Source organism: Faecalibacterium sp. I3-3-33 (genome assembly GCF_023347295.1).
Taxonomy (GTDB): Bacteria; Bacillota; Clostridia; order Oscillospirales; family Ruminococcaceae; genus Faecalibacterium.
This window is the reverse complement of the sequence record NZ_CP094469.1, coordinates 565,676-623,346: the sequence shown is the minus strand read 5'-3', so window position 1 is coordinate 623,346 and position 57,671 is coordinate 565,676. Positions and strand designations below refer to the sequence as shown.

48 protein-coding genes, 1 CRISPR repeat array, 1 riboswitch and 1 other annotated feature (2 of these 51 running past the window's edge) are annotated in these 57,671 nt (G+C 58.7%); of the genes, 19 read left to right on the top strand and 29 right to left on the bottom strand.

Annotated elements, in window-relative coordinates; all coding sequences use genetic code 11:
* The 10 genes from MTP39_RS02950 to MTP39_RS02910 form a co-directional block, all read right to left on the bottom strand.
* Positions 1 to 485, bottom strand: the 5' end (the start) of a protein-coding gene (locus tag MTP39_RS02950) for a ribose-phosphate pyrophosphokinase (protein ID WP_249241376.1). The gene continues 658 nt to the left of window position 1, outside the view; the window shows 485 of its 1,143 coding nt (coding positions 1-485); its start codon is at positions 483 to 485; its stop codon lies off the left edge, out of view.
* A 344-nt stretch (positions 486 to 829) separates the two neighbouring features.
* Positions 830 to 1,984, bottom strand: coding sequence for a methionine adenosyltransferase (gene metK / locus MTP39_RS02945; protein WP_117928679.1), 1,155 nt, complete (start codon positions 1,982 to 1,984; stop codon positions 830 to 832).
* A gap of 99 nt (positions 1,985 to 2,083) precedes the next feature.
* A riboswitch (SAM riboswitch) is annotated at positions 2,084 to 2,182 on the bottom strand.
* A gap of 82 nt (positions 2,183 to 2,264) precedes the next feature.
* Complete coding sequence (locus MTP39_RS02940; protein WP_249241375.1) at positions 2,265 to 3,434, bottom strand: GGDEF domain-containing protein; 1,170 nt, start codon at positions 3,432 to 3,434, stop codon at positions 2,265 to 2,267.
* Between the two features lie 219 nt (positions 3,435 to 3,653).
* Positions 3,654 to 4,319 (bottom strand): deoxyribose-phosphate aldolase, encoded by a 666-nt coding sequence (deoC, locus tag MTP39_RS02935; RefSeq protein WP_249241374.1) that lies wholly within the window; start codon positions 4,317 to 4,319, stop codon positions 3,654 to 3,656.
* An 18-nt stretch (positions 4,320 to 4,337) separates the two neighbouring features.
* On the bottom strand, positions 4,338 to 4,472 hold the full coding sequence (locus tag MTP39_RS14005; protein ID WP_005944717.1) for a hypothetical protein: 135 nt from the start codon (positions 4,470 to 4,472) through the stop codon (positions 4,338 to 4,340).
* A 171-nt stretch (positions 4,473 to 4,643) separates the two neighbouring features.
* Positions 4,644 to 5,222 (bottom strand): GtrA family protein, encoded by a 579-nt coding sequence (locus MTP39_RS02930; RefSeq protein ID WP_249241373.1) that lies wholly within the window; start codon positions 5,220 to 5,222, stop codon positions 4,644 to 4,646.
* 96 nt (positions 5,223 to 5,318) lie between these two features.
* Positions 5,319 to 7,229 (bottom strand): bifunctional 4-hydroxy-3-methylbut-2-enyl diphosphate reductase/30S ribosomal protein S1, encoded by a 1,911-nt coding sequence (locus tag MTP39_RS02925; RefSeq protein ID WP_249241372.1) that lies wholly within the window; start codon positions 7,227 to 7,229, stop codon positions 5,319 to 5,321.
* 3 nt (positions 7,230 to 7,232) lie between these two features.
* Positions 7,233 to 7,844: a lysophospholipid acyltransferase family protein gene (locus MTP39_RS02920; protein WP_249241371.1), complete on the bottom strand. Its 612-nt coding sequence runs from the start codon at positions 7,842 to 7,844 to the stop codon at positions 7,233 to 7,235.
* A gap of 24 nt (positions 7,845 to 7,868) precedes the next feature.
* Positions 7,869 to 8,537: a (d)CMP kinase gene (cmk, locus tag MTP39_RS02915; protein WP_249241370.1), complete on the bottom strand. Its 669-nt coding sequence runs from the start codon at positions 8,535 to 8,537 to the stop codon at positions 7,869 to 7,871.
* A gap of 55 nt (positions 8,538 to 8,592) precedes the next feature.
* Complete coding sequence (locus tag MTP39_RS02910; RefSeq protein WP_249241369.1) at positions 8,593 to 9,885, bottom strand: NAD(P)/FAD-dependent oxidoreductase; 1,293 nt, start codon at positions 9,883 to 9,885, stop codon at positions 8,593 to 8,595.
* Between the two features lie 178 nt (positions 9,886 to 10,063).
* Here MTP39_RS02910 and MTP39_RS02905 point away from each other — a divergent pair, with 178 nt between their 5' ends.
* Entirely contained in the window at positions 10,064 to 10,708 is a 645-nt protein-coding gene (locus MTP39_RS02905) for a TetR/AcrR family transcriptional regulator (protein WP_249241368.1), read from the top strand.
* Positions 10,709 to 10,790: 82 nt separating this feature from the next.
* Positions 10,791 to 11,984 (top strand): MFS transporter, encoded by a 1,194-nt coding sequence (locus MTP39_RS02900; RefSeq protein WP_249241367.1) that lies wholly within the window; start codon positions 10,791 to 10,793, stop codon positions 11,982 to 11,984.
* Between the two features lie 45 nt (positions 11,985 to 12,029).
* On the opposite strand, the gene MTP39_RS02895 is transcribed toward MTP39_RS02900, so the two are convergent.
* The 3 genes from MTP39_RS02895 to MTP39_RS02885 form a co-directional block, all read right to left on the bottom strand.
* Positions 12,030 to 12,794 carry a M23 family metallopeptidase gene (locus tag MTP39_RS02895; protein WP_249241366.1) on the bottom strand — a complete coding sequence of 255 codons (765 nt, stop codon included), beginning with the start codon at positions 12,792 to 12,794 and terminating at the stop codon, positions 12,030 to 12,032.
* A gap of 161 nt (positions 12,795 to 12,955) precedes the next feature.
* Complete coding sequence (locus tag MTP39_RS02890; RefSeq protein WP_055186955.1) at positions 12,956 to 14,101, bottom strand: glycoside hydrolase family 88/105 protein; 1,146 nt, start codon at positions 14,099 to 14,101, stop codon at positions 12,956 to 12,958.
* Positions 14,102 to 14,104: 3 nt separating this feature from the next.
* Entirely contained in the window at positions 14,105 to 15,661 is a 1,557-nt protein-coding gene (locus tag MTP39_RS02885; RefSeq protein WP_055186956.1) for a glycoside hydrolase family 28 protein, read from the bottom strand.
* A 111-nt stretch (positions 15,662 to 15,772) separates the two neighbouring features.
* Between MTP39_RS02885 and MTP39_RS02880 the strand changes: the two genes are divergently transcribed.
* Complete coding sequence (locus tag MTP39_RS02880) at positions 15,773 to 16,591, top strand: helix-turn-helix domain-containing protein (RefSeq protein WP_249241365.1); 819 nt, start codon at positions 15,773 to 15,775, stop codon at positions 16,589 to 16,591.
* Positions 16,592 to 16,856: 265 nt separating this feature from the next.
* Here the strand turns inward: MTP39_RS02880 and MTP39_RS02875 are convergent, their stop codons facing one another.
* The 5 genes from MTP39_RS02875 to MTP39_RS02855 all read right to left on the bottom strand — a co-directional run bounded on the left by MTP39_RS02875 (position 16,857) and on the right by MTP39_RS02855 (position 22,255).
* Positions 16,857 to 17,708 carry a carbohydrate ABC transporter permease gene (locus tag MTP39_RS02875; RefSeq protein WP_430517145.1) on the bottom strand — a complete coding sequence of 284 codons (852 nt, stop codon included), beginning with the start codon at positions 17,706 to 17,708 and terminating at the stop codon, positions 16,857 to 16,859.
* Positions 17,709 to 17,724: 16 nt separating this feature from the next.
* Positions 17,725 to 18,654 (bottom strand): carbohydrate ABC transporter permease, encoded by a 930-nt coding sequence (locus tag MTP39_RS02870; RefSeq protein WP_249241364.1) that lies wholly within the window; start codon positions 18,652 to 18,654, stop codon positions 17,725 to 17,727.
* Positions 18,655 to 18,841: 187 nt separating this feature from the next.
* On the bottom strand, positions 18,842 to 20,233 hold the full coding sequence (locus MTP39_RS02865) for an ABC transporter substrate-binding protein (protein WP_249241363.1): 1,392 nt from the start codon (positions 20,231 to 20,233) through the stop codon (positions 18,842 to 18,844).
* Between the two features lie 770 nt (positions 20,234 to 21,003).
* A complete protein-coding gene (locus MTP39_RS02860) occupies positions 21,004 to 21,609 on the bottom strand; it encodes a thymidine kinase (RefSeq protein ID WP_249241362.1) in 606 nt (201 codons plus the stop codon).
* Positions 21,610 to 21,613: 4 nt separating this feature from the next.
* Entirely contained in the window at positions 21,614 to 22,255 is a 642-nt protein-coding gene (locus MTP39_RS02855; RefSeq protein ID WP_249241361.1) for a redox-sensing transcriptional repressor Rex, read from the bottom strand.
* 254 nt (positions 22,256 to 22,509) lie between these two features.
* On the opposite strand from MTP39_RS02855, the gene MTP39_RS02850 reads away from it, so the two are divergent.
* The 4 genes from MTP39_RS02850 to MTP39_RS02835 all read left to right on the top strand — a co-directional run bounded on the left by MTP39_RS02850 (position 22,510) and on the right by MTP39_RS02835 (position 29,465).
* Positions 22,510 to 23,193 (top strand): ClpP family protease, encoded by a 684-nt coding sequence (locus MTP39_RS02850; RefSeq protein ID WP_097782672.1) that lies wholly within the window; start codon positions 22,510 to 22,512, stop codon positions 23,191 to 23,193.
* A gap of 255 nt (positions 23,194 to 23,448) precedes the next feature.
* Positions 23,449 to 26,307 (top strand): FtsK/SpoIIIE family DNA translocase, encoded by a 2,859-nt coding sequence (locus MTP39_RS02845; protein ID WP_249241360.1) that lies wholly within the window; start codon positions 23,449 to 23,451, stop codon positions 26,305 to 26,307.
* Positions 26,308 to 26,319: 12 nt separating this feature from the next.
* Positions 26,320 to 28,377, top strand: coding sequence for a YgiQ family radical SAM protein (locus MTP39_RS02840; protein ID WP_249241359.1), 2,058 nt, complete (start codon positions 26,320 to 26,322; stop codon positions 28,375 to 28,377).
* Positions 28,350 to 29,465, top strand: a complete 1,116-nt coding sequence (locus tag MTP39_RS02835) for a ComEC/Rec2 family competence protein (RefSeq protein WP_249241358.1) — start codon at positions 28,350 to 28,352, stop codon at positions 29,463 to 29,465. Before MTP39_RS02840 ends, MTP39_RS02835 begins: the two co-directional genes overlap by 28 nt.
* A 228-nt stretch (positions 29,466 to 29,693) precedes the next feature.
* Here the strand turns inward: MTP39_RS02835 and MTP39_RS02830 are convergent, their stop codons facing one another.
* The 3 genes from MTP39_RS02830 to MTP39_RS02820 form a co-directional block, all read right to left on the bottom strand.
* The gene (locus MTP39_RS02830; RefSeq protein ID WP_249241357.1) at positions 29,694 to 30,146 is read right to left on the bottom strand and encodes a MarR family transcriptional regulator; all 453 of its coding nucleotides are present in this window, start codon (positions 30,144 to 30,146) and stop codon (positions 29,694 to 29,696) included.
* Between the two features lie 15 nt (positions 30,147 to 30,161).
* On the bottom strand, positions 30,162 to 31,520 hold the full coding sequence (locus MTP39_RS02825; protein WP_015536613.1) for a citrate/2-methylcitrate synthase: 1,359 nt from the start codon (positions 31,518 to 31,520) through the stop codon (positions 30,162 to 30,164).
* Positions 31,521 to 31,638: 118 nt separating this feature from the next.
* Positions 31,639 to 32,061 (bottom strand): BlaI/MecI/CopY family transcriptional regulator, encoded by a 423-nt coding sequence (locus MTP39_RS02820; protein WP_015536612.1) that lies wholly within the window; start codon positions 32,059 to 32,061, stop codon positions 31,639 to 31,641.
* A 582-nt stretch (positions 32,062 to 32,643) separates the two neighbouring features.
* On the opposite strand from MTP39_RS02820, the gene serC reads away from it, so the two are divergent.
* Together serC and MTP39_RS02810 are read left to right on the top strand one after the other, a co-directional pair.
* Positions 32,644 to 33,726, top strand: coding sequence for a 3-phosphoserine/phosphohydroxythreonine transaminase (gene serC, locus MTP39_RS02815; protein WP_249241356.1), 1,083 nt, complete (start codon positions 32,644 to 32,646; stop codon positions 33,724 to 33,726).
* A 15-nt stretch (positions 33,727 to 33,741) separates the two neighbouring features.
* Entirely contained in the window at positions 33,742 to 34,902 is a 1,161-nt protein-coding gene (locus tag MTP39_RS02810; protein WP_249241355.1) for a phosphoglycerate dehydrogenase, read from the top strand.
* 240 nt (positions 34,903 to 35,142) lie between these two features.
* A CRISPR array of direct repeats spans positions 35,143 to 35,634; the repeat unit is 27 nt; unit sequence ATTACAACTTATCCCCGCAAGGGGACG.
* A 70-nt stretch (positions 35,635 to 35,704) separates the two neighbouring features.
* Here MTP39_RS02810 and MTP39_RS02805 read toward each other — a convergent pair.
* From MTP39_RS02805 to MTP39_RS02795, 3 genes are read right to left on the bottom strand one after another with little or no spacing between them, the layout of a single operon-like run.
* On the bottom strand, positions 35,705 to 37,138 hold the full coding sequence (locus tag MTP39_RS02805; protein WP_249241354.1) for a TM1812 family CRISPR-associated protein: 1,434 nt from the start codon (positions 37,136 to 37,138) through the stop codon (positions 35,705 to 35,707).
* Position 37,139: 1 nt separating this feature from the next.
* Positions 37,140 to 38,144: a hypothetical protein gene (locus tag MTP39_RS02800; RefSeq protein WP_249241353.1), complete on the bottom strand. Its 1,005-nt coding sequence runs from the start codon at positions 38,142 to 38,144 to the stop codon at positions 37,140 to 37,142.
* Positions 38,145 to 38,150: 6 nt separating this feature from the next.
* A complete protein-coding gene (locus MTP39_RS02795; protein WP_249241352.1) occupies positions 38,151 to 38,759 on the bottom strand; it encodes a TM1812 family CRISPR-associated protein in 609 nt (202 codons plus the stop codon).
* 145 nt (positions 38,760 to 38,904) lie between these two features.
* Between MTP39_RS02795 and MTP39_RS02790 the strand changes: the two genes are divergently transcribed.
* The 10 genes from MTP39_RS02790 to MTP39_RS02745 all read left to right on the top strand — a co-directional run bounded on the left by MTP39_RS02790 (position 38,905) and on the right by MTP39_RS02745 (position 48,717).
* Positions 38,905 to 39,108 carry a hypothetical protein gene (locus tag MTP39_RS02790; RefSeq protein WP_249241351.1) on the top strand — a complete coding sequence of 68 codons (204 nt, stop codon included), beginning with the start codon at positions 38,905 to 38,907 and terminating at the stop codon, positions 39,106 to 39,108.
* 71 nt (positions 39,109 to 39,179) lie between these two features.
* Positions 39,180 to 39,548, top strand: coding sequence for a hypothetical protein (locus MTP39_RS02785; protein ID WP_249241350.1), 369 nt, complete (start codon positions 39,180 to 39,182; stop codon positions 39,546 to 39,548).
* Between the two features lie 783 nt (positions 39,549 to 40,331).
* Positions 40,332 to 40,565 carry a hypothetical protein gene (locus MTP39_RS02780; protein ID WP_249241349.1) on the top strand — a complete coding sequence of 78 codons (234 nt, stop codon included), beginning with the start codon at positions 40,332 to 40,334 and terminating at the stop codon, positions 40,563 to 40,565.
* Positions 40,566 to 40,828: 263 nt separating this feature from the next.
* Complete coding sequence (cas10, locus tag MTP39_RS02775; RefSeq protein ID WP_249241348.1) at positions 40,829 to 43,237, top strand: type III-A CRISPR-associated protein Cas10/Csm1; 2,409 nt, start codon at positions 40,829 to 40,831, stop codon at positions 43,235 to 43,237.
* Entirely contained in the window at positions 43,221 to 43,751 is a 531-nt protein-coding gene (gene csm2 / locus MTP39_RS02770) for a type III-A CRISPR-associated protein Csm2 (RefSeq protein ID WP_249241347.1), read from the top strand. Before cas10 ends, csm2 begins: the two co-directional genes overlap by 17 nt.
* A gap of 2 nt (positions 43,752 to 43,753) precedes the next feature.
* The gene (csm3, locus tag MTP39_RS02765; protein ID WP_249241346.1) at positions 43,754 to 44,428 is read left to right on the top strand and encodes a type III-A CRISPR-associated RAMP protein Csm3; all 675 of its coding nucleotides are present in this window, start codon (positions 43,754 to 43,756) and stop codon (positions 44,426 to 44,428) included.
* On the top strand, positions 44,409 to 45,374 hold the full coding sequence (csm4, locus tag MTP39_RS02760) for a type III-A CRISPR-associated RAMP protein Csm4 (RefSeq protein ID WP_249241345.1): 966 nt from the start codon (positions 44,409 to 44,411) through the stop codon (positions 45,372 to 45,374). Before csm3 ends, csm4 begins: the two co-directional genes overlap by 20 nt.
* Complete coding sequence (gene csm5 / locus MTP39_RS02755) at positions 45,371 to 46,456, top strand: type III-A CRISPR-associated RAMP protein Csm5 (protein ID WP_249241344.1); 1,086 nt, start codon at positions 45,371 to 45,373, stop codon at positions 46,454 to 46,456. The genes csm4 and csm5 overlap by 4 nt, the downstream gene beginning before the upstream one ends.
* On the top strand, positions 46,453 to 47,205 hold the full coding sequence (gene cas6, locus MTP39_RS02750; protein WP_249241343.1) for a CRISPR system precrRNA processing endoribonuclease RAMP protein Cas6: 753 nt from the start codon (positions 46,453 to 46,455) through the stop codon (positions 47,203 to 47,205). Before csm5 ends, cas6 begins: the two co-directional genes overlap by 4 nt.
* Positions 47,206 to 47,406: 201 nt before the next feature.
* Positions 47,407 to 47,666 (top strand) — a binding site (T-box leader).
* A 106-nt stretch (positions 47,667 to 47,772) separates the two neighbouring features.
* Positions 47,773 to 48,717, top strand: a complete 945-nt coding sequence (locus tag MTP39_RS02745) for a bile acid:sodium symporter family protein (RefSeq protein ID WP_249241342.1) — start codon at positions 47,773 to 47,775, stop codon at positions 48,715 to 48,717.
* Positions 48,718 to 48,797: 80 nt separating this feature from the next.
* Here the strand turns inward: MTP39_RS02745 and MTP39_RS02740 are convergent, their stop codons facing one another.
* From MTP39_RS02740 to MTP39_RS02720, 5 genes are all read right to left on the bottom strand, one after another.
* Complete coding sequence (locus tag MTP39_RS02740) at positions 48,798 to 50,363, bottom strand: MFS transporter (RefSeq protein ID WP_249241341.1); 1,566 nt, start codon at positions 50,361 to 50,363, stop codon at positions 48,798 to 48,800.
* 90 nt (positions 50,364 to 50,453) lie between these two features.
* Entirely contained in the window at positions 50,454 to 53,480 is a 3,027-nt protein-coding gene (locus MTP39_RS02735) for a beta-glucosidase (protein ID WP_249241340.1), read from the bottom strand.
* Positions 53,481 to 53,590: 110 nt separating this feature from the next.
* Complete coding sequence (locus MTP39_RS02730) at positions 53,591 to 55,510, bottom strand: glycoside hydrolase family 2 protein (protein WP_249241339.1); 1,920 nt, start codon at positions 55,508 to 55,510, stop codon at positions 53,591 to 53,593.
* Positions 55,511 to 55,772: 262 nt separating this feature from the next.
* Complete coding sequence (locus MTP39_RS02725) at positions 55,773 to 57,056, bottom strand: GHKL domain-containing protein (protein WP_249241338.1); 1,284 nt, start codon at positions 57,054 to 57,056, stop codon at positions 55,773 to 55,775.
* Positions 57,053 to 57,671, bottom strand: the 3' portion of a protein-coding gene (locus MTP39_RS02720; protein WP_249241337.1) for a LytR/AlgR family response regulator transcription factor. 92 nt of this gene lie beyond the right edge of the window; only the last 619 of its 711 coding nucleotides appear in the window; its start codon lies beyond the right edge, outside the window — the gene reads right to left on this strand; its stop codon occupies positions 57,053 to 57,055. The genes MTP39_RS02725 and MTP39_RS02720 overlap by 4 nt, the downstream gene beginning before the upstream one ends.

Sequence of the window (57,671 nt, the reverse complement as noted above, 5' to 3'; positions counted from 1 at the left end):
ATGTTGCGCACGCCCATGGTCTGCAGCTCCTGCAGCGCCACAGCGCAGTCCAGACTCTCGCGCACCACGCGGCGGTGCTGACGGCCGCCGTACAGGCTGGGCATGATGACGGAAACGCGGTGTGCCTTACCGGCCACAGCCTGGATCAGACGCTTCAGGTTTGCAAAGTGGTCGTCCGGGGACATGTGGTTCTCGTAGTTGAACAGCTTGTAGGTGACGCTGTAATTGCCCGGGTCCACCACGATAAAGATATCGTCGCCGCGGACAGACTCCTTGACCAGACCCTTGGCGTCGCCGCTCTGGAAGCGGGGGCAGTCGCAGGAAATAATGAAGGTGTCTTTTTCAATTCCGGCAGCCTTTGCCCAACGGACAAGGTGCTTGTCGATCAGGCCGGTCAGCTCCTCGGCACCGGGGCAGGCGATCAGCCGCATATCCGCCACACTGGGCTGCTCAAAGAAGGACTTCGGGGAAATTTCAATAGACATAGTCACATAACTCCTTATTGCTGTTTACCATCCGTACCATGCACACAAGTGCGCATATCTAGTTTTATTTTATCACATTTTGTCGATTGTTCCATATCAATTTGTTTCATGTGTGGATTTTCTGCGCCTTGCACAGCTGTTTTTCCTTTTCCTTCAAGAGAATGTGAGTTTCTTACAAAAACGCGACCAAATCTTTACCGTTTCGCAAAGTTTATCTGATTTTTGAGGAAAAGTAGGACTTTTCTAAGTCTCCTTCTCTTTCCTAAGTGACGCAAAAGAGCCGCTGCACGGTCGGGTGCAGCGGCTCTTCTCTTCACTTACCTTCTATCAGGGTAAAACGCTTTTTACAGGGCAGCCACGGCAGCCTTCAGGGCATCCACGCGGTCGGTGTTCTCCCACTTCACGCCCAGATCCTCGCGGCCCATGTGGCCGTAGGCAGCCAGCTGGCGGTAGATGGGCTTGCGCAGGTCGAGGTCACGGATGATGGCGGCGGGGGTCAGGTCAAACACCTTCTCCACTGCCTGCTCGATCTTCTCGTCTGCCACGGTGCCGGTGCCGAAGGTATCCACCATGATGGACACAGGCTTTGCCACGCCGATGGCGTAGGCCACCTGCACCTCGCACTGCTTTGCCAGACCCGCAGCCACGATGTTCTTAGCCACCCAGCGGGTAGCGTAGGCTGCGCTGCGGTCCACCTTGCTGGGGTCCTTGCCGGAGAAGGCGCCGCCGCCGTGGCGTGCATAGCCGCCGTAGGTGTCCACAATGATCTTACGGCCGGTCAGGCCGGTATCGCCCTGCGGGCCGCCCACAACAAAGCGGCCGGTGGGGTTGATGTAGTACTTGGTGTTCTCGTCCAGCAGCTCGGCGGGGATGGTGGCCTTGATGACCTTTTCCATCACGTCTGCGCGCAGCTGCTCCATGCTCACGCTCTCGCTGTGCTGGCTGGAAATGACCACGGCGTCCACGCGCACGGGCTTGTTGTTCTCGTCGTACTCCACGGTCACCTGACTCTTGCCGTCCGGGCGCAGGTAATCCATCTCGCCGCTCTTGCGCACTTCGGTCAGGCGCTTTGCCAGCTTGTGGGCAAGGCTGATGGGCATGGGCATCAGCTCGGGGGTCTCGTCGCAGGCATAACCGAACATCATGCCCTGATCGCCTGCACCGCCCACCTGATCGTTGGTGCCCAGTGCAATGTCGGGGCTCTGGCCGTCAATGTTGGAGATGACGGCGCAGGTGTCGGCGTCAAAGCCGAACTTTGCACGGGTGTAGCCGATATCTGCCACCACCTCGCGGACGACCTTCTGGAAGTCCACATAGCAGCTGGTAGTGATTTCGCCCATAATGTGCACAAGGCCGGTGGATGCGCAGGTCTCGCAGGCCACGCGGGCGTCGGGGTCGTGGGTCAGAATCTCGTCCAGAATTGCATCAGAGATCTGGTCGCAGATCTTGTCGGGATGTCCCTCGGTGACGGACTCCGAAGTAAACAGGTGTCTAGCCATTTTTTGCCTCCTAAATGTTGCAGTTGCGTGTATTTACCATTCCATCAAGTTTGTTCTGAAAAATAAAAGCGCCCAGAGCCGAAAGCTCTGAGCGTTGCACTCTTATCTTCCGGTTTCCCGCAGGATTTGGCACCTTACGCGCTCGCGCAGGTTGTCGGGCTTCACAGGGCCTGTCCCCTCAGCCGCTCTTGATAAGTCGGTATTCAATTGGTACGCCACATATTCTATCATTACAGCGTCAGATTGTCAAGATAAGTCGCACTTATTTTAGACATTCCTTTTAAATTGATGAAGCATTTCCCTGCTCCGGTGCGGCGTGGCCGTCCCGGGCGGCGTGGAAAGCGCGCTTTTCCGCATACATCCGCTGATCCAGCTCCACCAGAAACTTCTCCACACTGCCGCCCTCGTACTTTGCCACACCGGTGGAGAAGGACAGCTGAAAGCTGCCCGCCGGAGCGGTTTCGTTATAGTGCTGCACCCGCTGCTCAATAGCGGTACAGGTCTTGTCCAGTATCTCCTCCGAGCCGTGACAGATCAGCACCATGAACTCGTCGCCGCTCATGCGGATGGCTACCGAGTTTGCCACCAGCGCCCCGGACAAGATGTGCCCGATCTCCTGAATGGCCCGGTCGCCCTCGGCGTGACCGTAGGTGTCGTTGATCTCCTTGAAGCAGTTCACGTCCATCATGATGCCGTAAACGTCCTTCTCCTGTGTGGCGTGGATGCGGTCCAGACAGTAGTTCATGTACTTGCGCCCAAACAGGCCGGACAGTTCATCGGTATAGCCGCGCAGGCTGCGGGTCTGGCTGTCCACAAGCACAAAAGCGATGGCTACCGACAGCCAGCCAAAGGCCATGCCGTAGAATGCGCCCTGCAGCAGCGTGCCCACCGCACAGGTGACCACGAAGTAGTACACCGGGAAAAATTCCACCGTAATGCCATCGCGCTTGGCCTTATGCACCTGCCACACGCTCTCGGCGTAATAGCTGAACAGCAGCAGATACAGCAAAATGTTTAGCGGACCGCGGCGGTAGACGTTGTCCGCGGAGATGGTAAAGATCCACCCCGTGCCAAAAAGGTTTGCCACCAGCAGCACCAAAAGCGCCAGCAGCGGCGCACCCAGCAGCAGGTGCCTTCTGCGCAGGCGTCCAATGCTGCGGTAGACCCGGAAGTCCACATACAAGCACCACGCATAGCCCACGCACACGGTAGCGCCGGTGCAGACGGTGTTGGTGAGGTACAGCCAGAACCGGCTTGCCGCGCCGGGCACGCCGTCCAGCAGAAAGCTGATCGTCTCTGTTACCTGTGCCAGCAGCGTCACCACCAGAATCCGGCAGAACAGCTCTGTTCCCACGCTGTTTTTACTTTCGCCGCGCACCCGCAGTAAAAGCAGAAAGCTTACCAGCACCGCCCCTGTGCCATTGGCCACAAGGATCTCGGGTATATTCATTGCGCTTCCTCCTCTGCCCGCCTTACCCCATAAAGCGGGCAGCCTCCTATTTCATACAGTATCTATCTGTATTATACACCCTGCCGCGCCCTGCTTGCAAGGCTTAGGTGCAAAAAAGGCCGCTGCACGGCAATTTGTGCAGCAGCCCTTGAGAAATCATCCTTTGCAGTTCAGCCAAGCCCAGAGGCTTTGCCGAAATACCTTTTTTTTGCAGAAAACTTAATAGCCCTTTGCCTGCTCGCCGTTCAAAATCTTGACAGCGCGGGAGGTACCCAGACGGTCAGCGCCCAGTGCAAGGAAAGTCTCCATATCCTTCACGGTGGAAATGCCGCCGGCAGCCTTGACCTTGCAGCGGCCATGCACGCCCTTGACCATCAGCTCCACATCGTGGAAGTTTGCACCTGCGGTAGAGAAGCCGGTGCTGGTCTTGATGTAGTCGGCACCGGCCTCGCAGACGATGTCGCACATCTTTTCCTTCTCTTCCTCGGTCAGCAGGCAGGTCTCGATGATGACCTTCAAAATCTTATCGCCCACAGCCTGCTTCACAGCACGGATGTCCTCGCGGACAGCATCGTACTCCTTGTTCTTCAGGCGGCCGATGTTGATGACCATATCCACCTCGGCTGCGCCGTTGGCGATGGCAGTCTTGGCTTCAAAGGCCTTGCTGGCGGTATCCATTGCACCCAGAGGGAAGCCCACCACGCAGCACACGGGGATGCGGCCTGCCATATACTCCACAGCCTGCTTGACGTAGCAGGTGTTGATGCAGACGGATGCGGTGTGGTTTGCAATGGCTTCGTCACACAGCTGCTGGATCTGGGGCCAGGTGGCCTCCGGCTTCAGCAGGGTATGATCGACATGGGACAGGATCTCTTCGCGGTTCATGCTCGTTCCTCCGTTGTTTTACTTGCTGGCACGGCGCACCTTTGCCATGCCCACAGCGCTGAGTGCAATCGCAGTCGCCGATACCGTTGCACCAATGATGCCCAGCACCAGACCAGAGACCAGGAATGCGAACCCTTTCAGACCACGTTTCATAATACCGTACCTCCTAAGATGATTGTTATTAAAACCCTCTCAGTCACGGCTTACGCCGTGCCAGTTCCCCCGAGTGGGGGAGCTTTATCATTGGAGAAAAACGTTTCCTTCTTCTACAAAAGCTCGCCCCTTGGGAGAGCTGTCGCCGTCAGGCGTCTGAGAGGGTTCTGCTTACTTTTTCTTAAAGATGATCAGCTTGCTGAACACATAGTTCAGCACCACGACCACTACGTTGGAGAATACCTTGACGCACAGACCCCACAGCTCTTGCGCTGTGATGAGGGTCGTGACAAAAATTGCTGTCGGGCCATCCGCGCCGCCAATGATGGCAACACCCGCTACCGATGCTGCTGCCGAAGCAGCCGCACCGGTGTAGCTGCCCGATACCGTCAGGAAACTGCCGAACAGGCTCTCCATCAGCGCCGCGCCCTGCGCGGCCAGCAGGTTGCCGCCCACGATCATGATGGCGGCATCCAGCACCATGGTGCCCAGACGGCAGGTGACAAAGGTGCCGAACTCTTTCGCCATGGCTTTGCCGGTGGTCTTGCTGCGGAACACGAACGCGCGGTTAGTACAGTAGGCAAACAGGATGCACAAAGCGTTATCCAGCACATTGCCCCAGCTGTTGGCGGCAGTGTAGCCGAACAGCCGGCTGAACAGCGCGTACAGCACAATATTCAGCAGGGTGGTCAGCACGCCAAAGATCAGGTAACTGAGCACTTCCCAGTGCTTTTTTAAAAATTTCATCATGGCTTTGTTAACAAAAACAGCCCCGCCGCCGTTTTCCCGGCAACGGGGCTGCAGATCGCATTGTGTCAGAAGCTATGCTTTTGCACGAAGAGCTGATTACTCAGCGTCGTCGTTCAGCAGAGCCTTCATGGACAGGCTGATGCGCTTCTTGTCGAAGTCAACATCCAGCAGCTTCACATCGACCATATCGCCGACCTTCAGTGCGTCAGAGACCTTCTCAACGCGGTCATTGCTGATCTCGCTGATGTGGACCAGACCGTCAACACCCGGCAGGATGCGGACGAATGCACCAAACTTGGTCAGAGAAACGACCGGAGCATGGAAGGTGCTGCCGATGGGGTAGTTGTTCTTCAGCTGCTCCCAGGGGTTGTCCTCGGACTTCTTGTAGCCCAGAGAGACCTTGTGGTTCTCGGTGTCGATGTCCTTGACATACACTTCGATGGTGTCGCCAACGGAGACGACCTCGGAGGGGTGCTTGATGCGGTTCCAGCTCAGCTCGCTGATGTGGCACAGGCCGTCAACACCACCGATGTCAACGAATGCACCGTAAGAGGTCAGGCTCTTGACAACGCCGGTGTAGGTCTTGCCCACCTCAACGTTTGCCCAGAACTCCTCGCGCTTTGCCTTGTTCTGCTCAGCGGTCACCTTGTTGATGCTGCCCACGATCTTGCGGCCAGAGCACTCGGTGACGACCAGCTGAACGTGCTGGCCGACCAGAGCAGTGTAGTCCTCGTCGCGGCGCATAGTGGCCTGAGAACGGGGAACGAACACCTTGACGCCCTTGACGTTGACGACAACGCCGCCCTTATTGAACTCGGTAACATCGCCCTCGACGACTTCACCGGATTCTGCTGCCTTGGCGATCTCTTCCATGCCCTTGCGAGATGCGAGCTTCTTGCGGGAGAGCTGGATGACGCCATCCTGGTCCATAACCTTCTCGACGATGAGGTCCAGCTCATCGCCAACCTTCACCAGGTCTTCGACCTTGGCGGAGGAATCATCGGTCAGCTCGCTCAGCTTGACAAAGCCGGTCTGCTTCGCACCGATATCCACCTGGATCTCGTTGGCAGAGATGCTGGTCACGATTCCTTTCACAATACTGCCTGCATGAACTCGCTTTTCTTCGGATGCGTTCAGCATCTCCTCAAAGCTCATGTTGTCATTGATTTCTGCGCTCATACTGTTAAGTACCTCCTCAATAATAGACGATGGCGTTGAAGCCCCGGCTGTCACGCCCGCCACTTTAACATCTGCAAACCATTCCGGCCGAAGTTCGCTCGCTGTTTCGACCGTTACGGCACGCGTGTGTTTTGCGGCGACCTGTACCAGCTTTTGGGTATTGGAAGAATGATGACCGCCAATGACAACAACAATGTCGCATTTTTGGCTGAGGTCTTCCGCTTCCTGTTGCCTCGCCCACGTCGCATTACATATTGTATCAAAAATTCGGGCGTTTGTATAGGCTTTTTTGAGAAACTCCGAACTTTCTTTCCATTTTGTTACCTGAAATGTGGTCTGTGCAACTGCAAAAAGGGGTTTTTGGGGGTCAGAAGGGCCGTTCCACGCCTCTAACTCGGCTAAATCGGCAAAAACGAACACCTCGCCCCGGGTGTGTCCCACAATGCCCTGCACCTCCGGGTGGGTCTTATCCCCCGCCACCAGCAGCACCGCGCCCTCTTTTTCAGCCTGCGCGGCAATGCGCTGGATCTTCTGCACAAAGGGGCAGGTAGCGTCATGGTACGGGATGCCGCGCGTCTCCAGTTCATCGTATACGCTGCGGGGCACCCCGTGGCTGCGGATGACCACCTCGCACCCGGCAGGCACATCCTGCACGGTGTCCACTACCTGTGCACCCTTGCGCCGCATATCCTCCACCGCCTGCGGGTTGTGGATCAGCGGGCCCAGTGTTGCCACCTTATGCCCCTCGGCCAGCAGGCCGTAGGTCAGTTCCACGGCACGGTTCACGCCAAAGCAGAACCCCGCCGTTTTTGCCAAACGGATCTCCATCTCTTACGCCCCCATCTTTTCCCATGCTTCCAGCAGTGCCTGCTTGTTGGCACGGAGCTTTTTGGTGTCCCGGCGGCTTTCCATGGCAAACTGCGCTGCGGGCATCGGCTCGCCGTAGATCACCCGCACCTTGCAGAACAGGTGCATCTTCCCGTCCGGGGTGTCGTACAGGATGCGGCAGGGCACAACGTCCACCCCTGCCTCGGCGGCAATGACGAACAGGCCGCTCTTGGGGGGCAGAAGCTTGCCCTCTTTTTCGCGGGTACCCTCCGGGAAGATGAGCAGGGTCTTGCCCTGCTTGCAGGCTTCCACCGTCTGGGAGATGACCGTCATCTCGTCCTTGGTGCCGCGGACGCACACGCCGCCGCAGCAGCGGAAGAACCAGGTCAGAAAGGCGTTGATCTCGAACAGTTCCTTTTTGGCGAACACCACCATCCGCCTGCCCCACCGGGTGACAACGATGAACACCGGGTCGATGGCAGACACATGGGTGGGCGCAAGGATATAGCCCTTCGTCTGCACCTTTTTCAGGTTTTCGCGTCCCTCCACCCGGATGCGGAAACCGATGTGCCACACAAGCCACGCAAGGGGCACCAGAATATAATATAGTACCATTTTTCTATTCCTGTCCTGTTTGTTTTACCCGCCGAGCTTTTTGGCAATGATCTGCTTCATGGCGTCAAGGCTCTGCTCAAAGTCCAGCTCCGAGGTATCCAGCAGCACGGCGTCCTCTGCCTGCTTCAGCGGAGCGGCGGCGCGGTGGGTGTCCTGATAATCCCGCTGCTTCACATCTGCCAGCACTTCCTCGTAGGGGGTGTCGATGCCCTTGGCCTGATACTCCTTCCAGCGGCGGGTGGCGCGTGCCTCCGGGCTGGCGGTCAGGAAGATTTTTACCGTAGCGTCCGGCAGCACCACCGTGCCGATATCCCGGCCGTCCATCAGCACATCCTGCTTTTTGGCCATGCTGCGCTGCAAGTCCAGCAGAAATGCCCGCACTGCGGGGTTTGCGCCCACGGCAGAGGCTGCCATACCCGCCTGTTCGGTGCGGATGGCGGTGCTCACGTCCTCGTCCTTCAAGTAGATGTGCTGCTCGCCCGCAATGGAGGCCAGCCGCAGCTCGATTTCCGGCAGCAGGGCGTCCACCGCCGCGTTGTCCTTGGGGTCCTTGCCCGCGCGCAGGGCGTACAGGCCGATGGCGCGGTACATTGCACCGGTGTCCACATAGATATAGCCCAGCTCTGCCGCCAGACGGCGTGCCAGAGTGGATTTGCCTGCACCCGCAGGCCCATCGATCGCAACAGATACCATGATATGTTCTCCTTATTATATATAATAGTACACGGGAATGGACTGCACTGCTTTTTTACAGATTATTCGCAAAGCTTTGTGCGGTGCAGAAAGCGATCTGCAGATTGTAGCCGCCGGTGTAGGCGTCCACATCCAGCACCTCGCCCGCAAAGTACAGCCCCAGCGCCTTTTTGCTCTGCATGGTCTTGGGGTCTACCTCCCGCACCGATACGCCGCCGCTGGTGATGACTGCGTGGGCAAGGTCGCCCCGGGCGTCAATGGACACCTGCCAGTGCTTGACCAGCTGCACCAGCTCCCGCTTCTGCTCCCGAGTGATCTGGTTTGCCTTGGTGGCGGGGTCGATGCCCCAGCGCGCCACCATCACCGGCTGCATGCTGGAAGGCAGCAGCTTGACCAGCGCACCCTGCGCCGCGTGGTTTGCCAGCAGGGCAAAGTCCCGGGTGATGCGGTCGTACAGCTGCTCCTCGCTCAGGGCGGGCTTCAGGTCGATCTCCGCGATGTACTTGTGCTTTTTCATATCCCCCAGATGGCTGGACGCGCTCAAAGTCAGCGGCCCGCTGATGCCAAAGTGGGTAAACAGCATCTCGCCCTGCTCGTCAAAAATGGCCTTGCCGTCCTCCAGCAGGGTCAGGGTAACGTTTTTCAGCGCCAGACCCATCATCTTTTTGCAGTCCGGGTCCCGGCTGACAAGGCTGACAAGACTGGGCACCGGCTCCACAAGGGTGTGTCCCGCCTGCTGCGCCAGCTTGTAGCCGTCGCCGGTAGAACCGGTGGTGGGGTAGCTCACGCCGCCGGTGGCCACCAGCACGGCGTCCGCCCGGTATTCCCGACCGGAAGTGCCCCGCACGCCTACGCAGCGCAGCGCCGGGCCCACCTTTTTCTTTTTGGGGTGGCGCGGGTTTTCTGCTGCCGCCGGGGCAGGCTCTGCCTCCGGCACGATGTCCTCCAGCAGCAGCTTCTTTGCGCTATCATAGACGATGTCGGCATCCTGCGCATAGCGCAGCAGCGCCTGCCGGATCTCCTCGGCCTTATCCGATACCGGGAACACCCGGCGGCCGCGCTCCACCTTCAGCTCCACGCCAAGGCCTTCGAACAGTTCCATGGTCTTTGCCGGGGGGAACGCCCCCAGCGAGGAGTACAAAAAGCGCGGGTTCGTGCGCACATGGCGCAAAAACTCCTCTGCCGGGCAGTCGTTGGTCACATTGCAGCGCCCCTTGCCGGTGACAAGGATCTTCTGCCCGGGCTTTTCGGTATGCTCCAGCACCGTCACCTGATGTCCCTGCCGCACGGCGGCACCCGCCGCCATCAGTCCGGCCGCCCCGGCTCCCACGATCAAAACCCTTGCCATCTGTCATCCTCCCAAAATCGCCTTTTAACTCTATTGTATCATACCAGAAACCCCGCACAAAAGCAATGCAGCGCCGCCGGAAATGAATGGATTTTCGGTTCCACGCCCTCTTGACAAAGCCGCCGGGCTGCTGTATTCTTTTTACAGACCGTTAGTTTGTAAAAAAGGAGCATCCGCCATGCCGCGCAACAAATACCCGGAACAGACCGTTGAAAAGATCTTGGACGCCGCCGCCCTGCTCTTTATCCAGAAGGGCTACCAGAATACCACCCTGCAGGACATCATTGATGCCACAAAGCTTTCCAAAGGGGCGGTGTACCATCACTTCCGCTCCAAGGAGGAGATCGCGCAGCGTGTCGGCGACCGTTTGGGCGACCAGATGTGGGAGCCGCTGCGCCATATCCGGGACGACCCGGCCCTGACCGGGCTGCAAAAGCTGCAGGCGGTGTTTGCAGCTTCCTTTGCCGGGCAGCGGCAGCAGCAGATCGCGCAGACTTTGCCGCACCTGTGCAGCAACCCGCAGTTCCTTGCCATGGAGCTGACCAACATTGAAGCGCATCTGGCCCCGGAGTGTATTGCCCCCATGATCCGGCAGGGCATGGCGGACGGCTCCATCCACACCGCCGATGCCAATGCACTGGCCGAAGCGCTGTTCGTGCTGGCAGACATCTGGCTTTCTCCCCAGACGCGCCCCACCACGCCGGCCCAGCAGCGGGCGCGGAACGTCGTGTTTCAGCAGATGACCCACGCGCTTGGGCTGGATCTTTTGACGGATGCACAGGCCGAACAGCTGGTGCAGCTGTGCACACCGGTCAAAGACTGAATTTTCCCGGGCGGAACGCTCCGCCTTTTTTTGTATGTAAATACAGACCAACAGTCTGTAAATAAAAAAGCAGGAGGTTTCCATGAACACTTTTATCCTTATCGTCCTCGGGCAGATCGTCTCCCTGTTCGGCAATGCCGCCCTGCGGTTTGCGCTGCCACTGTATCTGCTGCGGCAGACCGGTTCCGCTGCGCTGTACGGCGGCATCACCGCGCTGGCCATGCTGCCTGCTCTGGCCGGAATGCTGACCGGCGGCGCGCTGGCAGACCGCTGCCGTAAAGCCCGCCTGATGGCACTGCTGGATCTGGTGACCGCCGGTATTGCGGCTGCAGCCGCTGCCGGACTGCCGCATCTGCCCCTGCTTCCGCTGGTCCTGACAGTGCTGGGCAGTCTGTACGCCATTCAGGGGCTCTACCAGCCCGTGGTACGCGCCTGCCTGCCCCTGCTGCTGAACGGCACCCAGCTGCTGCGCGGCAACGCAGTCATCCAGCTGGTGGATACCGTGGACGAGCTTCTCGGCCCCCTGCTGGGTGCTGTTCTGCTGGAGCACCTCGGCATCCGGGGTCTGCTGGTGCTCTGCGGCTGCTGCTTTGCACTTTCTGCCGGGATGGAGCTGTGCCTGTGCATCCCACAGGATGTCCCATCGGACACAAAGCTCTCCGTCCGTTCTCTGTGGGCCGACCTGCGGGAAAGTGCGCAGTTCCTCACCGAGCAGGCTGCGGTGCTGCGGTTAGCTGCCGCCATGGCGGCTGTAAACCTGCTGGAAGTCCCCGCCCTCACCGTAGGTGTTCCGGTGCTGGTGGTACAGACTTTGCAGAAAAGTGATGCCTCCCTTGGTCTTGTGCAGGCGGTGCTGAGCGCAGGCGGCATTCTGGGCGGCATTCTGGCCGGAACCGTCTTTGTCCGGCATCCCATCCGCAGCGGCACAGGTCTTTTGCTGGCGCTCAGCGGCGTGTGCGCCGCGCTGGGGCTTGCTCTCCGGGTGTCAGTGCTGCAGTTCGGCAGCATTCTGGTGCTGGGGGCCGTATTTATGGCCGTGGCAGCGCTGTTCAATGTATGGTTTTTTGCGCAGCTGCAGGTGTTAGTGCCGCAGGCACAGCTGGGCAAGACGACAGCCTGCCTCTCCGTGCTGGCCTGCCTGACCCAGCCCATCGGGCAGGCAGCCTATGGCAGTGCCTTCCAGCACTGGGCTGCGCACCCGGCAGATGTCCTGCTGGCAGCCGGGGTGCTTTCGGCGCTGGTCCTCTGGCTGCTGCAAACGCGCCGTACCATCTGACACAGCAAAAAAGGAGCCGCTATTGCAGCCCCTTTTATGGTTTGCTTACTCCGACAGCTTTGCCGGGTCGAGATAGCTTTCGCCCTGCTTTACCTCCACATGGATGTGGCTCTCCTCGGCGCACTCGCAGCCGACAGTGCCCACCGTGCCCAGCTTCTGCCCGGCGGTCACGGTCTCCCCGGCCTTTACGGCAGGGTCAGCCACACCGCACAGCCGCCAACTGCGGCCAGCGGCATCTTCCAGCACCACCACAGTGCCCCAGTTGCCCTCTGCTCCGGCAGAGACCACCTTGCCCGCTACGGGTGCTGCCACCGCAGCGCCCTGCGTGCAGGCATAGTCCACGCCGTTGTGGGTGCGCCAGTCGCCCAGCGTTTTGTTATAGACCAGTTCATCGCCGCTGAAGGCGTTGAGCACGCGCCCCGGCGTAGAGGGTGCGGCGGCAGGCTGTGCCGAACTGCTGGCAGGCGAGGATGCGCCTTGCAGTGCCGAGGGTTCGCGCAGCGAACCAGAGCCAGACTGCGCACCAGAGGACGCCCCAGAGGGCGTCTGCTGCGGCACATCTGCCTTGCTGTTTGCAACGTCGGTCACGGGCTGCTGCCATGTGGTATCCTCCTGTGCGTCCCAGTCCGGTTCTGTTTCCGGGGTGGTCTGTTGGGTGGTGCCGGGGGCGTTTAGTCCATCCAGACTTTTTTGCAGTTCTGCCCGCAGGGCGTGCACCGCCCACACCCCTGCCGCAGCCGCAGCCAGCAGGCTTGCGGTCAGCAGCAGAGCAAAGCCCTTGCCGTGCAGAAATTTTTTGATCTGCTCCATGCTTGTTACTCCCATCTGTCCGTTTTGTATACGGGATCATCTTCTGGGCTTAGTGTGGGACAGCGGCGGGCGGTTTATGCAAGGGGACAAAAAAGACACGCAAAAAGGCTGAGCAGGCGCTTTTTTGCAGCTGCTCAGCCCTGCTGTACCCTGTTTTTTGGTTACTTGCGTGCGATCATTTCGGTATAGGCCAGCACCAGCGGGCCTACGCCCTTGGCGTCGTTGCAGACCACCGGCTCGCTGAAGTAGTAGGCCAGAGAGCCGTCACGGTGATCCTTGCCGCCCAAACCCGCCACAAGGCAGATGCCGTCCAGCTGCAAGCTGCCGTCCGGGTTCTTGGACAGATACCGGTCGCAGGTGCCGTAGAAAGCCTTCTCCGCCCATGCAGCCATGCGTTTGGGCAGATAGCCCAGACGCACGCCCTTGAGCACCGCGTAGGCAAACAGGGCGGTGCCGCTGGTCTCCAGATAGTTGCCCTCGGCCTCCGGGTGGTCGATGACCTGCCAGAACATTCCGGTCTGCTCGTCCTGGAACTTGTGCATATCCTCCACAGTCTGCTTGAGCATGGCCATGATGCCGCGGTACTCGTTGTACAGCTGCTCGTCCATGCGCTCCAGCACGTCCACCATCGCCACAAGGAACCAGCCCATGGCGCGCAGCCAGAAGTTGGGGCTGCAGCCGGTCTCAGGGTCTGCCCAGTACATCTGGCGGCTCTCGTCGTAGCCGTGGTAGTACAGGCCGGTCTTTTCGTCCCGCATGTGCTTTTTGATGTTCATGAACTGCTTGTAGCTGTCGATGCAGCCCTGCATCTTGTTGAAGCGGGTCTCGTACTCCATGTAGAAGGGCTGTGCCATATAGGTGCCGTCCAGCCACACCTGCCACGGATAGATGTCCTTGTGCCAGAAGTTGCCCTCCTTGGTGCGGGGCTGGGTGAGCAGCTGGCTGCGGATGGTGTCGATAGCCTTGCGGTACTTCTCGTCCCCGTAGATATCATACAGAATGAACAGGTTCTTGCCCTGATTCACGTTGTCCAGATTATACTCCTTGGGGTCGTAGGTCTTGATGGAGCCGTCCGGCTGCACAAAGTAGTCGATGAACTCCTTGGAGAATTCCAGATACTTCTCGTCGCCGGTGGTCTTGTACAGGCTCAGGCAGGCGGTGATCATGCAGCCGTCGATGTAGTTCCACTTGTTGGGCTTGCCGCTGCGCACCTTCTCGATGTTCCACATCGGGGCTTCTGCGCTGGAATTTGCGATCAGGTAGTCCACATAGTCGCCCAGCATGGACAGGATCTCTTCATGGGTCATGGGTCAGTCCTCCTCAAAATGTCCTACGTTGGCAAAGTGCAGCCGCTCGCCCTCGTAGCCCTCGATCTTCACGTTGTGCAGGTCGATCTCCTTGACGTTCTCGGCATAGATGGCCAGCTTTTTCACCAGCGGACGGTTATCGGCCATGGCAGCCTGTCCCTCCTTGGCGTTGGGGTCAAAGGTGATGCTCACATCCCGCATGGTCACCCGCTCGATGGGCTGCTCCGGCAGACCGTCGAAGTAGCAGCCCGCGAACTGGGCATCGGTGGCCACGATGTTCTCCATGGTCAGGCTACCCAGCTTGGGGGTGTACTCGTCCACCGGCATCGGCTCGCGGCACTGCACATAGGGGCCGTGGCCGTCCGGGTCGCAGAAGTAGAACATATTGATGACAAAGGGCGCTTTGACGCCCCGCATCTCCACGTTGCGGAACACCAGCCCGTCAATAACGGCGGTGTTGCCGCGGCCCCGGCGGGTCTTGACGCGCAGACCGCGGTCGGTGTGGTCCATCAGGCACTGGGTCACCACCATGTCCTTGACGCCGCCGCTCATCTCGCTGCCGATGACGATGCCGCCGTGGCCCTTGTCCAGCAGGCAATTGCGGATGACGGTGTGCTCGCAGCTGCGCTTCAGCTTCATGCCCAGAAAGACCTTGCTGGCCTTCATGGCGATGCAGTCGTCGCCCACATGGATGTTCATGCCGATGATGCGAATGTACTCGCAGCTCTCGGGGTCGATGCCGTCCGTGTTAGGGGCGTTGTAGGGGTTGTTGATGTTGAAGTTGAGCAGGTCGAGGTGCTTGACAAAGATGGGGTGGATGGTCCACGAATAGCTGTTCTGCACCGTGATGCCGTGCAGGCAGACGTTCTCGCTGTCCACCGCAGCCACGGCGCGGGGACGCCATGCGATGCGCTTGACCTTGGGGTTCACCCACCAGTCGCCGTTCTCGGCATCGCAGTCCAGTGTACCCTCGCCGGTCACCACCACGTCATGCACCTGCGTGATGTTCAACAGACCCGCAAAACTGTCCAGCGGGTTGCCCTCCCAGCCGGTCAGGTAGTACTCGTCCACCTCGTTCTCGCTGGGCAGTACGCCGGGCAGGATGGGGTAATGGGTGCGGTCGTTGTCGCCCAGCAGCACAGCGCCCTTTTCCAGATACAGGGTGGTGTTGCTCTTCATGAACAGGCTGGCGGTGCGGTAACGGCCGGCGGGCACATACACTGTGCCGCCCTTGGGGCAGGTGGACAGCGCCGCCTGCAGCCGCACGGTGTTGTCGGTCTCGCCGTCAGCCACCAGACCGTAGCGGGCAGCATCCACAAAGAAGGTCTCCGCCTCGGTGGTGAAATCCAGCTTCAGGGTCTCGCCCTCAGCCTGCACCTCCACCGTATAGGTAGTGCCGGGCAGCAGGGAGAACAGGGAGAACACATTGGTGTTGCAGGCCTCGTATACTGTTTTGCCATTCAGGGCAACCGTAAAGGGGTGTGCCGGACGGTAGCACAGCTCGTTTTCCAGCTCGAAAACGGCGCTGCGGGTCATGGAACGGATCAGGGTCAGATTCATGCGAAATAACCTCCTGTGAGTTCGTCTTGCCCCCACGGGGCAGACGTGGTATCATGAGGAAAAGCGCTCTCCCGGCTACCGGGAGGGTCGTTTTCGGAAAGGATGCGCAAAATGAAAGCGGAACGGGAAAAGATCCATGCAAAGGTAAAGGCAGACACCGTGCGGCTGACCGGCAGCAAGCTGGAGCTGACGGCAGACGAGGAGACGTGCACTTTTCTGCTGGTAAGCGAGGGCAGCTGCACCCTGCAAATGGGGGAAACCAGCCTGCTGGTAAACCCCGGCAGCGCGCTGCTGCTGGGTGCGGGGGACGCGGTGCTCTCCGCCGCCGGGGCAGCCGTACCGGAGCTGGTGGGCTGCCGCTTTCCGCTCAGCGCCCTGCACGAGCTGCGCAGCGCCGCCCAGCGGGATTTTGTCCGGCTGTTCGTGCCCGGGGAGGCAACGGTGCTGTACGGCCCGGTGCTATGGACCCGCCGCCTGCGCACCCTGCTGGAGATGATGTGCTCTGCCATGCCGGAGCAGGACTACCCCGGCGGACTGTACCTGCTGCTCATCCTGCACTATGTAGAGCAGGAGTGCCTTGCCGAGAGCAGCGCCGCAGCGCGCCCCCGCAACGAGACCATTGAGCAGGTGTGTGCCTACCTTGCCGCCAACTACCGGCAAAAGTTCTCTCTTACCGAGGTAGCGGCGCGGTTCTACCTTTCCCCCTACTATCTCAGCCGCCTGTTCCGGCGGGTGACCGGGCAGTCCATCGTGGACTACCTGAACAACCGCCGCATCGAGGCCGCGCAGAAACTGCTGGAGACCACCGAGCTTTCCATCAGCGCGATTGCCGAGCAGACCGGCTTTGCCAGCGCCGCCCACTTCCGCCGCGTGTTCCGCGAGGTGATGGACATCAGCCCCCTGCAGTACCGCAAGAAAAATAGGGAATGATGTATTCGCCTGCGGCGAATATGATGTGCTACGCAATGATGTGCTGCGCAATGATGCGTTCCCTGCGGGAACATGATGTGCCGCTTTGCGGCAATGTGCCGTAAGGCACACATCATCTGCCGTAGGCAGACATCATTGCCCGCAGGGCTCATCATGTTCCGCGCAGCGGAATTATCATTTCTCCCGCCTACCAAAACACCCCCTGTGCCATCCGTTGGGAGCAGCACAGGGGGTGTTGGTCTTGGTCAGATGTTCTTATGGCGCATTAGCCCTTGACGGCACCTGCGGAGATACCTTCAACGAACTGATCCTGTGCACAGAAGAATACGATCAGCTGCGGCAGGATGGAGATGAGGGACAGTGCAAGGATCTTGTTCCATGCAAAGCCGGTATCACCGTCCATAGACAGCTTGACGAACAGGGACATGGGGTACTTGCCGGGGGTGCTGACGTAAAGCAGCGGGCCCATAAAGTCGTTGCAGCTCCACATGAACTGGAACAGTGCGCAGGACACCAGAGCGGGTCCCAGCATGGGCACGATGACCTTGTACAGGGTCTGGAAGGAGGAGCAGCCGTCAATGGCGGCAGCCTCGTCCAGATCACGCGGGACGTTGCGCATGAACTGCACCAGCTGATACACGAAGTAGGTCTCGGTAGCAAATGCGCAGTGCACCCAGATGGCCAGATAGAAGGGGCTGTCCACCCAGCCGAACTTGTTGTACAGCAGGTACTGCGGCACGTTCAGCACGACCTGCGGCAGGAACAGGGTGGCCAGCATGATGTTGAACAGCAGCTTGCGGCCGGGGAAGTCGAAACGGCCAAAGCCGTAAGCGGCGATGCAGGCAGACACCACAGTGCAGATCACCTTGGGGATGACGTAGCTGTAAGTGTTGAGCATGGCCTGCAGGATGTTGATGGAGCCGCCGAAGTTGTTCAGGGCGTTGCGGTAGCCATCCAGCGTAGGCTTTTTGATCCACAGGCTGATGCCTGCAAAGATCTCGCTGTTGTCCTTGAAGGTAGCGCTGATCATCCACAGCAGAGGATAGATCATGATGACACCAACCAGGATCAGCACGAAGTACTTAAAGAAGGTTGCGATCTTATTCGATGCTTTCATTCCCATATTGGTCACCTTACCTTTCATCCGAGTAGTAGACCCACTTCTTCTGGCTGGTGAACGCAATGATCGTCAGGATGCAGACGATGATGAACATGATCCATGCCAGAGCAGAAGCCATGCCCATGTCGTAGGACTTGAATGCGTAGTTGTAAACCAGCAGGGAGATCAGGGTAGTGGAACCACGGGGACCACCGTTGGTGATGATGTAGGGGCCGTTGAACTCCTGGAAAGCCTGGCAGATCTGCGTGACCAGGTTGTAGAAGATGATGGGGGTGATCATCGGCACGGTGATGGAGAAGAACTGACGCCACTTACCGGCGCCGTCGATGGTAGCCGCCTCGTACAGGTCTGCGGGCACGCCCTTCAGTGCAGCAAGGAACAGCACCATGGCGGAACCGAACTGCCATATACGCAAAAAGCAGATGATCCACAGTGCGTAGTTGGGGTCAGACAGCCACTCGGGGCCCTGCACTGCACCAAAGGTAACAGCGCGCAGCACAGTGTTCAGCAGACCGTCCACGCTGAACACAGCCTTCCACAGCACGGCGATCGCCACAGAGCCGCCCAGAATGGAGGGGATGTAGTACACGGTACGGAACAGGTTGACGCAGGCGATCTTAAAGTTCAGGATGTAGGCAATGAACAGTGCGAAGATCAGCTTCAGGGGCACGGTGATAAAGGCGTACTTGAAGGTGATGATCAGCGCCTTGGTGATCTTTCTGGTGTGGAATGCGGTAATGTAGTTGGCCAGACCAACAAAGCTGGTGCCGTCCTTGAAGAAGTTCATATCGGTAAAGCTGTAGTACAGCGACTGACCGAAGGGGAACGCCTTAAAGACGAGAAAGCCGATGATCCAGGGGATCAGATAAAACAGACCCTGATACTTATCGACCCATTTCTGGAACGGAGTTCGTGCGCCTGCGGGCGCATTACTTTTTTTCATCCGAAGTCCTCCTTTTACAGGATTTGAAGCAGACAGTGCAGCAGGTCACAGACCGGCAACAATTCATTCAAGGTTTGATAACCTTTCTCTGAAAAAACAAGGGTATCTGCCGTACGGGCGGCAGATACCCTTATTGTGTTTCAGATACGGAATATCCGGTTCTGACCGCTGTCAGAGAGGGATAAACTTAGCCGACGGTGTAGCCAACAGACTCCATGCCGTCCAGCAGAGTCTCAACAGCCTCCTCGGGGGTCTGATCGCCGTAGTCGATGTTATCGAACACTTCCTGATAGATGCCGGTGCCGGAAGCCTTCAGGTCGTTGTTCTCGAACAGGGGATCCAGCTTGTTGGTGGTGAAGGCCATGACCTTGGCATTTGCGTCAGCAACCAGGCTCTTGACAGCGCCGGCGTCCTGAGCGAACTTCAGGCCAGCCTTGGAAGCGGGGATGCCGCACTCGGAGCCCATGATGGAAGCGCCCTTCTCCTCGTTCAGCAGGAAGTTGATCAGGGTAGCAGCCTCGGCAACGTTCTTGCAGGTCTTGGTGATAGCCAGACCCATGGACACCTTGGAGAAGCCGCCGTTGTTGTCGCCGAACTTGATCTCCTCGCCCACGGTGAAGCCGTCCTTGTTGCTGTCGTCCAGAGCGGAAGCGTACTTGGTAGCAGCGGAATCCCACTCGAAGATGCCTGCGATCTTACCGGTGATCCACTCGTTAGACTGGTGGGTAGCGGTATCGGAGTTTGCGGAGTAGTAGGTCTTCAGGTTCATCATGACGTGGTTGTCCACCAGGCTCTTGATGAAGGCCAGACCCTCAGCGATCTCCTCCTCGGTGTAGTTCAGGGTGGAGGTAACGGGATCTGCCCAGTCCTTGCCGTACTTGGACTCGAGGTAGAACACCATCAGGATCATACGGTCGTATGCGCCCAGGTGCATGGGGTAGTAATCGTCGCCCAGCTTCTCCTGGAAAGCCTTACCGGCAGCCATCAGATCGTCCAGAGACTTGGGAACCTCGGTGATGCCAGCCTTATTAAAGGTGGTCATGTTCCAGTAGAAGATACGGCCGGTCATGGAGACGGGCACGCACTGCTGGCTGTTGGCCACATAGCAAGCGTCCATAGCAGCGGCATCCCACTGGGTCAGGTCGATGAACTTGGAAGCAGTGTTCAGATCCACGAACTTGCTGCCGTCGGCAGAGTAGTTGTACAGCCAGTTCCAGTTCACCTGGCACACATCCTGCGCGTTGCCTGCGATGAAGGCAGCAGCCATCTTCTCTTCCCAGCCGGACCATGCGGCGAAGGTGGGCTCCACGGTGATGTTGGAGTATTCGGTGTGGAAAGCCTCCAGAGCGCTCTGGTAAGCAGCGTGACGGCTGTCGCCGCCCCACCAGCTGATGCTCAGGTTGACGGGACCGTCAGACAGAGCCAGACTCTCATCTGCGGAAGCAGCGGGAGCCTGAGAAGCAGCGGAAGAAGCGGTGGAAGAAGCAGCGGGCTTGCTGCCGCAGGCAGCCAGCAGACCTGCAGCACCGACAGCGCCGGTAGCCATCAGGAAGTTACGACGAGAAATTGCCTTGCTCATTTTTGTTCTCCTCCTAATAGAAAACATCTTCATGCAGGGGGTCTGCACATGCCCCCTTGTATACAATTATGATAACAAAAGCCACAAGAAAAAGAAAGATGCAATTTACAGTGATACAGGATAAAAACGTACAAATATTGCCCTTGTTTTCAGAACAGATTCGACGTCCTTGCCGAAATGAATAAACTTGCGCTGAAAAACTGTGCAACTTGTATACTTCAATGACTTGCATAAAAATCTGGGATGCAACAGGGGCATAACGGCAAAAATTTCAATAATTCCTGTTACATTTGCCGTTCTGCCTGTAAAATTTCACGCTTTGCAGCTGCCACCCATACCCATCTTCTTTAGCCCGTTCTCCCCTTCAGCAGACAAATGTCCCGCCGCAACTGATATATCAATAGTGCAAAAAACGTGCGTATTTCGCCCAGTTGATATATCAGTCCCTCTAAATGCAACAAATTGATATATCAGTCTGTATACAGCCTATGGGGGGTACCCCTTCCGTCTGCTCACTGCGTTCGCAGTCACCTTCCCCAAGGGCAGCGTCCTCGCCCTCTCAGTCACCTGCGGTAACAGCTCTCCCAAAGGGAGAGCCAAGAGCACTGCCGGAAGCTTCCTCGGTATACCTAATACTTTAGCGATAAACCTTACGGCTTGGCTCTCCCTTCGGGAGAGCTGGCGCGGGAGCGCCTGAGAGGGTTCATTCCACGCAAAAAAGCCGCTGCACCCGGCACGGTGCAGCGGCTTGTATATAATATAAAAGTATCTCAGTTTTCCTTTGCAGCGTAGAACGCCCGCCGCGCTTTGAAGTAGCACTGGGGGCACATGCTGACGTACTGCACATCGTTTTCAAGGTCGATGGCTACCTGCTCGCCCTCAAAGACGAACTGCCCGTTCACCTTGCGGCAGTTGCAGATGGCCTTGCGCCCGCAGGTGCATATCGTCTTCATCTCCTCGATGGTGTGCGCCAGCTCCAGCAGACGGGTAGAGCCCGGGAATCCCTTGAGGGAAAAATCTGCCCGCAGACCGTAGCAGATCACCGGGATGTTCAGATCTACCGTGACCATGAACAGCTGCTCGGCCTGCTCCGGGGTGAAGAACTGGCTCTCGTCGCACAGCACACAGGCCAGCGGCCCGGCGGCATCGTTTGCCGCCTTCACAGCTGCAAACACGTCCAGCTCCGGCGGGATCAGCAGGTCTGCTTTGCGGCGCACGCCCAGACGGCTCACCAGCTCCCCGCCGCCCTTGGTATCCACCTGCGGCTTTAAAATGAGCACCTTCATGCCCTGCTCTTCGTAGTTGTGTGCCACCTGCATCAGCGCCGTGCTCTTGCCGCTGTTCATGGCACCGTAGCGGAAATACAATTTTGCCATGCCGTCACTCCTGATTGCGCAGACGGTAGCCCAAGCTCATCAGGCTGTCGCCCAGATGGACGTTTTCCACCACCACATCGGGGTAAGGCACCGACAGGTCATAGTGGGAGAAGTTCCAGAAGCCCTCGATGCCCAGATCCACCAGCCGTCCGCTCACCTGCTGTGCACCATCGCGGGGCACACAGAGCACCGCCACCTTGGGCTTGTTTTCCTCGCAGAATGCCTCCAGCTCGTCAATGTGCCGGATGCGGATGCCGCTGATCTCCTTGCCCACCTCGTTTTCAGCCACATCAAAAGCGGCGATCAGTTTGTAACCGTTGGTGTCGGTGGTGATAAAGCGGCTCACCGCCTTGCCCAAACGGCCGCAGCCGATCAGAATGGTGGGCAGGCGGTCGCCGTTGCCGAACAGCAGGCTTTCCAGAATGGAAAGCAGGTTCTCCACCGAGTAGCCGATGCCCTGCCGTCCGTTCACGTCACCGATGCAGTTGAAGTCCTGCCGCACCTGCGAGGCGGTGGTGCCCATCTGGGAAGCCAGCTCCCGGGAGGAGATGCTGGTAATGCCGTCGGCCTGCAAGGAGCGCAGATACCGGTAATATTTGGGGAGACGCTTGATCACAGGGATCGATGCTTTTTGGGGGGTGTTCATAGGAAAATTCTCCTTTCTGCCCAACGCGCTGCAGCTTCTGCCGCCATGCAAGGGGCTTCTTTGCGCGCAGAGAGATGTTCCGTTTTATCCTGTTATATTATTTAAAGTATACAGCATGAAAGGCGAATGTCAAATACCTATTTGTAAAAAAGCAAAAAATTCACAAAGTTTTTTGTTTCTTTTCTCCTGCATACTTCCCCGGCTGCCGGGGGATACTGACCCCACAAAGACCCCGCTACGGAAGGAGAACGCGCATGGATACGGCAAAAGACACCCCCGCAGAGCAGCACCGGATGGAAAAAGAGGATATCGAAGATCTGGGCACGGTCACCCTGAGCCGGGGCGGTCATGTCATCCACTGCCTGACCGTCATCGGCCAGATCGAAGGGCATACCGAAGCGCCGCAGGGGCAAAAGACCACCAAATACGAGCACGTCATCCCCCAGCTGGTGGCGGTACAGGAGGACCCCCGCATCGAGGGGCTGCTGGTGCTGCTGAACACGGTGGGCGGCGATGTGGAGACCGGCCTTGCACTGGCAGAGCTGATCGCCAGTATCTCCAAGCCCAGCGCCACACTGGTGCTGGGCGGCGGGCACTCCATCGGCATCCCGCTGGCGGTCAGCGCGCGGCACAGCTTTATTGTCCCCACCGCCACCATGACAGTGCATCCGGTGCGGCACTCCGGGCTGATCTTAGGCGTGCCGCAGACCATGCACTGCTTTGAGCAGATGCAGCAGCGCATCACCGGTTTTGTAGCCGCCCACAGCGGCATGCCGGAAAAGCGCTACACCCAGCTGATGCTCCACACCGGGGAGCTGGTCATGGACATGGGCACAGTGCTGGACGGACGCCGCGCCGTAAAGGAAAAGCTGATCGACGAGCTGGGCGGTCTTTCGGACGCGCTGGCATGGCTGTATAAGGAAATTGAGCGGGGGTGAATCTTTGCGGCTTCCCCCGCCGGGCGATTTGAACTGCGCTCCGCGTTCGCTTTGCGCATATTCAGCGGAATTATTTTTTTATTTGCAGTTCCGAAACGCCTGCGGGCGTTTCGGAACTGCCTTTTCACGAGAGGGGCTGGATTCGTTCCATTTTCCTCCAACAAAAACAACATTATGGTTTGCCATTTTTGCCCTTGCGTGGTACAATAGTAGAATCAATTATTGTGTCTATGGGAAGTTGGGGAACAGAGTAGAATGGCAACAAAAAAACGAAAATCAACGACACGGCGTACTGCTGCCCGCCGTAAAAGGGCAGAGCAGCGGCTCCCGGCAGGGCTTGGCACCCTGTTCGGCGGCCTGCTGCTAATGGTGCTGGCCTTTGTGCAGGGCGATTCCGCATGGCGGGTGCTCCACGATGTGCTGTTCGGGCTGTTCGGCTGCGGCAGCTTTGTGCTGGGTGCAGCCGTGTGCTGTCTGGCCGTTTTGTACACCCGGGGCGAGGAGCTGTTGTCCCGCATCCTCAAGCTGGTGCTGGGGCTTATCTTTGTCTGCGGCACAGTCATCGTGTTTTCCGATATCCAGCCGCAGGGGTTGTCGGCGCTGCAAATGCTTTCCGCCTGCTACGCCAACGGTGTCAGCGCATGGCTGTCCGGCGGCGCAATGGGCTTTGTGCTGGGCGGCGTGCTGCTTTTGCTGTGCGGACGCCCGGCGGCAAACCTCATTATGATCGTGCTTTTGTTGTGCGGCAGCCTGTACATTTTTGATGTCACCCCCGCCGAGGTCTGGGTCTGGCTGTGCGCCGTCACCGGCGGCATCCGCGCCCGCGGCTCTGCCTTTGCAGAGCAGAGCGCCGCCCGCCGCGCCGAGCGTGCCGCCATCCGGCAGGCCGAGCGGGAGATTGACGAGGAATACGACGAAACCGAGGACGAGCCACTGGACGAGGAGGACGAGCCTGCCGGGCTGCATCTGGGTGTGCCGGACTGGATGTCCGGCGTGCTGCGCTGGGGGCATAAGGTAACGCAGGAGATGGAAGCAGACGCTGCGGACACCGAAGCTGCGCCCGCCGCCCCTGCCCAGCCAGAACCTGCCACACCGCCCATCACCCCGGTACGGGTCAGCGTTGCGCGTCCCCGCGCTGCCTTTGACGTAGATCTTGGCCCCGACCACACCGCTCTCTCCGAGGGTGGCAGCGAACCCATTGAGCCGCTGATCGTCGGGCCGGGCGGCACCTTCGGGCAGGACCCGCTGCGCCCTGCGCCCAAACCCACGCCGCCGCCCATCGTGGCAGACCCGGTGGTCACCGCTGCGGCAGATTTCTTTGCCAAGGACGCTCCGCAGCCGGAAGAGCCTGCCCCCGCTTTTGATGCTCCCGTCGTCCAGCCGGCAGCGCCGGTGGTGCAGCCGCAGATGCCCACGCAGCCGGAGGCTGCACCTATCCAGCCCACTGTGCCCCGGGTGAGCGCCGAGAACGCCGTGGCGTTCCGCTCTGCGCCGGACGAGGATGGCTGGATCAGCATTACCGCCGAACCGGTGGAGGAAAAGGACATCAACTCGCTGGTGGCAGCGGCCATGGAAAAGCCCGCCGTCTCGGAGCAGGCAGCCGCCACCGCCCCCGCCGAGGAAAGCGAGCCGGTGGACAGCTACGAGTACCAGTACCCGCCCATCGAACTGTTTGAAAAAACGCAGGAGGAGAGCGACCCCGGCGCACAGGAGGAACTGAAGGCCAACGCCCAGAAGCTGGTGGATACGCTGGAAAGCTTCGGCGTGCGCACCCGGGTGCTGGATATCTCCCGCGGGCCCTCTGTTACCCGGTACGAGCTGCAGCCCATGGCGGGCGTAAAGATCAGCCGCATCACCTCGCTGGCAGACGATATCGCCCTGAACCTTGCGGTGGCAGACGTGCGTATGGAAGCGCCCATCCCCGGCAAGCCCGCCGTGGGCATCGAGGTGCCCAACCACAAAAAGACCGCCGTTTCCATCCGCAGCATCTTTGAAAGCCAGAGTTTTCTGCGCATGACCTCGCCGCTTGGCATCGCCCTTGGTAAGGACATTGCCGGTGTGGCGCAGGTGACCGACCTGTGCAAGATGCCCCACCTGCTCATCGCGGGCAGCACCGGCAGCGGTAAATCCGTGTGCGTGAACAGCATCATCATGAGTCTGCTGTTCCGCTCCAGCCCGGAGGACGTGAAGTTGCTGCTCATCGACCCCAAGGTGGTAGAACTTGCCGAGTATAACGGCATCCCCCACCTGCTGATGCCGGTGGTCACCGAGCCCCGCAAGGCCGCCGGTGCACTGGGCAGCGCGGTGCAGGAGATGGAGCGCCGCTACCGCCTGTTTGCGGAGAACAATGTGCGCGATATCAAGTCCTTCAACAAGTTGGCTACCGAGCAGCCGGGGCTGGAAAAGATGCCCTACATCGCCATTATCATCGACGAGTTGGCTGACCTGATGATGGTGGTGGGCAAGGACGTGGAGGATTCCATCTGCCGCATCGCCCAGAAGGCGCGTGCCGCCGGTATGCACCTGATCGTTGCCACCCAGCGCCCCAGCGTGGACGTGATCACCGGCCTGATCAAGGCCAACATCCCCAGCCGCATCGCCTTTGCGGTGTCCAGTCAGGTGGACAGCCGCACCATTCTGGACGGTGCCGGTGCAGAAAAGCTGCTAGGTCAGGGCGATATGCTGTTTATGCCCGTGGGCGCACCCAAGCCCACCCGTATTCAGGGCACCTTTGTGCGGGATGAGGAGATCAGCCGTGTGCTGGACTTCATCAAGTCCAGCGCCACTGTACAGTACGATGAGGCCATGATCGAAGCCATGGAAAAGCACGCCATTCAGGACGGCAAAAAGGGCGGCGGCGGTGCCGACGCCGAGGAGGACGCAGGCTCCGACCCCATGTTCAAGCAGGCCGTGGATGTGGTCATTGACGCCGGTCAGGCCTCCACCAGCCTTTTGCAGCGCCGCTGCAAGCTGGGCTACGCCCGCGCCGCCCGCATCATGGACGAGATGGAGCAAAAGAGCATCATCGGCCCCTACGAGGGCGCAAAGCCCCGCGCCGTGCTCATCAGCCGCCAGCAGTGGCTGGAAATGCAGATGAACCAACCGGAGGAATAATAAAGGAGCATTATGGAACATTCTACTCCCCAGATCTACACCGAATTTCTTCCCATCAGCCGGGCGGACATGGAAGCCCGGGGCTGGGAACAGCTGGACTTTGTGGTGGTGGGCGGTGACGCCTATGTGGACCACCCCAGCTTTGGCACTGCCATCATCAGCCGCCTGCTGGAAGCCGAGGGCTACAAGGTGGGCGTGCTGGCGCAGCCCCGCTACACCGACTGCGAGGACTTCAAGCGGTTCGGCAAGCCGAAGTACGGCTTTTTCATCGGCGGCGGCAATGTGGACAGCATGGTCAGCCACTATTCCGTGGCAAAAATTCCCCGCGCCGAGGACGAATACTCCCCCGGCGGCAAGGCCGGTGCCCGCCCGGACCGCAGCGCCACCGTGTACACCAAGCTTGCCAAGCAGGCTTACCCCGACCTGCCGGTGATCTTAGGCGGTCTGGAAGCCAGCCTGCGCCGGTTTGCCCACTACGATTACTGGCTGGACACCGTGCTGCCCAGCATCGCGGAGGACTCCGGCGCGGATCTCATCAGCTTTGGCATGGGTGAGCACCAGACCGTGGAGATCGCCCGCCGTCTGGCCGCCGGAGAGCCGGTGGAAAGCATTACGGACGTGAACGGCACCTGCTACCTGACCGATTTCGACCACCTGCCCCAGCGGTATGTGGAGTGCGCCGGTTTTAAAAAGGTAGCCGCCGACAAGACCGCCTATGCCAAGGCCTGCCGCATCCAGATGGATAATCAGGACGTGGTCAGCGGCCAGATCATCGTGCAGAAGCAGAGCGAAAAGTATCTGGTGCAGAACATCCCCGCAAAGCCGCTGGTGCGCGGAGAGCTGGATAAAGTCTACGCCCTGCCCTACACCCGCCGCTACCACCCCATCTACGAGAGCATGGGCGGCGTGCCCGCCATCCGCGAGGTGCAGTTCTCCATCATCCAGAACCGCGGCTGCTTCGGCGGCTGCAACTTCTGCGCCATCCAGCTGCATCAGGGGCGGCGTGTCACCAGCCGCAGCGCCGACAGCATCGTGGAGGAAGCCGAGCGCATGACCCACGAGCCGGACTTCAAGGGCTACATCCACGATGTGGGCGGCCCCACCGCAAACTTCCGCTTCCCCTCCTGCCGCGAGCAGATGCTGCGCGGCATGTGCACCGGCGGCAAGCACTGCCTTGCCCCCACCACCTGCTCCCACATGATCGTGGATCACAGCGACTACCTTAAGATCCTGCGCCGGGTGCGGGAGCTGCCGGGCGTGAAAAAGGTGTTCATCCGCAGCGGCATCCGCTTCGACTACCTGATGGCGGACCCGGACGATACCTTCTTTAAGGAGCTGGTGGAGTACCATGTGTCCGGCCAGCTGAAGGTCGCCCCGGAGCACTGCGCCCCCAATACCCTTGCCTACATGGGCAAGCCCCCCATCGAGACCTTTAATAAGTTCAAGGATAAGTTCTACGAGCTGAGCAAGAAGGCGGGCAAAAAGCAGTATCTGGTGCCCTACCTCATGTCCAGCCACCCGGGCAGCACTTTGAAGGACGCGGTCTATCTGGCCGAGTACCTTTATAAGAACCACATGCGCCCGGAGCAGGTGCAGGACTTCTACCCCACCCCCGGTACCGTGAGCACCTGTATGTTCTATACCGGCCTTGACCCCTACACCCTCAAGCCGGTGTTCGTAGAAAAGACCCCCGAGGGCAAGGCGCTGCAGCGTGCACTGCTGCAATACTACGAGCCCCGCAACGCGGAAAAGGTGGTCAAGGCTTTGCAGCTGACCCACCGGGAGGACCTGATCCCCCTGCTTGTGCCCGCCGCAGGCCGCCGCGCCGTGCAGCGCACCGCCCGCCGGGCAGAGAGCGCCGAGGTGACCATCCACAACGATGGCACCTATACCGTACATTCCAACCAGAAGGGACGCAGCACCGGCAAAAACACCCGTACTGCTGCTCCGGCAGGCCGTCAGCCCAGCCCGGGCGCACGCTTTGCGCCCAACTCTGCAACCGGCCATAAGCCCAAAAATATTCAACAGAAAGAGAACGCAACGTGGAAAACTGGAAAGAAGAAAAAGTAACCCTGTTCCCCCGCCGCCTGTTCCTGCGGCTGGCTGCGCTGGCGCTGGCCGCTGTGCTGGCGCTGGGGCTTACCGCCTGTGACAGCCTGCCCGGCGATGGCGGACACATCGTCAAGCCCTCCACCGGGTCAAGCCAGCCCTTTGAGATGCACTTTATTGATGTAGGGCAGGCGCTGAGCGTACTGGTAGAGTGTGACGGACAGTTCATGCTCTACGACGGCGGCAACGTGGACGACGGCAGTCTGGTGGTCTCCTACCTGCAAAAGCAGGGGGTGGAGCAGCTGCAATATGTGTTCTGCTCCCACGCCCACGAGGACCATGTGGGCGGTCTTGCCGCCGTAATGGCAAAGTTCCCGGCGGGGCACGCTTACAGCCCGGTGACGGAAGCCTCCACCAAATGCTTCAACGATTTTGTCAAGTATACGCAGCAGCAGGGCTTGCAGCTGGAAGTGCCCTCCGTGGGCACGGTCTGGCCGCTGGGCAGCGCCACCGTCACCCTGCTTGGCCCGGTAACGCAGTACAGCGAGACCAACAACACCTCACTGGTGCTGCGCATCGACTATGGCAACACCAGCTTTCTGCTGACCGGCGACATGGAAAAGACCGCCGAGACCGACCTTGTGAACAGCGGTGCCAACCTGAAGGCCGATGTTTTGCAGGTAGGGCACCATGGCTCCAGCACCAGCACCGGCTACCTGTTTCTGAATGCCGTTCTGCCGGAAATGGGCGTCATCTCCTGCGGCACGGGCAACAAGTACGGCCACCCCCACGAGGAGACCCTGAGCATCCTGCGGGACGCAAAGGTGGACGTCTACCGCACCGACCTGCAGGGCACCATCACCATCGGCAGTGACGGCCAGAACTTCACCGTGGGCACCGAGCACTTTGTACCGGACAGCCAGCTGAACCCCACCGACCCGTCGTCCTCCAGCACGGCGCAGCAGGCTTACATCGGCAACGTGAACAGCAAAAAGTTCCATCTGCCCACCTGCGCCAACCTGCCTGCGGAAAAGAACCAAATCCTCTTTTCCAGCTATGACGAAGCCATTGCCGCAGGCTATACCCCCTGCGCAAGCTGCATCAAATAAAGCTTTGCTTTCAAAATACCGGAGTGTCTGCGGATGCTCCGGTATTTCATTTTACACCGGGCAGCCCCTTGGGGATGACTGAGGGAGTTCGTTCCCAAACTCCTCCCCGTGAAAACGCAATGCCGGAGCGTCCGCAGACGCTCCGGCATTGCCCTATTAAAAATCTATTTTCCGCTAAACATGCGCAAAGCACAGCGGCGCGCATTCCCAATCGTTTTCTAAAAGCTGTTACTGCGCTACCGGGAACTCCTTTTCCCGCTCTTCTTTCAGGATGGCGGTGGCGCGCTGCATGGTGGCAGCGGCGCGGCGCAGTTCCTCGTCTCCAAGCTCAGTGCGCATCCGGCGGTAGCAGCGCTGCAAAAGTTCCCGCTCCTCTGCCATCAACTCCACCGCCTTGCTGGAAAGCTCCACATAGGTGCGCCCGGCCTCGCGGTCGGTTTTCCACGTCACAAAACCGCTGTCCTGCAGCTTCTCGATGCCCTTGGAAAGCTCGGTCACCCGCAGCCCCATAGCGGCGGCAAGGTCGGCAAGATAGACTTTTTCGCCGGGGTGCGCCTCCTGCGCCACCTTGATATAATACAGGATGAGATAATCTGCCCGCTGGATGGTGCTGAACACCTTATCCACGTTAAGCTCGTGGAGAAAGAACCATTCCCCCTGATGCTGCTGCAACTCTTCCATGCCGATGCCCTCCCTTTATGCCCGCTGGCTGCGCGGGATATAATCATGGGTGCCGCCAAGGCTCTTGTAGGCCGGGCGGATGATCTTGTTGGCGCTGAGCAGCTCCTCGATGCGGTGGGCGCTCCAGCCCATCACGCGCGCCACGGCAAACAGCGGGGTGTACAGCTCCATGGGGATACCCAGCATCTCGTATACAAAGCCGCTGTAAAAGTCCACGTTGGGGCTTACACCCTTGAAGATCTTGCGCTCCTGCGCAATAAGCTGGGGTGCCATGCGCTCGATGCGGGTGTAGAGCGAAAGATCCTTGTCCCGTCCCTTTTCGTGGGCCAGCTGCTCCACATAGCCCTTGAACACCACCTCGCGCGGGTCGCTGAGGGAGTAGACGGCGTGACCCATGCCGTAGATCAGACCCTTGCGGTCGAAGGCCTCGCCGTGGAGCAACTTTTTCAGGTAGGCTTCCAGTTCCTCGTCGTCCTCGAGGTCGTGGAGGTTGTCCCGGATGTTCTGCATCATGTGCATGACCATCAGGTTCGCACCGCCGTGGCGCGGGCCCTTGAGGGAGCACAGCGCCGCCGCCATGGCCGAGTAGGTATCGGTGCCGGAGGAGGTGACCACGCGGGTGGTAAAGGTGGAGTTGTTGCCGCCGCCGTGCTCGGCGTGCAGCAGCAGCGCCACGTCCAGCACGCGGGCTTCCAGCGGGGTGTACTGCATATCCGGGCGCAGCATCCGCAAAAAGTTCTCTGCGGTGGAAAGGCTGGGGTCCGGGCGGTGGATATACATACTTGCGTCTTTTTCGTAGTGGTTATAGGCATGGTAGCTGTACACCGCCAGCATGGGGAAGATGCCCGCCAGCTGGATGCTCTGGCGCAGCACGTTGGCGGTATCCAAGTCTGCCGCCTTGGGGTCGTAGGAAGCCAGCGTCAGCACGCTGCGCGCCATGCTGTTCATGATATCATGGCTGGGCGCCTTCATAATGACATCGCGGGTAAAGTTGGTGGGCATGGTGCGGCACTCGCCCAGCACCGCGCAGAACTGCTCCAGCTGCTCCGGGGTGGGCAGCTGGCCAAACAGCAGCAGATAGCCTGCCTCCTCAAAGGCAAAGCGGCTGCCGCGGCTGCCGTTGATGAGGTCTTTTACGTCATAGCCGCGGTACAGCAGCTGACCGTCTGCCGGGTGCTTGACCCCGTCCACATACTGGAAGGCCCGGATGTCCGAGATGTTGGTCAGACCTGCCAGCACGCCCTTGCCCGTCTCATCGCGCAAGCCCGCCTTGACCCCGAACTCCCGATAGAGGTCCTTGGGGATGCGGTCATGCTCTGCGCAAAGGGGCTGCTGCTGGTCGAAGTAGCTTAATACATTCTGCAAATGATCCATGTGTCTGGCTGCTCCTTTCCTGTTCGTCCATATCAGTTTCTTATTTTTCAACAGCTTTTATATTACAGAACGGATATTTCGGTGTCAACCAACTATTTGTAAACAAAAATAAAACAATTCAACCGTAGGGGTCGTACAAATCGTACTCCTCGGTCTCCTGATGCTTCTCCTCCAACACCCGGATGGCCTGCTCCAAGGCGCTCTGGGAGCAGCCGCTCTCGCTTACCAGCGCATGGACGGCGGCGGCAAGGTCGCCGTCAAACAGGGTGTCCAGCCGCTGCCGCATACAGTACACACCGTACGCCCGCCGGGTGACCAGCGGCACATACACGTTGCAGTTGCCCTGCTTTGCCGACCGGACCCAGCCTTTTTCCTCCAACCGGTAGAGAAAATTCAGCACCGTAGCCGCCGCCCAGCCGGTGGCCTTGAGTTTCTGGCTGATGTCCCGCCGCGCCGCCGCACCCGGGCACGCCCACACCGCAAGCATCACCTGTTCTTCCGCCGCCGAAAGCGGCCGCAGGGTATCTGGTAAGCCGTACATCTGTTGTACCTCCTTGAATGCATCCATTCCCCTCAGTCACCGTTTTGCGGCGGGACGATTTAGAATGGTCTCCGCTTTGCTCTGACCATTTTCAGCGGAATGACTATTTTATTTCGCGTTTGGAGTGACCGCGTTTGCGGAGCGCAGCGTAGCAATGAAAGCCCCAGTGGGGCTTTTAAGCGGCAGAGCGGTCTGCGTTAGCAGATGGAGGGGCTTTGCCCCGACAAGCTCTGCGGGCCGCTCCAAACGCACTTTCACAGTTTGAGCTTCGTTTTTCTTTTACATTTGTCTTAGTATTTCCAGTATACCGCATTTCTGCCAAAGGTGCAAGGGCGGAAAATCCGCATGAAATCAAGGGATCGTGCATATCTTTTACAATTGTCTTATATTTTGTCCTTGCACGGCGTACATTTGTATGCTTTGTGCCATCAGGCGGGGTACAGGGGCCATATCTTTGTGCAAAGATGCTCTTGTTTTCGGCATGAGAAAACCGGTATACTACGGCTACGGAAAGCAAAAGACGCACCGCAAAAACGGCGGTACTGCGTAATAGGTGTATCACAGGAAAAGGAGAGGTTGATTATGGCACGAGTATATAACTTCAGCGCAGGCCCCAGCATGCTGCCCGAAAAGGTGCTGCGGCAGGCACAGGCCGAGCTGCTGGAATACGGCGACAGTGGTCAGAGCGTGATGGAGATGAGCCACCGCAGCAAGTGGTTCGATGCCATCATCAAGGACACCGAAGCTTCCCTGCGCCGGGTGATGAACATTCCCGATAACTACAAGGTGGGCTTCTTTCAGGGTGGTGCTACCCAGCAGTTTGCCATGGTGCCGCTGAACTTTATGACCACCGGCAAGGCGGACTACATCGTGTCCGGCAACTTCTCGGGTCTGGCTGCCAAGGAGGCCGCCAAGTTCGGCGAAGCCAAGATCGTAGCGTCCAGCAAGGATAAAAACTTCACTTATATCCCAGATGTAAACGCTATCGACTACGACAAGGATGCCAGCTACATCCACATCTGCCAGAACAACACCATCTTCGGCACCCAGTATGTGGAGCTGCCGCAGGTGGAGGGTGTGCCGCTGGTGGCAGATATGAGCTCCATGATCCTTTCCAAGCCCGTGGACGTCAGCAAGTACGGCTGCATCTACTTTGGCGTGCAGAAGAACGTAGCCCCCGCCGGTATGGCCATTGCCATCATCCGGGACGACCTGCTGGGCCACGCTGCCGACAACGTGCCCACCATGATGAACTACACCACCCTGCTGGCGAAGGACAGCATGTACAACACCCCGCCGTGCTGGTGCATCTACATGACCGGTCTGGTGCTCAAGTATCTGGAAAACGACATCGGCGGTCTGGCCAATATGCAGAAGATCAACGAAGCCAAGGCCAAGGTGCTGTACGACTATCTGGACGGGCAGGCGTTCTTCACGAACCCTGTGGAGCACCGCTACCGCAGCACCATGAACGTCACCTTCACCAGCCCCAACCCGGACATGGACAAAAAGTTCTGCGCCGAAGCCGCCGAGGCGGGCTTTGTGAACCTGAAGGGTCACCGTCTGGTAGGCGGTATGCGCGCTTCCATCTATAACGCCATGCCTGCCGAGGGCGTGGACAAACTGGTGGACTTCATGGAGAAGTTCCGCAAAGAGAATGCATAAAGAGGGGTTTCAGATATGTACACCATCAAAACGCTCAACGCCATCAGCCCGGTGGGGCTGGCAAAGTTGCCCAAGAACCAGTTCGATGTCACGGTGGATGCCGATGCCCCGGACGGCATTCTGGTGCGCAGCGCCGACCTTTTGAACACCACCTTCAACAACAATCTGCTGGCCATCGCCCGCGCCGGTGCGGGTGTGAACAACATCCCGCTGGAGCGCTGCAGCGAGCAGGGCATCGTGGTGTTCAACACCCCGGGTGCCAACGCCAACGCCGTGGCAGAGCTGGTCATCGGTATGCTCATTGCGGGCAGCCGCAACGTAGCTGCCGCCGCCCAGTGGTGTCAGGGACTGGCCGGTGACCCCGCCATGGCCAAGAGCGTGGAAAAGGGCAAAAAGCAGTTCGTGGGCAACGAGATCAAGGGCAAGACCCTTGGCGTCATCGGTCTGGGTGCCATCGGCTCCCGGGTGGCAAACTGCGCCATCGAGCTGGGCATGGAGGTCTACGGCTACGACCCCTACATCTCCATTGAGGCCGCATGGAACCTGAGCAGTCAGGTGCACCACTGCGTAAACCTGAACGATATGCTGCCCCTGTGCGACTACATCACCATCCATGTGCCCTACCTGCCCACCACCAAAGACACCATCAACACCCAGACCCTTGCCCTGTGCAAGGACGGCGTCAAGATTTTGAACTACGCCCGCGGCGAGCTGGTGAACACCGCCGCCCTGCTGGAGGCTATGGACAGCGGCAAGGTGTCCGGCTACATGACCGACTTCCCCTCCGAGGCCATTCTCGGCCGTCCCGGCATCGTGTGCACCCCGCACCTTGGCGCTTCCACCCCGGAAGCCGAGGACAACTGCGCCATCATGGCAGCGCAGGAGCTGAGCGATTACCTGCGCAACGGCAACATTACCCACTCGGTCAACCTGCCGGAGGTGCACCAGCCCCGCGCCGGCGGCAAGCGCATCTGCATCATCCACAAAAACGAGCCGGGTATGATCAGCCAGATCACCGCCCTGACCACCGAAGCGGGCTTGAACATCGAAAACATGGTGAACAAGAGCAAAAAGAACATGGCCTACACCATGCTGGACGCCACCGGTGCCGTGGATGCCCGCCTGAGCGAGAAGCTGAGCAGCATCCCCGCCGTCATCCGGGTGCGCATCCTGTAAACCGCCCAAAGCAGCACCAAAAACACCCGCCCTGCCGGAGCACCTTCTGCCCCGCCGGGCGGGTTTTGTGCGTTGCGGGCATTTTGCCGCCCGCCGGGCTTTCCGCTTCGCACCCCGGAATCCGGCCTTTTTCCTGAAAACGTCCTTTTCTTTTGCGGCAAAAAGAGGTATAATAGTTTTGTATTATGCGTTCTTCCCTGTTTTGCGCGTATTTTTCGCGCTTTTCCAGTGAAGTTTGCTATTACAACTTATCCCCGCAAGGGGACGGAAACTCAGCAGCGCTCATGGTTTTAACAACGGGTGCAGACATTACAACTTATCCCCGCAAGGGGACGGTAACGTATAGTCGATAGCCGCCGCCGTGGCCTTGTACATTACAACTTATCCCCGCAAGGGGACGGTAACATATCTGTCTGGTAGTATCCACCACCATAGATCTATTACAACTTATCCCCGCAAGGGGACGAAAACTTAAAGCTAAACATATATTTTATCTCCTTTTTATATTACAACTTATCCCCGCAAGGGGACGGTAACATTGCCAGGATGGGGTCCGGGTCGGTGGTTTCCTGATTACAACTTATCCCCGCAAGGGGACGGTAACATTCTAATCATCGTCAGCGATAGTGGTTTCTTCTATTACAACTTATCCCCGCAAGGGGACGGTAACTCTTTCAGTTAGTTCGGAGAAACAGGTTTCGGAAAATTACAACTTCTCCCCGCAAGGGGACAAAAAAGCCCCTCCGCGCTGGTACGAACCAGTGCGGAGGGGCTTTTTTTTTCAGATTCTTCTGTTTTAGGGTCAGCGGGTGGGCGTTCCGGCGGGGATGGCCGCATCAACGGGAATTGCCTCGATGCCCTGCGGGACGTTCCGCTTCAGGGGGCGGATCTCATGTAGGTAGACGGCGATCTTTTGCAGGATCTCTTCAATGCTCTCGGTATCCAGCGGCAGAACGCGCTCGCTCTGCAAGCCCAAGTCGTTGGCGCTGGCGTGATTGATCTGGTTGCGGTACTGCATCACACGCTGGTAGAGCAGGGCGGCCCGCTCCAGCTGCGGGCGGATGGCAGGGTCGATGACCAGCTGGTCGGAGGCAAGCGCCATATCCAGATAATCGTGCATTTCTGCATCATTTGCTACGCCGAACAGCATATTGCCTTCTGCATCGTCCCGGCTCAGGGTCAGGCGCAGGTCTGTTGTATAGGGATATTCCTTCTGCAACAGCGTCAACCGGCAGAAGTGGAAGTGGAACAGCGGGTACACCCACGGCTTGCCCCTGTTCTGCATCTGCGCTGCCAGATACTCCCAGCCTTTGGGGGTGGGCTGCACAAAGAGATGCTGGCAGACATATTCCGGCATCTGCTCGCACAGCAGGGTCAGCGCCTGCTGGTACATCCCGTGGTCGGCGCACCAGCTCACCAGTGCAGGCAGCGCCTTTTCGCCGGAGGAAAGCAACTCTGCAAACTCGGTGTTGAAACGGTCTTTCAGCAGCCGGAAGAACAGGTCGGTCAGGTTCTGGCTCTTCTTGGGCGTTTCTTTCAGCGCCTGAGCGATCTGGTTCAGATCGTCGTTCAATTTCTGCACCCGGCACAGCGCCAGATCTTCCGAAAACTGGTTGATGCGGGTCAGCAGCGTGTGCAGCACCGGGTCTTTTTCGCCCTCGCTCCACAGATAGCTCTTCAGCTTTTGCGCGGTGCCGGTGGAGAAGAACGCGTCCATGGCGGTAACAAAGTCGAACAGATCATACAGCTGGGTGCGGTCGTGCGCGACAGGCTCTTCCCCCCGCAGCTCTGCATAGATCACCCGGCGGGTCTGCACACCGCGCAGGTCCCGCATACAGCGGGCAGCGGTCACCAGCAGCATGGCAGTGTCCCGCATACCGCCGGAAAGGTCGATGGAAAGGGTGTCCCCTTCGTTGATCTTTTCCAGCAGCTGCGAGATGGCCTGAAACTGCTTTTTTTCGTCATCCATGCTGTCCGGCACTTCGATCACCACCAGCCGCTCTGCCGGGATGCCCACCCTGCGCAACGCATCGCGGAAATATTCCAGCGTGGTGCAGGTGCTGCCGTCCGGCATTTCCACCATCGCTTTTTTGCGCACCGTCTCGCTGCACAGTGCCAGAATGCAGTCCGGGGTCTCCTTTTCCTTTATCAGGTACCGCACCGCGCCCTCGTTGGTCTGGGTCTTATAGTTCTGGTTTTTCGGGCTCATATATAAAAGTAAAACATCGCGTCCCATCTTATACGTCCTCCTGTTCCGTTTTCATCTGCACCAGTTTTTGCTGCCATGTTTTGCGCCGCTGCGACACTGCCGCCCGGCTCACACCAAGAAATTCTGCCACGGTCTTATCCTGCGCCGGGTTGCGCTCCGGGTCCAGCAGGGCGTGGAGCGCGGCGCATTCCAGCGCTTTGGGCGCATAGGGCGGCTGAACGGTAAACGCTACATACCCATGCAGCAGCAGGATGTCCCACAGGCAGTTGTCCTGTTCCAGCAAGCGCAGGTCATCACAGTTTGCCAGCCGTGCGGGGGTATCCTCTGCCGGGGGCAGCACGTCCCTGTTGCGCAAAAAGCCCAGTAGTACGCTGCTCCACAGCGGGCCGGAAGTCTTGCCGTACTGCTCCTTCTGCTGCAAGTTCATCAGCCCGATGCCGCGGTGCAGCCATACCAGCAGCTCACCGGTCTGCTCCGCCTGCTCCTCCACGCTTTGCGCCGGGGCGGCGACCCGCGTTTCCAGTGCCGTCTCCTCGCCGTCGGTGCCGTCCAAGCTGAGGATCGACTGCTTGTTGCGCAGCGCCTCCCGCAGGGTCTTGACCCCGACCCCGGCAATATCGGCCACCAGCTGCTCCTTTTCCGGGTCGTGGCAGAGCTTTTCCTCGGTGATCTGGTTCTGCGCCATATAATCCAAGGCCTTTTTGATCTTGCGGTTGGTCTCCCGGCCAAAACCGGTCACCGCCATTTGTTCCTGCTGTGCGTCATGGGCGTTCTGGTGCTTCAGGGCGCTGCACAGATAGGCGCTGAAGGTCTGCCCGGGCTTCGGCACCCAGAAGTCAAACGCATTCAGGAAGATGCGGCAAAAGTCCCCGCCGTCCAGCGGCTGCCCAAGGGTCAGCGCAGCGGCAAAGCAATCGCCCCAAAGGGTGCGGAACTGTTCATCCCCCGCCTCATGCAGCGCTTTGCGCTGCTCCGGCGGCAGCTGCAGCAGGGGCGAGGCGTTGATCTTGTCCCATACTTTATCATTCTTCATGGCGGTTCAGTCCTCCCGGTGCTGGCTCATCCAGATCAGCTGATGGAACACCTCTTCTGCGGTCTTGCTGTCCCGCATGGTACCCACCAGCCCGGCAAGCTGGTACAGCGCTGCCATATCGTAAAGCCGCGCACCCACCACCTTTCCGTTCTCCCGCCTGACCTCGCCATAATAGACGCCGCCCACCTCCAGCTCGGTGTGGGTGGCTTCGGCACAGGTAAGCGCGGTCAGCGTGACCACCGGGATGCTCTTGGAGCCGTAGGTGATGCAGGCATACACCCGGGTGACCTGCGGCAGGGCATCCACCAGATCCCGGCACAGGCCGATCAGCGTTTCCGGGCGCTGATCCTCGGGCAGGGGCACCGGCTCCACCTGTTCTTCCGTAATACCAAGCTGCGCCAGCTCTTCCAGCAGGCGCTGATAGTTGCGGGCGGTATCGGCGTTTTCCTGCCGGATGGCCAGCAGCCGCACCGTGTCCCCGGGTTCAAGGGTATCCCGTATTACCTGTACGATAGGGAAACAGGTGGCCGTGGGGGCCTCTGCCCGCTCCCGCTGGTACAGCATGGGGTCCAGCTTTCCCTGCAAAGGCACGGTGGTGATATAAGTCTTTAGCACAGGGCAACACTCCTTTTTATAAGATTCATTATCTGCATCATACCATAAAAAAGCCGCTGCTACAATGGTTTAAAAAATTTATGCAGATTTATTTTTTTCTGCCTTAACTGCGCCCCTGCCGTGGGCTTTTGGTAGGTGAAAGGAGGTGAAAAACATGTTTGAGCTGATCTCTACTCTGGGCTGCGCCGCAGCCGGTGCCGTCGCAGGCGCCGTGAAGGGCGCCACCATCGGCATCGCCGTGGGCGGCCCTGTCGGTGCCATTGCCGGCACCGTCCCTCTGGCCATCGTTGGCGGCGTTACCGGCGCTCTGGCCGGCAACAACGTCGGCCACCGCATCGACAAGCGGTGAGCCCCGCGCCAGCGCTCCCGTCCGTTTTGTGCGGACGGGAGCCTTTTATAAACAACCGGGAGGTACACGCTATGTTCATCAACTTTTCCAACCACCCCCACGCCCTGTGGAGCGCCGAGCAGCAGGCGGCGGCGCAGCGCTACGGCACGGTGGTCGATCTGGCTTTTCCCGCCATCGACCCCGCCGCCGACGAGGCCGCGCTGGACTCCCTTGCCACGGTATACGCCGACCACATCCTGCACCTTGGCCCGGACGCCGTGCTCTGTCAGGGCGAGTGCACCTTTGTGTACCGGGTGGTCCAGCGTCTGGAAGCCGCGGGCATCCCCACGCTGGCCGCCTGCTCCCGCCGCCAGAGCCAGGAGACCACCTGCCCGGACGGCAGCACCCTGAAGCGCAGCATCTTCGCCTTTGCCGGGTTTCGCCGCTATGGCTCGCCCTGAAAAGGGATTTCAATTTTTCCGCCGCCGTGGTATAATGGGGTTGCCCCGCAAGGGGACGGAAACTTACGGAAGTTCTTGTTGATATTAGACATAATACAAATTTCAACTTATCCCCGCAAGGGGACGGAAACGGCTCGATCTCGAGCATGCTCACGTCGACGACGATTTCAACTTATCCCCGCAAGGGGACGGAAACTCGTGCGCTGTAACTTCTCTGTAAGGCTTGCTGTCATTTCAACTTATCCCCGAAAGGGGACGGAAACGCCGGGGTATGCAGCAATTTCAACGAGACCGTCATTTCAACTTATCCCCGCAAGGGGACGGAAACTTGGCGTACTTCATAGCATCCATGGCTTCGTCAGATTTCAACTTATCCCCGCAAGGGGGCGAAAACACAAATTGCCCGCTAATAGACATGATGTTATCAGTACCATCCCCGTAAGGGGGCGAAAACTTTTCAAGGTTCAACCATGAACCATGCACAAACTATTTCAACCTATCCCCGCAAGGGGACGGAAACTTGTTAATGCGAACGAAATTGGACTTCTTCATAAATTTCAACTTATCCCCGTAAGGGGACGGAAACCGAGAAGGCTGATACTCGGCGTTAATCTCTGCAGATTTCAACTTATCCCCGCAAGGGGACGGAAACCTGGATCGCAGAACCCTTGTCGTTGAGCTCGACATTTTAACTTATCCCCGCAAGGGGACGGAAACGTCAGCCATCAGCTTAGACGGCGAGTGGATGCCGATTTCAACTTATCCCCGAAAGGGGACGGAAACGTGATGTCCTTGGTGCTGTTAGCAACACTGCGAATTTCAACTTCTCCCCGCAAGGAGACGGAAACTGCAATCGTGGTTGTAAACAACGACGATCTTGTTGCATTTCAACTTATCCCCGCAAGGGGACGGAAACAGCGCTGCCCTTGCCCGGTCGAAGAAAAACTGAATATTTCAACTTATCCCCGCAAGGGGACGGAAACCTATTCAATCTTGCAAACTCAGTTGCTTTCCTGACATTTCAACTTATCCCCGCAAGGGGGCAAAAAACTCCGCATCAAAAAAGATGCGGAGTTTTTCTTTTGCAAACCTTAACTCTTTATTTTCCGTGGGCTTTTTCTCTATGAACAGAGCTGCTGCGGCATTTTCTCTGCCATGGCTTTTGTATTGCGACAAAATGTGCTATAATAGAGCCAATTCCAAGCATCTCTTACAAAATACACAAACGCATTTTTTATTTATTGTGCAATTCTTCCACAATTTGTAAAGGAGATGGTATTTTGAACGTTCTCACCCTGCAGTCCACCTACGGCGGGCTGCTGCACGACACCGGCAAAGCGGTGTACCGTGCCGGTGGGCAGCGCGGCAGCCACGGGGAGCAGGGCTGCCAGTTTTTGCGCGGTGTTTTGTCCGGCGCAGACTGGGCCCCGGTTCTGGACTGTGTGCGTTACCACCATGCCGCCGCGCTGCGCGGTGCTGCAAATTCGCTGCCGGCCGATTCCCCGGCGTATCTGGTCTATCTGGCCAACCTACTTTCCGGCGCGGCTGACCGCCGGGAGACCGAAGGCGAAAGCGATACCTACCGGCGGGAGCTTCCGCTGGATGCGGTGTTCACCCACCTGAACGGTTCCCACCCCGGCTGGATGATGCCCGCGCAGCCGCAGGACGGCAGCCTGAAGCTGCCGCAGAAGTCCCAGCCGCTTTCCGCTGCCGTCTACGCCGAAGCCGTGCGCACGCTGGAAGCGCAGCTGCCGCAGCTGCAGCCCCAGCCCCAGCAGCTCGGCAAGCTGCTGGGGCTGCTGGAAACGCAGCTTGGCTGTTTCCCGTCCAGCATCTATCCCGGGGACGGCGCGGATATTTCCCTGTTCGACCACGCCAAGACCACCGCAGCCATTGCGGCGTGCCTTAGCGAATATGTACAGGCAAACCACATCACAGACCTGCGCAAAGCCCTTTTTGAACAGCAGGAAGATTTTTGCCGGAAGGGCGTTTTTCTGCTTTACACCGCCGATTTCTCCCGCATCCAGAAGTTCCTTTATACCGTCCACACCGAAAACGCCCTGCGCTCCCTGCGCAGCCGGTCGTTCTTTCTGGAGCTGCTCATGGAGCACTATCTGGACGAGCTTCTGGCCGGGTGCGGCGTGTCCCGCGCCAACCTGATTTACAGCGGCGGCGGGCACTGTTATGTGCTGCTGCCCAACACCGCCGCCGTGGCCGATACCCTGACCCAGTGGAACCGGCAGTTCAACCGCTGGCTGCAACAGCAGTTCGGAACCCAGCTGTTTCTGGCCAACGCATGGACGCCCTGTTCCGGCAACGACCTGACCAACACCCCCGCCCAGAACAACCCCTATAAGGAGCTGTTCCGCCGGGTGAACCGGCTGCTGGAACAGCACAAATTCCATCGCTACACCGCCGAAGATCTGCGGCTGCTGAACGATACCGCCGCTTACCCGGACGGCCGGGAATGCAAGGTGTGCGGCACCAGCGCCGCCCTTTCGGGCGAGCTTTGCCCGTGGTGCAGGCTGTTTGCGGAGTTTTCCTACAAGATTCAGCACAAGAGCGTTCTGGTGGTAAGCCGTCAGCCCTCGGCAGCCGATGACTGCCCGCTGCCCACGCTGGACGGCAGCGGCGCCCACCTGACCACGACCGACCGGGCTGCGGCGCAAAAGCGCCTTGCTTCCGGCGAACCGATCCTGCGGGTATACACCAAAAACACACCGTACAGCGACCTTTCTTCCACCACCAACCTGTATGTGGGCGATTACGCTGCCAGCAACAGTATGGAGGAACTGGCCCAGCAGTCTGCGGGCGTGCGCCGCATTGCGGTCTGCCGCATGGATGTGGACAACCTCGGCCATGCCTTCATCTCCGGTTTTGAACAGGAGAACGAAAAAGACCCGGTGCGGCGGATGCGCTATGTCAACCTGTCCCGCACCTCGGCGTTCTCCCGGCAGATGTCCCTGTTCTTCAAGGGCTACATCAACGGCATTCTGGAGGGTTTGCAGGTAAGCATCGTCTATGCCGGCGGCGATGACGTGTTCCTTGTGGGCGCATGGAGCGATGTTCTGGAAGCCGCGCAGCGCATCCAGCGCAATCTGACCGCCTTTTCCTGCGGGGCGCTGACCCTCAGCGCAGGCATCGGCATCTTCGATGACCATTACCCCATCCGGCTTTCTGCCGAGGAGACCGCCGCACTGGAGGAAGCCGCCAAGCATCTGCCCGGCAAAAATGCCGTGGCGCTGTTCATGCCGGAGCGCAAAGCCGTCCGGGATGCAAAGGGCAATCTGCTGGTGCAGCCGGAGCAGGGGCATACCTATGCGTGGGACACCTTCCGCACAGCGGTGCTGGAGGAAAAGGTAGGCCGTTTGCAGCGCTTCTTCCAAGCCTATGACAGCAGCTGCGCAGACAAAGGCGAGACCCCGCGCGGAAATTCCATGCTCTACAATCTGCTGGCGCTGCTGCGGGAAGCGGAGAACGACCGCATCAACCTTGCGCGGTATGCCTATCTGCTGGCACGGCTCTCCCCCAAAAAGAGCGCACCGGACTATCCGCTCTACGAGCAATTTTCTCACAGCATGATGGACTGGGCTTTAGACGCCGTGCAGCGTCACCAGCTCATCACCGCGATCTACATTTATGTGTATCAGAACAGAAAGGGTGGCGACACAGATGGCAGAATGGAATAACAATGGCCGGGGCTATGGCGGCGGCTATAACAACAGCCGGGGCGGATATAACAACAGCTACAACGGGAACCGCAGCTCTTCCGGCAGCTATAACAACCGCGGCGGCTACGGTCAGCAGAAGGAGCTCCCGCCGGAGATCACGCCAAAAAAGGTGCCGGAAGATTATGTGGACGAAGCCGAGCGCATCATGCGCAAACTGATGAGCGGCGGCAAGACCGTGACCACCAGCAAGATCCGCAACCTGCTGAGCCTTGTGACCGATATCTATAACAAAGAAAGCATCCGCACTGAGGACAAGCTGCAATCAGACAGCGTGGTCAAGCTCAACCTGATGCGGGTGCGTGTGGCTTATGAGTGCGGGCGCGATGATACCGTAAAAAGCTTTGTGGCGCAGACGAACCTGCTGGAATACCTTAAGGGCATTTCCACCGACCGTGCGGATCTGATCCGTTTTGCACACTACATGGAAGCGCTGGTCGCTTTCCACCGCTACTTTGGCGGCAAGGAGGGGTAATTATGTATGGTAAAATTCTGATCCGGTGCGAGCTGATCGTGCGCACCGGTATGCACATCGGCGGTTCCTCTGCGTTTTCTGCCATCGGTGCTGTGGACAGCCCGGTGGTGCGCGACTGCTATACCGGTCTGCCCATCGTGCCCGGCAGCAGCCTGAAGGGCAAGCTGCGCACCCTGCTGGCCCGCAGCGTATATCAGGATATAGATGCAATGGCAAAAGCCGGTAATTGCAACAAGGACCCCGAGCAGATCCTGCGCCTGTTCGGTGCCTCGGAGCCGGTGCGCCGTTCCCGCCTGCAATTTGCAGACGCCTTCCTGACCAACGAAAAAGCGCTTTCCAACGTAGGCGTGACCGAGGTCAAGACCGAAAACGCGATCTCCCGTGCAACCTCTGTGGCCAATCCCCGCCAGATCGAGCGCGTGATCGCCGGTGCAGCCTTTGGCGTCAGCATCGTTTACGATGTCACCGACCCGGCACAGGTGGAGGAAGATCTTGCCCTGCTGGCCAAGGGCATGAAGCTGCTGCAGATGGATTATCTGGGCGGTCACGGCTCCCGCGGCAGCGGCCGCGTCAGCCTGAAAAACTTTGCGCTGGAAAGCTACGGCGCACCGGTGGAGCTTGACAGCCTGAAAGCCCTCTTTGATGAGGTGGACAGCTATGAACTATTTTCTGTTTAAGCTTCAGTTCGACACCGCCGTGCATTTCGGCGGCTCGGACTCCGCATTGTCGCTCTACACCTCCGAGGAGACGTTGCGGGCAGATACCCTGTTTTCCGCGCTTTGCCATGAGACGCTTGTCCAGCAGGGAGAAGCTGCGCTGGAGCGGCTATGCGAAAGCGTCCGGCAGGGCAAGCTCCTGTTCAGCGATACGATGCCGTGGTACGGCGAAACGCTCTACCTGCCCAAGCCCATTGCTGCATCGGAATCCACCGAGGAGGTGGAGACCACCCTGCGCAAAAAGGTCAAAAAGATGGCTTGGATCCCTGTGCTGGCCTTCGACCGCTATGCCAAAAGCCTGCACGCAGGGCATTTTACGCCCGATGACCAGCCGGAAAGCTTTGGCACGCATTATGAGCAGACCAAGGCCGCTGTCCCCATGCAGGGAGACACCATGCCGTATCAGGTAGGGCTGTTCCGGTTCGCGCCGGACTGCGGGCTGTATTTCCTCTGCGGCCTTGCAGAGAATGGGCAGGATAAAGCGCTGGAACACCTGCTGGACGGGCTGGGTGCCACCGGGATCGGCGGCAAGGTCAGCGCCGGTTACGGCAAATTCCATGTGGTGCAAAAGCGCTGCCTGAATACGTCCTCTGACGCGCAGACCAAGTGGCTGTACCGTGCGCTTTCTGCCAACCGCGCGCCCTATCTGCTGCTGACCACCAGCCTGCCGCAGGCGGATGAGCTGGACAGCGCACTGCAAGACGCCTCTTTCCAGCTGGTGCGCCGCAGCGGCTTTATGGCCTCGGATCGCGTGGAAACGCCGCTGAAGAAAAAAACGCAGTATGCCCTTGCCGCCGGTTCTGTGCTGCAGCACCCCTATCAGGGGGCGCTGTACGATGTCAGCCTGGCCGATACGCACCCGGCATACCGTTATTCCAAACCGATCTTGATGGGGGTGACATTATGATCCAGCAGGATCATCTGCAGATCTTTGATCTTACTCTGAACGTATGGGCACCTCTGTTTATCGGCAACGGCGGCAGCTATACCAAAAAAGAGTATCTGTATAACACCCGCAGCGGAAAAGTTTCCTTTCTGGATGAGCAGAAATTTTTCACCTTTCTGGCAGAGCGCGGGCTGATCGACCGGTACACCCAGTTTATGCTCAGCGAGCAATCCAACCTCTGGGCGTTTCTGACCAAAGACTGCGGCGTTTCTGATGCGGAGCTGAAAACCCTGACCCGCTATCAGATCGAGGTAGGCGATGCTCTGGATGCCGAGCACTCGCTGAAAGAGATCCACGCGTTCCAGCGTGACGCACAGGGGCGTGCTTACATCCCCGGCAGCAGCATCAAAGGTGCGCTGCGCACCGCTTGGCTCCTGCAGGCCGTACTGGCCGACCAGAGTACCGGGCACAGCCTTGCCCCCCGCCGCGCCACCTTTCCGGAAGAGAACTACGTCAACAAGCTGCGTCTGCGCACGCTGAAAGACGGCAGCATCGCTTCGGACGCCGTCAACAGCATTTTCCGTGGCATTCAGGTCTCCGACAGCCTGCCCATCCCGGACAACTGCATGATGCTGGCCGGAAAAACGGACTCTGCCACGGATGGCGGGACCCACAGTATCAACCTCTGCCGGGAATGCGCCGCACCGGGCACAGCCATCCGCTTCAAGCTGACGCTGGATCAGTCGGTGCTGAAGGGGCGTATCACCAAAGAGTCCCTTCTGGAAGCCATTCAGCAGTTTGATGCTTATTACGAGCAGACATACAGCACACACTTCACCCCGCCGCGCGGTGCAGTCAACCTGCCGCAGCAGCCGCACCTGATCCTTGGCGGCGGTTCCGGCTTTTTTGCCAAGTCGCTGGCGTACCCTTATCTGGGCGAAAAAGAAGGGCTGCGCTGGACGGCAGAGCAAATGGCACAGATGTTCCGCAAGCACGGGCATGAGCGCGATATCGAAAAAGGCGTCTCCCCGCACACCATGAAATATACCCGCTTTCGCGGCCGGGTCTATCCCTATGGATACTGCGGGGTGAACATCCTATGATCCAGCAGTTTCAGCTTGTTTTAGCGCCGCCCAAGGATGTACGCATCCCGCAGGCATGGGCTTACCGCCTGTATGGCTGGCTGATGGCGCAGCTTCCGGCAGACGTTGGCGATGCCCTGCATCTGCAAGGGGAGCACCCCATTGCGCATTTCCTGCATTTTTCGCCGGAAAAACAGGCGCTGGTCTGGACGGTCAACCTGCTGAACGAGGCAGTCCGGCAGAGCGTCTCTCCCCTTCTGACGTCTGTAAAGGAGATCCCGCTGCACGAACTGACCCTGCCGGTCGCAGAAGTCCGTGTTTCCCCGGCGGTCTCTGCCGCAGAACTGATCCGCTTTGGCCGTTCCTGTGGCGAAAACCGCGCAAAGCTTGTTTTTCTGTCGCCCTGTGCCTTCAAGCAGTCCGGCCGCTATGCTATTTTTCCGCAGGAATCGCTGCTTTTGCAAAGCCTGACTGCGCATTGGAACACCGCTTTCCCGGAATACGCCCTTACGGATGATGATGCGCTGCTGGCCTTGCAGCAGGGACTGCATATCGTGGACTACAACCTGCGCACCACACGTTATCCGCTAAAGGAAACGCGCATCCCGTCCTTTCAGGGCAGCGTAACGGTCGAAGCGCACCTTGCGCCGCCGCTTCTGGAGCTTTGGAACGCACTGCTTTCTTTTGCGCCCTACGGCGGGGTCGGCATCAAAACGACCCTTGGTATGGGCGGCACAGCCTTTTTCAGCGGGCGCACCGGTGCACCGTAAAAGCGCCAATTTACAACAAACAAAAAGGTGAAGTGACCAGCGATCACTTCACCTTTTTTTGTAGGAGTCATGCCCGGCAAAGCCAGCCGGACAGGCCTTACCTGAGCTGCTTTCACTCATGATATGAGCCAGATGAAAAAACAGACGGGTCATATCCCTTGACTTCAGTCCCCCGGGGGAGTATACTCCGGGGCAGTGAAATATTCGGCTATGACGAGAAAGAGTACCCGGAAAGAATGTTACAGAGAGCTGCCGGTTGGTGCAAGGCAGTACAGGGCGTCCGCGGGAAGATCCTCTCCGAGCTTTCCGGCTGAATGGGCGGTGTATGCGCCCCAGTAAGCGGGAACGGCAGGCCCCCGTTATCACGGGCCGCGCATTGTTGGATGCGCACTGAGGGGCCGGGCTTTGCACCGGCAATAAGAGTGGTACCGCAGAGGAGTTTATACGCCTTTGTCTCTTACGAACCGTAAGGGGCAAAGGCGTTTTTATTTGCGGGAAAGCCATTTCCCGGATGTTTCATTGCCTTTACATCCGCAAAAATAAGTGTTCAAAAAAAGGAGTATTATCATGAAAACATTGGAAAAAGTAAGCGACTTTGTGGGCAAGTACATGGCCGCCATCGTTATTGTGGTGGCGGCACTGGCGCTGCTGTTCCCCGGCACCTTCAGCGTGGTAAAAACCGCGTGGGTCAACACCCTGCTGGGCATCGTTATGTTCGGCATGGGTCTTACCCTGAAGCCGGAGGATTTCAAGGTGGTGTTCAGCCGCCCGAAAGACGTGATCATCGGCTGCATTGCACAGTTCACCCTGATGCCCTTCCTTGCATGGGCGCTGACGCAGCTGTTCCACCTGCCCACCGAGCTGGCCATCGGCGTTATTCTTGTGGGTACCTGCCCCGGCGGCACCTCCTCTAATGTGATGACCTATCTGTCCAAGGGCGACGTTGCGCTGTCCGTTGGCATGACTGCCGTTTCCACCGTGCTGGCCCCCTTCCTCACCCCGCTGCTCACCCTGCTGTATGCCGGCCAGCGCGTGGATGTGAACCCTGTAAATATGTTCCTGTCCATCGTCAAGGTGGTGCTGGTGCCCATCGCACTGGGCTTTGTGGTCAACCACTTCTTCCACACCTTCACCCAGAACGCCGTCCGCGTGCTGCCGCTGATCTCTACCACCGCCATCGTGCTCATCATCTGCGCTGTTGTTTCTGCAAACTCTGCTAAGATCATGACCAGCGGTCTGCTGATCCTTGCCGTGGTCATCCTGCACAACCTGCTGGGCTACCTCACCGGCTTTGGCGTGGGCAAGCTGCTGAAGCTGGATTCTACCAAGTGCCGCGCGATCTCCATCGAGGTCGGCATGCAGAACTCCGGTCTGGCCACCTCTCTGGCCGCTGCCCACTTTGCACAGTATCCGCTGGCAACCATCCCCGGCGCCGTGTTCTCGGTGTGGCATAACATTTCCGGTGCCGTCCTCGCCAACTTCTTTGCCCGCACCGCAGAGAAGAAGGACTGATCTTATATAATATAAGGGGCTGCTGCACAAGGTTTCTTCCCTGTGCAGCAGCCCCTGTTTTGTTTATCGCAGGCAGCGCCTCAGCTCCGGTATTCCGCCGGCAGCTGCTCCATGGTCTGCCACTTGTCCATGGCTTCTTCCAGCTTCATGCCCTTGGCCACTGCATCGCGGCGGCAGGCGTTGACAGCTTGGATCTCCTTCATCTTGGCACCGGTCAGGGTGTAGCCCTTCATGGCGATGAGGGTCGCCGCCCAAGCCACCATGGGGATGATGCAGAACAGCACGATGACCACCCAGTTCATGCCCGGGGTGTAGGGGTCATACTGGGTGGGCAGGCTCTGCAAGCCCACAAAGCTGACCGAAATACCCACAACGGTAGCGGAAAGGCTGGACACCAGCTTGTCCACCAGGCTGAACAGGGTGCCCATGATGCCGGGAATGTAGTTGCCGCTGCGGTAGGTCTCGTAGTCGGAGCAGTCGGCAACCATGGGGATGGGCATATCAGCGGTGGCGTAGTACGCACCGTAGCCGATGCCGAAGAAGGCGATGAACAGGATGGTGTACAGGTTGACGGACAGGCCGTTCTCGCCCAGAATGGACAGGGTAAAGGCATCGCCGCGGCCCCAGAGCAGCAGCAGCACCAGCACGCCCACATAGCACACCAGCGCCACGCTGACGTACTTCATCAGGCTGGCCTTCTGGCCCTCCTTCTGGCTGGTGCGGACGGTGAGCAGGAAGAAAGGCACGCTGCACACATAGCCCAGCACCATCATGGGCAGATACAGACCGTCGTAGTTGCCCATCATGCAGCCGTACAGCATACACAGCACAGTGGTGTTGTTGGCAATGGAAAGTGCCAGCTTGCAGCCTGCACCGGCCACCATCAGCCGCTGCATGGGATCGTTGTTCTTGATGATCTGGAGGTACTCGCGCACCTTGATCTTCTCGGCTTTGCTGCCGCTGACGCCGAAATACTTGGGCTGATCCTTTTCCCAGATGCCAATGACAGCCAGCAGGGTGAGCAGAATAGAGATAACGATGCCCACGGGCGCCAGCGTGCGGAAGAACCCGGCAGAGGCGTAGCCGCCCTCATAGTTCTTGGCAAGGATGGGAGCAAAAAACTGCATAGCGCCCATGCCCAGCAGGCTGCCCACGGTGTTGAAGATGGTGAACAGCGGACGCTGCTTGGGGTCGTTGGTCAGTACCGTCTGACCGGAGCGGGTGCAGCTGGTCTGGAAGGTGTAGCCGATGACCCACACGGCGTACAGCCCCACAAAGGCGGCGTAGCGCAGCCCCATGGCACTGGCGGGGATGAGCGGGGTAAGGCAATACAGTGCCAATACACTGGCCGCCATGATGAGGTTGCCGATGACCATGAAAGGCCGGAACTTGCCGAACTTGCCGTTGGTGCGGTCCATGAGAGCACCGATGATGGGGTCGGTGATGGCGTCAAACAGACGCATTCCGGTGACCATCACCGAGGCAAACAGCATGCTCAGGGCCAGCACCTTGCTGCCGAAGGTAGCGATGTAGGAAAGCACCAGCACATAGTACACATTCGTTGCGCCGTTGTTCAGCGGAAACAGCACCAGCTGGTAGGTTTTGGCGCGGTTCACACTCGACGCCGTTGTTTTTTGTTCGCCCATTGCGGTCTCTCCTTTTGAAAAAGAAGGGCAGCCCACCCCGCCTTCGGGGCAGGCTGCCGCTTGCGAAAATCTGATTTTTCGGAGGGTTGATTATTCCTGATCTTCCGCCGGGGCAGTCAGAGCCTTTGCGGCCTTGCGTGCCTTGATGCGCTTGACCAGCATAAAGATGCTGACAGCCACCAGAACGCCCAGCACCACATCAACGCAGATCAGTGCGGTCTTCCACCAAGGAGTAACGGATACGATCTTGGTCTCTGCGGTGACGCCGTTCATGGCGTTGGAGTTGACCACCGTGTACAGGATGCGGTGGGTAGACTCACGCATGGCCTGCGTGATGTCGGCATCGCCCTGATACAGCTTCAGCAGCTCGTCAGTCCACTGCTGGGCACTGGAGTCCCAGCTGTTGGTGCCAGCCAGCAGGCCCTGTGCCACGTCAAAGCTCTTCATGTAGATGCCGTAGGTGGCAAACATAGCGTTGCCGGAGAAGTCGGTGAGGTTGAAGCCAGTCAGGCCCCACTCGCCGCGCAGGATGTTAGTCTGCAGACCCTTGTGTGCGCCGGACCAGATGCCGCCGATACGGGCAAAGGAGTTCATGACACACTTGGCACCACCCTCGGTGACTGCCATTTCAAAGCTCTTGAGGTACAGCTCACGGATGGCCTGCTCGCTGGTAAAGGTAGCGATGCAGCGGCAGCGGCTCTCGGTATCGTTCAGGGCAAAGTGCTTGATGTAGACATACACGCCCTTGGACTGGATGCCCTCCACCTCGGCGGCTGCAATCTTGCCGGAGAGGAAGGGATCCTCAGAGTAGTACTCGAAGTTACGGCCAGAGTAAGCGGTGCGGTGGATGTTCATGGCAGGGCCGTACAGGCCGGAAGCGCCCAGATCCAGCATATCGTTGCCGAGGCAGACGCCCACTTCCCGCATCAGGTCCACGTTGAAGGTGGCAGCCATAATGTTCTCATCGCTGTAGGCGGTGTGGCAGGTAGACACGCCGGTCAGAGTCTGGGTAAAGCCCTGGGGACCGTTGTCGTCCACAGTGGCAGGCTTGGAAATGCTCTGCATCATAGCAGTGTTGTGGAAGCCCTTGCCCACCAGCTCGGCCATCTCCGCAAAGGTAACCTGATCCAGCAGCTTTTCCCAATCGGGGTCGTCGTAATCCTTGCCGATCATCATGCCCAGCGTCATGCCGTTGTCGGCACCCATGGTGGGCATCTCGGTGGTAGAGCCTTCGATGCCCTTGTAGCTCTGATAGGCGTTGATGTCCACCATCAGGGCGTCGTTGGCCTCAATGGCGATCTTCTCGGGCCAGGTGCCGGTCCAGTTGGAGCGGCTCAGCATATTCATCTCGTCATAACCATAGTAGGTCATGTCGGCAGAATCCAGCTGGTTGGTGATCTTCTCGCCAGTAGCGGCAGAGATGGAGTAGGTCTCGGTATCGGTAACGTCGTTGGTGTAGTGGTAGGTAAAGTCAGCGTTGCCGTTGGCGGTCATGCCGTTGGCAGTGGTGTAGCCCTTGGCAGCCAGAACGTTGTTCACAGCGTCGTGAGCATCGTGGGCAGCGGTCAGGTAGTAATCACCGGCCTCCAGAATGTAGGTCTGGGCCACGTTCTCGTCGTAGCAGGCCAGCTCGCTGCGGGGCACGTTAATGGTAACAGTCTCGGTCTCGCCGGGGGCCAGCAGCTGGGTCTTGCCAAAGCCGCACAGCTCCACAGAAGCCTTCTCAATGCCGTTTGCCTTATCGTACTCGGTGTAGGGGGACTGGAAGTAAGCCTGCACCACTTCCTTGCCTGCCACAGAGCCGGTGTTCTTCACATCCACGCTGATGTTGAAGCTGTCGGTAGCGGCATCGTAGGAGGACTGGAAGTTGGACCAGTCAAAGGTGGTATAGCTCATGCCGTAGCCAAAGGGATAGGCCACGGTGGAGGCGTAGTCGTACTCGCCCACGTTCTGGGTGCCCATGACCACATCCTCGTAGCGGGTCTCGTAGTAACGATAGCCCACATAGATGCCTTCCTGATAGGTGGTGTAGTAACCGTTGCCGTCCAGACCGCCGTTTGCCACAGAATACCACTTGCTGGTATCCTTCTCGTCATAGTTGGTGTACTGGTTTGCGTAGTAGTCCACCAGACCGGGTGCGGTGGTGTTGTCGTAGCAGTAGGTGTCCACCAGATGGCCGCTGGGGTTCACATTGCCTGCCAGAATATCTGCCACGGCGTTCAGGCCGTAGGAGCCGGTGTAGCCGATCCACAGAGCGGCGTCCACGCCGTACTCGGGATCATTGAGGAAATCGCACTCCATGGCGTTGGTGGAGTTGATCAGCACGATGGTGCGTGCAAACTCCTCCTTTGCCATCTTCAGCATATCCTTTTCTTCGTTGGTCAGGGACAGCACATTGGTGCCATCCACAAAATCGCCGTACTCCAGATCAGCACCCTCACCGGCCACACGGGAGAGCATCACGATGGCGGCATCGCCGTAGGAGGCAAAGCTGGAGCGCACATCAGTGATGTTTGCACCGGCTGCCGCATCCGCAGCCTTGACGTTGGTGCCGTACAGAGAGACTGGCACTTCATTGATATGCCATGCAGAGCGGTCACCCAGACTGGTACCCTTGCCGGGAGAGCGGACATAGTCCTTGCCTGCACCGTTGGTGTAGAAGTCCCACAGCACGGGGTTCACATCAAAGCCCACATCCTCCAGAGCCTGCTTCCAGGTGGGAGCCTTGGAGGTGTCGATATCGGCAGAACCGGTACCGCAGGTCACAACGTCCACGCTGGAATGGCTGAGCGTAGACACCTTGCTGCCCGCTACCAGAGGCAGGGTGTTGTTATCGTTCTTCAGCAGCACAGCACCCTCACCGGTAAGCTGCTCTGCAATTTCCTTATCGTGTGCTTCCAGCTCTTCCACACTGCTGAAATCACTCTCGTAATACACGGCACTGTCGTCCTTGCCCACGGTCTTGTGGGTGGAGGTCTTTAATGCGATGTTCACGGCCTGTGCACTGGCAAATGCCAGGTTGGAACCGATGCAGGCACCGGCGAACAGTACCGTGAAAAGCACCGTAAGGATGCTCCACAGTACAACGCCAGAGCCTTTCTTCTTGCCCTTCTTCATGTTGTTCTCCTTTTCTTGTGTGTGTCAGCGATCGCCGCAGGCTTTTCATGGCCGCTGTGGCGCAGCCATTTTCAAAGTGCGGCAGTATATTCCAAGGTGTGGACCGGTACTCAGACCCAGTTCGCACTCTTCGACTTGGTTTTTACCAGCTTGTAGCTGGGGTTTGGGGTCGCCACGCTGCGGAAGCTGGCAGTGTCGATGCAGTCGCCTGCAACGGCTTTCAGCTCTACCTTTCCGTGCAGCGGCACGCGGAACTTAAAGATATGCTCCCCAGTCTGCTCTGCCAGCTTTTTGCCGTCCGCATACAGGGCAACCGTTTTCTGGTTGGAGTAGACCTTGACCTCGATTTCCCTCTCAGTGCGGTCGGTGAACCGCTTGGAGCAGATGTGAACGAAGTTCTCCTCGCTCCACCATGCTTTATAGAGGTAGAAGCTGTCCTTTTTGGTTTTGCGGTCAAAGGTGACCAGACCCTTGTGGTTCATGCCCGGCTCGCCGCCCTGATCCCGGGCGTCGGCTGCAAAGTCGAACATATTCCAGACGTGGGTCGCCCACAGCCACGGGTGACGGTCGAAGCACTTCAGCATATACTCGTGGTACTTGGCCTGATATTCCTCGGTGTGGTCGCCCCGGCGGGGGTGGGCACTGTGGAGGTTGGGCATCCCCTCGGCACCGTACTCAGAAAAGCCCAAGGGACGGTTGGGATACACCAGATGGAAAAAGCCCATCCACAGGTCGTTCAAAAACAGGCCCGGCACATACCAGCCCAGATACAGGTTCCAGCTCACCAGATCGGTGATGTGCGCCACCGGGTTGAAGGGGCCGCACATGGCGTAGCAGGCCAGTGTAGTCAGACGGGTGGGATTCATCTTGTGGCACAGCTCGTTGAGCACCCGGTGGTTATCCAGCATATCCGCCTTGTCCTTGGTGGAGATGGTGATCTCGTTGGACACACCCCAGCAGACGATGGAGGGGTGGTTGTAGTTCTGGTGGATCAGCTCTTTCATCTGGCTGATGGTATTCTCCCGGCCGTTGGGCAGGTGCTCGGAAATATAGGGGATCTCTGCCCAGACCACCATGCCGTACCGGTCGCACAGGTCGTAGAAATACTGGTCGTGCTGGTAGTGCGCCAAGCGGACGGTGTTTGCGCCCAGCTCCCGGATCAGCGCCATGTCCTCGTCGTGCATCTCCCGGGTGATTGCATTGCCCAGACCCTTGCGGTCCTGATGGCGGGAAACACCGTGGAGGGGGTAGGGCTTGCCGTTGAGGAAAAAGCCCTTCTTCGCATCCACCGAGAAACTGCGCAGACCCACCTTGGTGGTCACCTCGTCCACCGGCTGGTCATCCTTTACCAAACGAACCACGCAGGTGTACAGGTAGGGGTCCTTTACGCCGTTCCACAGGTGGGGAGCATCCAGATGGAGGGAAGCATTTTCGCCCTCACCTTTTGCAACCAAGTTACCCTCGGCGTCCAGCAGCTCCACCGCAACGGTGCCCTCGCCTTCCACCAGCGTTTCCACCTGAATGTCGGCGCTGTCCTCTTTCAGGGCGGGGGTGATCTTCACACCGGTATCGCCAAAGTGTCCCAGCGCAATGTGGTTTTTGTTCACCACCAGCAAGCTCACATCCCGGTAGATACCGCCGTAGAAGGTAAAGTCTGCTTTCTGGGGGTAAACCCGGTCGTTGACGCTGTTGTCCACCCGCACCGTGAGCTGGTTTTCTGCCTGCAACAGCCCCGTGACCTCTGCCCGGAAGGTGGAGTAACCGCCGTCATGGGTGCAGAGCTGCTGGCCGTTCAGCAGCACGGTGGCGCTGGAATTGACGCCCTCAAACTGCAGCCAGACCTGCTGCTGTGCCGGGTCAAAGGCCGGTGCTGCAAAGCTGGTGCGGTAGGTGCAGGTACCCCGCCAGTAATCGTTGCCGCCGTCCTGACCGTCCATGGCGTTCCAAGTGTGGGGCAGTGCTACGGCAGCGGTCACGCCATCCGGGCCGGTGAACTGCCAGTCCTTCATAAGCTTTGCAATACTACGCATCCGATTCCTCCTGTTTTTTGCTGTACTCCGGTAATTTTTCCGTGCATTTTTCTTTCGTTGTTATTTTATCAAAGCGACCGCATTTCGCAAGATGCCCGCGAAAATCGGTCGTTTTGCGTGCGCATTCGGTTTTTTGCTTCCAAATGCAAACCAATATATTTGTGTATTTTTCACAAGAAGATGTATCCAATAGACCATAAAAAGAAAGCCGCCGCAGGACTTCCCTTTTCGGAAATTCTGCGGCGGCTGCCGGTTTCTTAACTTATTTTTGCAGCGGAAAGATGATCTTTTCCGCAAAGAATTCGCCCTGCTCTTCCAAGGTCAGCGTGCCTTTATATTTCTGCACGATGCGCCGGATCACCTTCAGCTCATACTGTGCGGAGCGGTTCGCCTGCTGTTCCGGCGGGCGCAGCGGGCTGATGATATTCACCACCACAAAGCCCTGCCGCACACAGACCAGCAGGTCGATGACCCGGCACTCCGGGCGGGCAGTCTGCACCGCGCTTTCCACCGCATGATCCAACGCATTGGCAAACAGCGCGTACAGATCCCCTGCCTCGATAAAACCCAGACAGCTGCCGTTTGCCACGGCATTCAGCTGGATGCCCCGGGACTCGCACAGCAGGCTCTTCTCGGTCAGCACCACATCCAGCACCTCGTTGCCGGTGTTGCAGTTCGCATCATAAAGGCGGGCTGCGCGCTCGGCCTCCTCGATGCGCTCTTGCGGCACCGCTTCGAGCGACAGCTTGCGGAGATCGGCGATCTGCACCTTCAGTTCATGGCAGCGCTTGTTGATGATCTGCACATTCTGCCGGGCGACCTGATACTGCTGACGCTGGCGCTCGTATAGCAGATTCAGCGCGTTCATTTCTTTTTCCATGGCAGATTTCTTGAACAGCTCTGTCTGGAAATACAATAACGTAAGAAAATAGAGCTGTCCGGTAACCAGCGTAGCCACCAGACTGGGCGGCCATGAATCGATAGAGGTATCGCTTAAAACCGCTGCCTGCACCATAAACAGGCTCCCAATAAAAAATGAACTGAATAACTGCCGGGGCCCGATATGGTATTCCCCCTTATAGGGAAGTTGCCGGGCAGGCAGTGCATACACCACCCCAAAGAATACCGCCCCGGACAGCAGCTGTACCAGAACCGCCCAAGGGGAAGTCATATTCAGCGGGTGCCCATGCCGGGAAAAATACAGCTCCAGAAAGCACCAGCCCTCGTAGGCGCACTGCGCGATGAGCAGACTCCACACCGCGCAGTACATCGCCCCTTTTTTATTGATATCCGTGCACAGGTAGATCATTCCACCCAGCAGCGCAAAAAAGGAAACATAAAGTACCAGCAGCAAGAGCTGCTGCTGCCACAGTGTTGTGGACTGTGCCAGTGGGTCCAGCAGCTGTGCCAGCAAAAGCAGTGGAAACAGCATCCCGCAGGCGCGCGCCCAGAAATGGGAACGATGCCGCAAGGGCAGACAAAAGACCAGCGCTGCACCCCAGCGCAGCAGCGCCCGGAGCAGGCTGTTCAGCAGGGATGTGGTCACAGCACACCTCCCATGTAGGACGCCACTGCGGTAAGAAAGGCCGTGCGCTGCCGCCGGCTGATCTCCAGCCGGTCGTCTTTCACAAGGGCAAAGTCGCTTTCAATGCCCTTGACGTAGGCTAAGTTAACCAGATAGCACTGGTTGCAGCGGACAAAATGGTACTCGGCAAGCTGCTTTTCGGCGCTTTGCAGGCTGGCGCGCACCGCAAATTCTCCTTTGGCGGTGTGGTAGTACAGCATCCGGCTGCGGGTCTCCAGATAATAGATATCCGCAGTGTCCAAAAGCTGGATGCCGCCGCCCGCCAGCTGCAGCACCACCTGCCCGCCTCTGCGCCGCTGCACCCGCTGGATGGCGCGGGAGAGCTTTGTGCAGAACTGATAATAATTCACCGGTTTCAGCACATAATCCAGCGCGTCCACCTCGTACCCCCGGATGGCGTACTGCGCCATGTTGGTCACAAAGACCAGCACCACCTCCGCGTCCACCGCCCGGATGGCTTCGGCAGCGGCAAAACCGTCCAGCCGGGGCATCTCCACATCCATAAAAATGATGTCGAACCCCGGCGTATAGTGTTCTGCAATCTCGGAGCCGTCCGCAATGAGGCTGATCTCCACC

Excerpts from the sequence above, each read along its gene's own strand:
- MTP39_RS02900 (WP_249241367.1), top strand. The coding sequence starts at position 10,791 with ATGAACACTTTTATCCTTATCGTCCTCGGGCAGATCGTCTCCCTGTTC.
- MTP39_RS02830 (WP_249241357.1), bottom strand. The coding sequence starts at position 30,146 with ATGGAAGAGTTGCAGCAGCATCAGGGGGAATGGTTCTTTCTCCACGAG.
- cas6 (WP_249241343.1), top strand. The coding sequence starts at position 46,453 with ATGATCCAGCAGTTTCAGCTTGTTTTAGCGCCGCCCAAGGATGTACGC.
- MTP39_RS02820 (WP_015536612.1), bottom strand. The coding sequence starts at position 32,061 with ATGTACGGCTTACCAGATACCCTGCGGCCGCTTTCGGCGGCGGAAGAA.
- csm3 (WP_249241346.1), top strand. The coding sequence starts at position 43,754 with ATGTATGGTAAAATTCTGATCCGGTGCGAGCTGATCGTGCGCACCGGT.
- csm2 (WP_249241347.1), top strand. The coding sequence starts at position 43,221 with ATGGCAGAATGGAATAACAATGGCCGGGGCTATGGCGGCGGCTATAAC.
- MTP39_RS02785 (WP_249241350.1), top strand. The coding sequence starts at position 39,180 with ATGTTCATCAACTTTTCCAACCACCCCCACGCCCTGTGGAGCGCCGAG.
- MTP39_RS02825 (WP_015536613.1), bottom strand. The coding sequence starts at position 31,520 with ATGGATCATTTGCAGAATGTATTAAGCTACTTCGACCAGCAGCAGCCC.
- metK (WP_117928679.1), bottom strand. The coding sequence starts at position 1,984 with ATGGCTAGACACCTGTTTACTTCGGAGTCCGTCACCGAGGGACATCCC.
- cmk (WP_249241370.1), bottom strand. The coding sequence starts at position 8,537 with ATGGTATCTGTTGCGATCGATGGGCCTGCGGGTGCAGGCAAATCCACT.
- MTP39_RS02860 (WP_249241362.1), bottom strand. The coding sequence starts at position 21,609 with ATGGCAAAATTGTATTTCCGCTACGGTGCCATGAACAGCGGCAAGAGC.
- MTP39_RS02840 (WP_249241359.1), top strand. The coding sequence starts at position 26,320 with ATGGAACATTCTACTCCCCAGATCTACACCGAATTTCTTCCCATCAGC.
- csm5 (WP_249241344.1), top strand. The coding sequence starts at position 45,371 with ATGATCCAGCAGGATCATCTGCAGATCTTTGATCTTACTCTGAACGTA.
- MTP39_RS02730 (WP_249241339.1), bottom strand. The coding sequence starts at position 55,510 with ATGCGTAGTATTGCAAAGCTTATGAAGGACTGGCAGTTCACCGGCCCG.
- MTP39_RS02940 (WP_249241375.1), bottom strand. The coding sequence starts at position 3,434 with ATGAATATACCCGAGATCCTTGTGGCCAATGGCACAGGGGCGGTGCTG.
- MTP39_RS02905 (WP_249241368.1), top strand. The coding sequence starts at position 10,064 with ATGCCGCGCAACAAATACCCGGAACAGACCGTTGAAAAGATCTTGGAC.
- MTP39_RS02895 (WP_249241366.1), bottom strand. The coding sequence starts at position 12,794 with ATGGAGCAGATCAAAAAATTTCTGCACGGCAAGGGCTTTGCTCTGCTG.
- MTP39_RS02880 (WP_249241365.1), top strand. The coding sequence starts at position 15,773 with ATGAAAGCGGAACGGGAAAAGATCCATGCAAAGGTAAAGGCAGACACC.
- MTP39_RS02740 (WP_249241341.1), bottom strand. The coding sequence starts at position 50,363 with ATGGGCGAACAAAAAACAACGGCGTCGAGTGTGAACCGCGCCAAAACC.
- MTP39_RS02805 (WP_249241354.1), bottom strand. The coding sequence starts at position 37,138 with ATGGGACGCGATGTTTTACTTTTATATATGAGCCCGAAAAACCAGAAC.
- MTP39_RS02885 (WP_055186956.1), bottom strand. The coding sequence starts at position 15,661 with ATGAATCTGACCCTGATCCGTTCCATGACCCGCAGCGCCGTTTTCGAG.
- MTP39_RS02930 (WP_249241373.1), bottom strand. The coding sequence starts at position 5,222 with ATGATGAAATTTTTAAAAAAGCACTGGGAAGTGCTCAGTTACCTGATC.
- MTP39_RS02845 (WP_249241360.1), top strand. The coding sequence starts at position 23,449 with ATGGCAACAAAAAAACGAAAATCAACGACACGGCGTACTGCTGCCCGC.
- MTP39_RS02920 (WP_249241371.1), bottom strand. The coding sequence starts at position 7,844 with ATGGTACTATATTATATTCTGGTGCCCCTTGCGTGGCTTGTGTGGCAC.
- MTP39_RS02800 (WP_249241353.1), bottom strand. The coding sequence starts at position 38,144 with ATGAAGAATGATAAAGTATGGGACAAGATCAACGCCTCGCCCCTGCTG.
- MTP39_RS02745 (WP_249241342.1), top strand. The coding sequence starts at position 47,773 with ATGAAAACATTGGAAAAAGTAAGCGACTTTGTGGGCAAGTACATGGCC.
- MTP39_RS02735 (WP_249241340.1), bottom strand. The coding sequence starts at position 53,480 with ATGAAGAAGGGCAAGAAGAAAGGCTCTGGCGTTGTACTGTGGAGCATC.
- deoC (WP_249241374.1), bottom strand. The coding sequence starts at position 4,319 with ATGAACCGCGAAGAGATCCTGTCCCATGTCGATCATACCCTGCTGAAG.
- MTP39_RS02925 (WP_249241372.1), bottom strand. The coding sequence starts at position 7,229 with ATGGAGATCCGTTTGGCAAAAACGGCGGGGTTCTGCTTTGGCGTGAAC.
- MTP39_RS02870 (WP_249241364.1), bottom strand. The coding sequence starts at position 18,654 with ATGAAAAAAAGTAATGCGCCCGCAGGCGCACGAACTCCGTTCCAGAAA.
- MTP39_RS02865 (WP_249241363.1), bottom strand. The coding sequence starts at position 20,233 with ATGAGCAAGGCAATTTCTCGTCGTAACTTCCTGATGGCTACCGGCGCT.
- MTP39_RS02875 (WP_430517145.1), bottom strand. The coding sequence starts at position 17,708 with ATGAAAGCATCGAATAAGATCGCAACCTTCTTTAAGTACTTCGTGCTG.
- MTP39_RS02890 (WP_055186955.1), bottom strand. The coding sequence starts at position 14,101 with ATGACCCATGAAGAGATCCTGTCCATGCTGGGCGACTATGTGGACTAC.
- MTP39_RS02910 (WP_249241369.1), bottom strand. The coding sequence starts at position 9,885 with ATGGCAAGGGTTTTGATCGTGGGAGCCGGGGCGGCCGGACTGATGGCG.
- MTP39_RS02810 (WP_249241355.1), top strand. The coding sequence starts at position 33,742 with ATGTACACCATCAAAACGCTCAACGCCATCAGCCCGGTGGGGCTGGCA.
- MTP39_RS02850 (WP_097782672.1), top strand. The coding sequence starts at position 22,510 with ATGGATACGGCAAAAGACACCCCCGCAGAGCAGCACCGGATGGAAAAA.
- MTP39_RS02855 (WP_249241361.1), bottom strand. The coding sequence starts at position 22,255 with ATGAACACCCCCCAAAAAGCATCGATCCCTGTGATCAAGCGTCTCCCC.
- csm4 (WP_249241345.1), top strand. The coding sequence starts at position 44,409 with ATGAACTATTTTCTGTTTAAGCTTCAGTTCGACACCGCCGTGCATTTC.
- MTP39_RS14005 (WP_005944717.1), bottom strand. The coding sequence starts at position 4,472 with ATGAAACGTGGTCTGAAAGGGTTCGCATTCCTGGTCTCTGGTCTGGTG.
- serC (WP_249241356.1), top strand. The coding sequence starts at position 32,644 with ATGGCACGAGTATATAACTTCAGCGCAGGCCCCAGCATGCTGCCCGAA.